Here is a 55,885-nt window from a genome sequence, read left to right as displayed (position 1 = left end):
GCCACCCGCGGAGCGCTCCCGGAGTGCGCCGCGGACGCCGTGCACTACCCGGGCACCTATGTGGCCGGGTGCTACAACCGGCTCGTCTCCCGGGTGACGGGCCGCGAGGCCGGGCACATCGGGCACGTCGAGCACGTCGAGCACGTCGAGAACGAGGACATGGTCAACGTCCCCAACTGGCTGCCGCTGCGCTTCCGCCTGGCGGGCGGCTCCTGGCTGACCCCGGACACCGCCACGGTCCTCGACCACCGGCAGGTCCTCCGTCTCGACGCCGGGCTGCTGGAACGCCGTACCCGGTACGGGCTCGGGTCCGGGCGCTCGCTGACCGTGCGCCAGCAGCGCATCGTGCACATGGGGGACCCGTATCTCGCCGCCCTGCGCACCGAGTTCACCGCCGAGGGGTTCACGGCGGACGTCGAGATCGAGGCGGCCATCGACGGCGGTGTCACCAACGCGGGCGTACCCCGCTACCGGGACCTGGCCGGGCGGCACCTCACCCATGTGCACACCGGCACGGCGGCGCCGGACACCGTCTGGCTGCGCTGCCGCACCCGCACCTCGGACATCCGTATCGGCACGGCGACCCGGCTGGCCTGCGACGGGCCCGCCGCCCCGGTCCCCGGCCGGCACGAGCACCTGCGCGCGGTGCAGGAACTGCGGCTGCGGCTGGCGCCCGGCCGTACCGCCACCGTCGACAAGACCGCCGCGCTGCACACCTCCCGCGACCCGGCCATCGGCGACCCGGTGCACGCCGCCGTCGACCGGGTGCGCGCGGCACCCGGCTTCGCCGCGCTGCTGGAGGAACACCGCGCGGCCTGGGAGCAGGTGTGGCGCCGCGCCGACATCGACGTGCCCGCGGAGGCCGGACGCATTCTGCGCCTGCACCTCTTCCACGTCCTCCAGACCCTCTCCCCGCACACCGCCGACCTGGACGTCGGCGTGCCCGCCCGGGGGCTGCACGGCGAGGCCTACCGCGGCCATGTCTTCTGGGACGAACTGTTCGTACTGCCCTTCCTGAACCTGCACTTCCCCGAGGTCTCCCGGGCCCTGCTGCGCTACCGCCACCGGCGGCTCGGACCGGCCTGCGCGGCGGCGCGCGCGGTGGGCCGCCGCGGGGCGATGTACCCGTGGCAGAGCGGCAGCGACGGCCGGGAGGAGACCCAGCGCCTGCACCTCAACCCCCGTTCGGGGCGCTGGCTGCCCGACCACTCGCACCTCCAGCGGCATGTCGGCTCCGCCGTCGCCTACAACGTGTGGCAGTACGCCCAGGCCAGCGGGGACACCGAGTTCCTGCACACCGAGGGTGCCGAGACGCTGCTCCAGATCGCCCGGTTCTGGGCGGACTCGGCCACCTGGGACGCCCGGCTGGGACGGCACCGCATCCTCGGCGTGATGGGCCCCGACGAATACCACGACGCCTACCCGGACGCGGACCGGCCGGGCCTGGACGACAACGCCTACACCAATGTCACCGCCGCCTGGGTCCTCGCCCGCGCCCTGGACACCCTGCGCACCCTGCCCGAACCGCGCCGCCGCGAACTCCTCGCGCACCTGCGGATGGAGGACGGCGAGCCCGAGCGGTGGGAGGAGGTGTCCCGCACCCTGTACGTGCCCTTCCACGACGGCGTCATCAGCCAGTTCGAGGGGTACGCGGACCTCGCCGAACTCGACTGGGCCGGCTACCGCCGCCGCTACGGCGACATCCGCCGCCTGGACCGGATCCTGGAGGCCGAGGGCGACACCGCCAACCGCTACAAGGCGTCCAAGCAGGCCGACGCGCTGATGCTCGGCCATCTCTTCGCCCCCGCCGAACTGCGGTCCCTGTTCGGCAGGCTGGGGCACCGGCTCGACGAGGACCTGTGGACCCGTACCGTCGACTACTACCTGGCCCGCACCAGCCACGGCTCCACCCTCAGCGGTCTGGTGCACGGCTGGATCCTGGCCCGCGCCCGCCGCGCCGACGCGTGGGGGTTCGTCCGCGAGGCGCTGCGCGGAGACATCGCCGATGTGCAGGGCGGCACCACCGGCGAGGGCATCCACCTGGGCGCCATGGCGGGCACCCTGGACCTCGTGCAGCGCGGACTGACCGGCCTGGAGACCCGCGAGGACGCGCTGTGGCTCGACCCGGTCCCGCTGCCCGAGCTGTCCTCCTACGGTCTCACCCTGCGCTATCGGGGCCACTGGGGCGTACGGCTGCGGATGGAGCACGGCCGCATGGAGATCGCCGTGCCCCGTTCCGTCTGCGCCCCGATCGACGTACGCCTGCCCGACCGCGCCCTCGGCGTCGAACCGGGCGAGACCTGCCGCATCCTCCTGACCGACGACGACCGCTGAGACCGGTCCGCTGAGACCGGTCCGACGAGACCGGGCCCGCGAGGCCGGACCGGCGCGGGCCCTCAGGGGACAGCAGGCAGCGGACGAGGTCAGGCCCAGATCGCCTGGGCGAGCGCCGCCCCGGTGAAGGCCGCGCCGAGACCGCCGACGATGCTCGCGACCGCGTTGGCCGCGGCGAAGAAGCGCGCGCCCTCCTCCGCCAGCCGCAGGGTCTCGTACGACAGGGTCGAGTAGGTGGTGAGCGCCCCGCACAGTCCGGTGCCCAGCAGGAGCTGGACCTCGGAGGAGGCACCGCCCGCGAGGACCGCGCCGGTGATCAGGCCGAGGGTGAGGCAGCCGACCATGTTGACGGTGAAGGTGCCCCAGGGGAACACGGTGTCGTGCCGGGACTGCACCGCGCGGTCGGTCAGATAGCGCATCGGGGCGCCGACCACGGCGCCGAGCACGACGAGTAGCCAGTTCACGCGTTCTCCCCCTCGGAGCGGACGGCGGCCGCGGTGACGGTCGGGCCGGTCATCGCGTCCTCCACTCGATCACCCGGCGGGTCAGGTTCGCCGTGGTCCACACCGACGCCAGCGCCGCCAGCATGGTCGCGGCCAGGTAGACGAGACCCGTGGCGGCGCGGCCCTGGTCGACGAGGCGCTGGATGTCGACCGCGTAGGTGGAGAAGGTGGTGAAGCCGCCCAGCACGCCGGTGCCGAAGAACGGCCGGACGAGCCGGTGCGCGGCCCAGACATCGGTGATCAGCACCATGAAGACGCCGATGACACCGCAGCCGATCACGTTCACCAGGAACGTCGTCAGGGGAAACGTGCCGTCGGTCGTGGGCCACAGGAGTCCGGCGCCGTAACGGGCCATCGCGCCGATCGCGCCGCCCGCCGCGACCACCGCCACGACGGGTCCCTGCCCGGCGAACGGCTCGCGCCGCGGGGTGGGCCCGTGCAGTTCGACATCGGGGTCGATGGGTTCACCAAGCACCTGAGGTCGAGCCTCTTCCATACGCGGGTTCTCCTACTCGCACGGCGCCCGGCACGTCCCCGGGCACACTGAAGTCGCAAGCAGGGACCGTTGGCGGCGCCGTCGCCGCGGTTGGGTGCGGCGGGCCCCACCGCCGCGCGACGCACTCCGGGTGCGCCGCACGGCCAGCCTACCGTGTGCCCGGAGGGGCCGTGCGCGGGCCCGGGGCCAGGTCGAGCGTCCAGTTCTGCCCGACGAGGTCCCGGCCGAAGCTGTGATGGGGCTCCTCGTCGGCGAGCGTGAAACCGTACCCCTGGTAGATCCGGCGCGCGGACTCCAGCACGTCGTTGGTCCACAGCGTGACCCGCCGGTAGCCGGCCTCGCGGGCGAACTCCAGACAGGTCCCGACCAGGCGGCCGCCCGCGCCCAGCCCCCGGGCGGCCTCGGTGACGAGCAGGATGCGCAGCCGTGCCACCTCCGGTGTGTCACCGGCGACCAGGAAGACACAGCCCACCCGCTCCCCTTCGGCCTCGGCGATCCAGCCCGCCTCGCGGTCCGGGTCGTGCCCCGCCGCGTACGCGGCGACGATCCCGGCGACCAGGGCCTCGAAGTCGGTGTTCCAGCCGAACTGCCGGGCGTAGACCTCGCCGTGGACCATCACCGTCCAGCCCAGGTCGCCGGGACGGTCGGCGCGCCGCACGGTGATCCGCGGCCGGTCCCCGGGCCGCGCGATCACGGCCTCTCCGCGCTGCTCCGACATGGCGTGTCCCTCCGGTGGCTCCGTCGTCCGCGCCCGGCGGCAGGGCGGACCACCGCTTCCCGCCGGGCACTGACACGACTGTTTCAGTACCGCTAGGCTAGCCCCATGTCCCCGTCAGCGGCAGCCCCCTCCGCACGCCAGACCGAGCTGCTGGAGGCCGCCTACCGGTACGTCCTCGCACACGGTCTGGCAGACCTGTCGCTGCGCCCGCTGGCCACGGCCATCGGTTCCAGCCCCCGGGTCCTGCTGTTCCTCTTCGGCAGCAAGGACGGTCTCGTACGGGCCCTGCTGGCGCGCGCCCGCGCGGACGAACTGGCGATCCTGGACCCCCTGCGCGGCCCCGGCGGACCCATCGGCCTGACCGCGGCCACCGAGCGGGTCTGGGCCTGGCTCGCCGCCGCCGGGCACCGCCCGCTGCTGCGGCTGTGGGCCGAGGCGTACGCCCGCTCCCTGGTCGAGCCGGACGGGCCGTGGGCCGGGTTCGCCCGCGCCACCGTCGAGGACTGGCTCGCGGTGCTCGCCGCCTGCCAGCCGCCCGCCGAGCGGGACACCGGGCCCGGCACCACCCGCAGGACCCTGGCGCTCGCGGTGCTCCGCGGTGCCCTGCTCGATCTCCTCGCCACCGACGACGAGCCCCGCGCGAGCGCCGCCGTCCGCCATCACCTGGCCCTGCTCGACGGCTGACGCGGCACCGGGCGGGCCACCCCTGCCGGATGGACCGGGGCTCCTGCTGCCCGGCACACGGTTTACCTCCGCGCACACGGGCTACGCGGCCCGGGACAAATCCACCACGAGCCCCGCGGACCCGCCACGAGCCCCGCGGACCCACCGCGACACGGCCGCGAACCGGCCGTGAGCGTGCCGAAGCGCAGGCGGCGGCCGGGGGCGGAGGAGACAGGTGCCATGAGCCAGAACGACCCGGAACGCGGGAGGGAGCCGGTGCCGCGTGCGCGCTCCGGCGCGTTCGGCCGCAGACACCCCCGGACCGGCACCGAGCCGATGACCGCGCAGAGCCCCCTGGGACTGCGGCTGCTTCTCTCGGGGGTCTTCCTGCCGCTGTTCGCCGGGGCCGCCGCCTTCTTCGCGGTATGGGCGGCACAGGCCGTGCCGGGCGAGAACCCGGCCCGCGGCCCGCTCGTCATCGCCGCCGCCGTCTGCGCGGTGCTCGCGCTGCTGGCCGCGGCCGACGTGGCGGTCGTCGTCCGCCGGCTGCGGCGCGAACGGGGCGCGGTGCCGTCCGGACGCTGAGGCGGCTCCCGGGCGCGCGCCCGGGAGCAGGGCCCCGGCACGGGAGGACGGCGGCGGCCCGCGCGCGACGGCGCGGACCCGGTGCGGGACGGTGGTCCCGCACCGGCGGCGCGCCTACAGGTACTGCTTCAGCTCCCGCCGCGCCAGCGAGCGCTGGTGCACCTCGTCGGGACCGTCGGCGAGCATCAGGGTGCGCGCGCCCGCGTACAGCTCGGCCAGCGGGAAGTCCTGGCTGACCCCGCCCGCGCCGTGGAGCTGGATCGCCCGGTCCAGGATGCCGACCACCGCGCGCGGGGTGGCGATCTTGATGGCCTGGATCTCGGTGTGGGCGCCCTTGTTGCCGACCGTGTCCATCAGCCAGGCCGTCTTCAGCACCAGCAGCCGCAACTGCTCGACCTGGACCCGGGCGTCCGCGATCCAGTTCTGCACCACGCCCTGCTGGGCCAGCGCCTTGCCGAACGCCGTACGGGAGACCGCCCGGCGGCACATCAGCTCGATGGCGCGCTCGGCCATGCCGATCAGCCGCATGCAGTGGTGGATCCGGCCCGGACCCAGCCGGGCCTGGGCGATGGCGAAGCCGCCGCCCTCCTCGCCGACGAGGTTCGACACCGGGACGCGCGCGTGGTCGAAGACCACCTCGGCGTGCCCGCCGTGGTAGTGGTCCTCGTACCCGAAGACCTGCATGGCCCGCCGCACGGTGACGCCCGGTGTGTCGCGCGGCACCAGCACCATGGACTGCTGGCGGCGCACGTCCGCGCCGTCCGGGTCCGTCTTGCCCATCACGATGAAGATCTTGCAGTCGGGGTGCATCGCCCCGGAGATGTACCACTTGCGGCCGGTGATCACGTACTCGTCCGAGCCGTCGTCCGCCCGCTCGATGTGCGTGGTGATGTTGGTGGCGTCCGAGGAGGCCACCTCCGGCTCGGTCATCGCGAACGCCGAGCGGATCTCGCCCGCCAGCAGCGGCTGGAGCCACTGCTTCCGCTGCCGTTCGTCGCCGAACTGCGCGAGCACCTCCATGTTGCCCGTGTCCGGCGCGGCGCAGTTGGTCGCGGTGGGCGCCAGTTGCGGCGAGCGGCCGGTGATCTCGGCCAGCGGGGCGTACTGGAGGTTGGTCAGACCGGCGCCGTGCTCGGCGTCCGGCAGGAACAGGTTCCACAGGCCCTGCCGCCGCGCCTCGGCCTTCAGCTCCTCCACCACCGGGGGGTTCTCCCACGGCGAGGCGAGGCGGGCGCGCTGCTCGTGCGCGGTCTCCTCGGCCGGGTACACGTACTCGTCCATGAAGGCGAGGAGCCGGGCGCGCAGTTCCTCGGTGCGCGCGTCGAACGCGAAGTCCATGGGGATCAGCCCTCCTGGAGGCCCTGGGGGCCGTCGTGCAACGTGGTCAGGCCGTGCTGGATGAAGACGGGGACGAGGTCGCCGATGCGGTCGAAGCCGCCGCCGACCGTCCGGCCGAGCGTGTACCGGTAGTGGATGCCCTCCAGGATCACCGCGAGCTTGAACCAGGCGAACGCGGTGTACCAGGAGACGGCGGTCACATCGCGTCCCGAGCGCGCGGCGTACCGCGCGATCAGCTCGGCGGGCGAGGGGTGGCCCGGCGCCTCGGCGGTGGTGGACACGGGGGAGTCCGGCATGCCCAGCGGAGTGCAGTACATGACCAGCAGGCCCAGGTCGGTGAGCGGGTCGCCGAGCGTGGACATCTCCCAGTCGAGGACGGCCCGGATCCGGTCGTCCGGCCCGATCAGCGCGTTGTCCAGGCGGTAGTCGCCGTGCACCACGGTAGGCGCGGGGGAGGCGGGCAGCTCGCGTCCGAGGGCGGCGTGCAGCTCGTCGATGCCGGGCAGGTCGCGGTCGCGGGAGGCGTCGAGCTGCTTGCCCCAGCGGCGCAGCTGCCGGTCCAGGAAGCCCTCCGGCCGCCCGAAGTCGGCGAGGCCCACCTCGGCGGGGTCTACCGCGTGCAGCGCGACGAGCGTGTCGACCAGGGACAGCACCGCGTCACGGGTGCGCTCCGGGCCGAGCGGGGCGAGCTGGCCGGCCGTGCGGTACGGGGTGCCCTCGACGAACTCCATCACATAGAACGGCGCGCCCAGCACCTCCTCGTCCTCGCACAGCAGCACGGTGCCCGGCACCGGCACGTCCGTCGGCCGCAGCGCGCTGATCACCCGGTGCTCGCGCCGCATGTCGTGCGCGGTGGCCAGCACATGCCCGAGCGGCGGGCGCCGTACGACCCAGCGGCCGGTGCCGTCGGAGACGGTGTACGTCAGGTTGGACCGGCCGCCCTCGATCAGCCGGCCGGTCAGGGGGCCCCGTACCAGGCCGGGGCGCTCGCGGTCGAGCAGGTCGCGCAGCCGGTCGAGATCGAGTCCGGGCGGGTGGTCGGGGCTCATCCAGCGCTCCTGGGGGCGGGGTCGGCATCGGATCCCGACCATCATGCTGACTAGTCGGTATGTAGTCCAGACCACATCCGGGGAAAGTGATCGGCGTCTCGGGACGGGGGCTGCGGAAGCCGACGAGGACCGCCGCCGCTGGGCAGCGGCGGCGGTCCTGGGCAGGCGGCGCGTCGGTCAGTTCGTGCCGATGTGGTCGTACGGGCCGGGTGCGGGGTCCTGGCCCGGGACCCCGGGCCGGTGGCCGAACGGCTGCCCCGCCCCCGGACCGGGGCGCTCGTCGGGCTCGTACGGGGAGGACGGCCGCGGCCGGGCGGCGCGGCGCGGGCGGACGGGCCACCACAGGGAGCGGCCGAGCAGCGCGGCGAGCGCCGGGACCAGCGCGATCGACAGGACGAACGCCGACAGCAGGATGCCGAGGGCCGTCGCGAAGCCGATCTGCTGGGTGCCCGCGTCCGGGTTCACCGCGAGGCTGCCGAAGGAACCGGCCAGCACCAGCCCCGCGGTGGCCACGGCCGGAGCCGTGTGCCGCACGGCGCGGGCCACCGCCGCACGGGCCGGTCCGGGCCGCTCCATCTCCTCCCGTACGCGGTCGCTGATGAGGATGTTGTAGTCGGTGCCCAGCGCCACCACGAACAGGAAGAGCACCAGCGGCAGGGTGAAGGCGACACCGGGCTCGCCGCGCAGATGCTGGAACACCAGGGTCGAGGCGCCGAGCGTGGCGGCGAAGCCGAGCCCGACGGAGATCATCAGCACCGCGGGCGCCAGCACGCTGCGCAGCAGGACGAGCAGGATCAGTGCGATGAGCGCGGCGGCCACGGGGAAGACCAGTTCGAGGTCCTCGGAGACGGCGGTGGAGATGTCCGCGAAGATCGCCGCGGTGCCACCGACATGGGCCTCGGCGCCCGCGGGCGTGTGCGCGGCGACGGCCGCCCGCACCGGGCCGGACACCAGGTCGCGCGCCTTCTGGCTCTGCGGGTCGGCGGTCAGGTAGAGGCTGATCCGGGCCGCGTCGCCGCTCTTGTCATAGACGGCGGGGCTCACCTGGCCCACCCCCTCGGTGCGGCCGAGCGCCGTGGCCAGGGCGTCCACGCCGCGCCGGTCGAGGGCGCCGCCGTCCCTGGTGACGTAGACGTCGGTCGGGTCGGACACGCCCGCGGGCAGGGCGCGGGAGATCTCGGCCGCGGTGGCGGCGGCCGGGGTGTCACCGCCGCCGCTGCCGGTGCCGTAGTCCATCTTCATGCCGATCGTCCCGGCGGCCAGTGCGCCCAGCAGGACGACGGCACCGGCCGCGACGGCCAGCGGGCGGCGGGCGACGGCGGCGCCGAAGCGCCCGGCCGTGCCCTCGCGCGGCGCGCGCTTCAGGGCGCGCGAGGGCCAGAACATCTTCCGGCCGGTGACCGCCAGCAGGGCGGGCATGAAGGTCAGGCTGGCCAGCAGCATCACCAGGACGGAGATCGCGATGGCCGGGCCCAGCACCCGGAACTGCCCGAAGCTCGCGATGCCCAGGGTGGCGAAGGCGGCCACGATGGTCAGCGCGGCCGAGGTGATCGCGGAACCCACCCGGCCCGTGACCTCGCCCGCGATCTCGCGCGGCGCACGGTCCGGCTGGGCGCGCAGCCGTTCACGGAAGCGGAACAGCAGGAACAGGAAGTAGTCGATGCCGATGCCCAGCAGCACCACGCTGATCAGCTGTGGTGTGCTCGGGTCCAGCCGGATCCCGCTGAGCAGGGCCGCGCCGACCACGGCACCCGAGGCGGCCCCGCCGACGATGGCGACCGCCAGCAGCGGCAGCAGCGCCGCGAAGACACTGCGGAACACCAGGACGTTCAGCAGCACGATCAGCGCGACGGTGAGCACGCCGGCCACCGTGCTCGTCGTCTTCTCCGCGTCCTGGCTGTCGACGGTGTCGGCCAGTCCGCCGGTGAATCCGGTGCGCAGCCCGTCCTGCGCGTACCGGCCGGAAGCGCTCTTCCGGAATTCCTTGAAGACATTCTGAAGACCCGGGTCGGTCGAATTTCCGGAGAGTCCGACCGAGAAGAGCACGAAAGTACGGTGCGGTGCGACCGTACCCGGGGCGATCTTCGGCGTCTGCGAATAGTCCTTCGCCAGGAAAGGCGGCGCGTCCTCCGATTCCGGCATGGCCACCCGCTGCCTGCCGAGCGCCGCGGCCACCGCCTCGGCGTGCCGCTGGTCGGCCGCCCCGAGCGGCTTGCCGTCGTCCCGCTTGACCAGCATGATCACGGAGTTGGCGTCCGGTTTGATCCCGAACTTGTCCTCGGCGATGTGCAGGGCCGCCGCCGAGTCGTACTTGTCGGGCAGGAAGTCACCCAGCTGACTCTCGGTGACGCGGTACATCAGAGCCTGACCCACCATGGTCAGTCCTATTCCCAGCAGTACCCATAGGGTGATGACTTTCCATGGATTTCTCGTGGAGAATCCGGTCAGGGCGCGAATCACGGGGGCTCCCGTTCGGGACGTTCTCGGACAGTGCCCTTCCAGCGAATCACCGGAATGTGCGGAGATCGTCCGAGCGCGGGATGAGAAGCGGCAGGGGGCCCCGGGACCGCCCGGGTGCCGGACCAGGACCCTGGTCCCGGTCCGGTCTCGGCCGCAGGTCGGAGCCCGGCGGCGCGGCCCGCTGCGACAATGGGCGAGCGGGGGACAGCAGACACCGGTGCCCGCGGGCACCGGGCGACCACGGCGCGGAGCAGCGCGGAGAGGACCACCATGGTGACGCGCCGCAGCATCGCGCCGAACCGCCGCGGCCTGCGCGGACGCCTGTTCCCGCCGGGCACCGACGCCCTGCCGTGGACCCGCAACGACGCGTTGCTGACCGTCGGCGCCGCCGCCGTCGACATCGTCGGATACACCGCGTTCCCGCAGCTCACCGGCATACCGGTGTCGGGGGTCGGCGTCCTCCTGCTGACGCTGTCCGCGCTGCCGCTGCTGGTGCGGCGGCTGTTCCCGCTGACCGTCATGACGGCCGTCCTGGTCCTCGGCGCGGCGCTGAACCTGTCGGTGCCGATGGAGCAGCACTTCGGCGCCACCCTGGCGGTCGCCCTCTACACGGCCGCCCGCACCGGCCGCCCCTGGGCGACGGCCGCCGCGGCCGCCGGGGCCGTCGGCATCACCCTGCTCACCCCCGGCATCGCCGCCCCGGGCGGCGTCCTGAACCTGACCAGTGCCTGTGTGGCCGCCGTGCTCATCGTCGGCGCCGCTCTGGTGGTCAACCGCTGGCAGCGCGAGACGGAGGCCAACCGGCGCCTGCTCGCCGACCGGGCGGTGGCCGAGGAACGCCGCCGTATCGCCCGGGAGCTGCACGACATCGTCGCCCACCGCATCACCACCATGCAGCTGATGGCGGGCGGCGCCCGCGCCAACCTCGACCACGACACCGGTGTCGTCCGCGAGGCCCTGATCACCCTGGAGGAGTCGGGACGGCTCGCGCTGCGCGAGATGCGCCAGCTCCTGGACGTGCTGCGGGCCGACGAGGACACCGCGACCGGCCCCGACGGCACCCCGGAGGCGCCGCAGCCCGGCCTCGACGACCTGGACCGTCTGATCAAGGAGTCCCGGCAGGCCGGGCAGCCCGCCGTGCTGACCGTGGACGGCGATCCGGCGCCGCTGCCCCAGGTGGTCGGCCTCACCCTCTACCGGATCGTCCAGGAGGCGCTGACCAACGCCCGCAAGCACGCCGGGCCCGCCGTACCGGTGGAGGTCCGCCTGACCTGCCTGCCCGGGAGCGTGCGCGTGACCGTCACCGACCGGGCCGAGGCGGAGTCCGCCGAGCCCGCCCCGGCGCCCGGTCCCGGCAGCGGATACGGTCTGATCGGCATGCGTGAACGGGTCGCCCTGCACGGCGGCACACTGGAGTCCGGCCCGCTGCCCGAGGGCGGCTTCCGGGTCGCGGCGAGCCTGCCGCTGGAGGCGCCGGCGGGCGCGGACGAGGAGAGCTGACGGGTGAGCGAGACCGACGCCGTGGACGGGGCCGTGCGCGGCACCGCCGAGGACGCCGCGCGGGACGCGGGGGAGCGGGCGGTGCGGGTGCTGATCGCCGACGACCAGCCGCTGGTGCGCCGCGGTCTGGCGCTGATCCTCGGGCCCGCCCCGGACATCACCGTGGTCGCCGAGGCCGAGAACGGCGAGCAGGCGCTCGTGCTGGCCGGGAAGCACCGCCCCGACGTCGTGGTCATGGACATCCGGATGCCCGTCCTCGACGGGGTGGCCGCCACCGAGCGGCTCGTCCGGGACCTGCCCGAGTGCCGGGTGCTCGCCCTCAGCACCTTCGACATGGACGAGTACGTGGTCGCCGCCCTGCGCGCCGGCGCGTACGGCTTCCTGCCCAAGGACAGCTCACCCGAGGAACTGGTGGCCGCGATCCGCACCGTCCGCACGGGGGAGGCCGTCGTCGCGCCCCGGCTGCTGACCCGGCTCATCCGCGCCTACGTCAGGACCGGGCGGGCGGCGCCGCAGGGCCGGGAGCGGCCCGCCGCCGAGGGCACCGCGGCGCTCACCCCGCGCGAGGTGGAGGTCTGGCGGCTGCTGGCCACCGGCCTGGACAACACCGAGATCGCGCAGACCCTGGAGATCAGCGTCTCCACCGTCAAGAACTACATCACCAGCATCTTCGACAAACTCGCCGTCCGGGACCGGGCGCAGGCGGTCATCGCCGCCTACGAGTCGGGCCTGGTCGCGGCCGGGCAGCAGGCGGGACAGGACTGACGGGACCGACGGGACCGGCAGAACCGACAGGACCGACAGGACCGACAGGACCGACAAGGACGGAGCGGAGCGGGCGGTCCACGCGGGCCCGGCGCAGTCGTCCGCCGGGCCCGCGCGGGCCGCGCGCACCGGGGCTACGGCTTGCGGCGCCCGTCCGGAGTGCGGGGCACCGGCTCCGCGTCGCGGGTGGCGGTGGTCAGCCCCTCGGGGGCGGTCTTCGCCTTGGGATCGAGCACCTGGTCGCCGTAGAGATCCTCCAGCCAGGTCGACTGGTAGATCGTGTCGAGATAGCGTTCGCCGAGGTCGGGGGCGATGGCCACCGCCGTCAGGTCGCGCTCGTCGTGCTCGGCCAGCCAGGACATGGCCCCGCTGACCACCGTGCCGGTGGAGCCGCCGAACAGGAACCCGCGCCGGGCCAGCCGGTGGCAGGCGCGGATCGTGTCCGCCTCCTCCACCCGGATCACCTCGTCGACGAAGGACTCGTCCAGCAGCGGGGGACGCATGCTCATGCCGAGACCGGGGATCATCCGGCGGCCCGGCGCACCGCCGAAGGCCACCGAGCCGACGGTGTCCACCGCGACGATCCGCACCGGCCGGTGCCACTCGCGGAAGTAGCGCGCGCACCCCATCAGCGTCCCGGTCGTGCCCGCGCCCACGAACAGCACGTCCAGCCGCGGGAACTGACGGGCGATCTCCGGTGCCGTACGGCGGTAGTGCGCACCCCAGTTGCCGGGGTTCGTGTACTGGCTGAGCCACACGTACCGCTGGTCGGAGGCGCACAGGGCGCGCACGTAGTCGATCCGGGCGCCCAGGAACCCGCCGTTGGCGTCCAGGTCGGCGATGACATGGACCTCGCTGCCCAGCGCCTCCATCAGCAGCCTGGTCGACAGATTGCAGCGGGAGTCGGTGACGCACAGGAACCGGTAGCCCTTGCTGGCCGCGATCATGCTGAGCGCGACACCCAGGTTGCCGGACGAGGACTCGATCAGGACCGAGTCCTTGCTCAGCAGCCCGTCCTGCTCCGCGGCCTCCACCATCTCGACCGCGGCCTTCAGCTTGATCGAGCCCGCGAAGTTGAAGCCCTCGCACTTCAGGAAGAGCGAGCGCCCGAAGATCGGCCGGAGGTCGACGTAGAGCTGGCCTTCGTTGAAAGCGTGGGGAGCGGTAATGACGGGCACGCTAACCTCCTGATGCCTGGGCCGGGGGACGGGACGATCAGCGATCAGCCGTACCGGCGCAGCTCGTGGAAGAAGTCGTCGACGACATGCAGATTCCCGGCCCGAGCCACCTCGTCGTGGACGTAACCGCCGACGGCGAGGTCGAGGACACCGAGACCGAACGGGGAGAAGACCACGGTCCGGTCGCCCGGCGGCTCCACCCGGCCGGTCAGCACGTCGTCGAGCGTGCCGTCCAGGAAGTCCCGCCCACCGGTGAGCTGTTCGGCCAGATGCGGCGAGGTGTCCGCCTTCAGGCAGTGCTCGACGTCGTCGACGAAGTTGGCCGCCTCCAGCAGGATCCGGGGATCCAGGTCGCGCAGCGACACATGCAGGACCACCGGATGGTGCGCGAACCAGGACGGGTCGGTGACATGCGGTTCGCCCGCCACGGTCGCGAAGACCACCAGGTCGCTGGAGCGGATCAGCTCCTCCGCGCTGTCGTGCACGGTGATCCGCGCGTCCCGCCCGCCCGGCGCGTCCGCCGCGGCCTGGCGCAGATAGCCGCAGAAGCCCGCCGCGCTGTCGGCCGACACGTCGTACACGCCGACCGTGTCGAAGCTCCAGCCGGTGCCCGCGAGGAAGGTGTGGATGTACCGGGCGATCAGTCCGGTGCCGAAGAAACCGACCCGGGCGGGCCGGGGCCTGGTGCGGGTGAGCCGGTCCGCGGCCAGCGCCGCCGAGGCCGCCGTCCGGGTGGCGCTGATGATGGAGCTCTCCAGGCACGCGAACGGATAGCCCGTGTCGTGGTCGTTGAGGATCAGCACCGCCGACGCCCGGGGCACCCCGGCCGCGACGTTCTCCGGGAAGCTGGAGATCCACTTCAGGCCGTCCACCCGCACCCGCCCGCCGACCGAGGCGGGCAGCGCGATGATCCGGGAGGAGGGCCGGTCCGGGAAGCGCAGGAAGTACGACGGCGGGTTGACCGTCTGCCCTTCGCCGTGCAGCCGGTAGGTGGCCTCGACCAGGTCCGTGATCTCCTGCTCGCGGCCCTGGAGTGCCTGCCGCACCTGGGCGCCGGAGATCACGGCGAAGGACGGCACACGGCCCGGCCGGGCGGTGGGGGAGTCGGTGGCGGGGGACGTCACGGAGGTCATCGCCGTGTTCCTTCCGGGGTCGGGGCGCCGTCGGCCAGCAGCCGCGGCTCGGCCATCGCCACCAGCACCTGCCGCTCGCCGGTGAACGGCTCCCGGCTGTGCGCGGTGCGGATGTTGTCGACGAGCAGCAGATCGCCGGCCTGCCACGGCTCGCGGCGGGTGTGCTCCTCGTAGACGGCGTTGAGCGTCTGGACGACGTCCTCGCCGATCGGACTTCCGTCGCCGTAGCGGGTGTTGAACGGCAGCCCGTCGGCGCCGTACTCGTCGACCAGGTACTCGCGCACCTCCGGCGCGAGTGTCCACTCGTTGAGGAACGCGATCTGGTTGAACCAGCAGCGGCGGCCGGTGACCGGATGCCGTACGACGGCGCTGCGGCGCTGCCGGGTGCGCAGCGAGCCGTCGTCGCGCCACTCGAACTCGATGGCGTGGGCGCGGCAGTAGTTCTCCACGGTCTCGCGGTCCTCGGTGCCGAACGACTCGGCGAGCGAGGCCCCGATCTCGTCGTTGTAGCTGCGGGTGAGGAGCCAGCCCTCGCGCTCGAACCGCTCGGTCAGCGCGGCGGGCAGCGCCCGCAGCACCTCCTCGGCGTCCGCCACCGCGGTCGCCCCGCCCCGGTCGGGCGCGGCGAGGCAGGCGAACAGCATCAGCGAGGGGACCCGCTGCGCGTAGCTCAGCTCGTGGTGCATGCACATCGGCTGGTTGTCCGGCCAGGCGGTGGACGAGTACAGCCCGCCCCCGTAGGACTGCCGGGGGGCGAACGCCTCGCGTTCCGCCATGGGTTCACCGGCCAGCGCGGTGAACACCGCCCGGACCCGCTCCGGTTCCCCGAGCGCCAGGCCCCGCACCACGAGCGCGCCGTGCTCGGTGACCTGCGCGCGCACGGCCTCGCGGTACGCGGACGCCCAGGCGGCCGGGTCGGCCGGCGGCTCCACGCGCAGGACCGGCGGCCGGTCCGGCCGCGACTCCACCTCCAGCAGTGACGCCGGGGACGAGAACGACATCTCGGTTTCCTTTCGTCGGGCTGGTGCCGGGATCAGGAGGACGCCAGCAGTTCGGCGGCGCCCAGGACGGCCCGCGCCGCCGCGTCCGGCCGGGTGCGCGGGAAGTAGTGGCCCCCGTCGGGGAGTTCGTGCAGGTCGACCAGGTCGGCCAGGAACATCCAGTCCCGGTGGCGTTCGGCGGGCCCGGCGGTGTGCGGGTCGTCGGCGGCGAGGACCACGGTCACCGGCACGGCCAGCCGCGCCGCCCGCGGGGAGTCGAGCGCGGCGGCGAAGTAGCGGTGCGCCGCGACGCAGTCGTGCCGGTAGGCGGCGCCGATGTGCTCGGCGTGGTCCGCGTCGAGTTCGCCCAGCTCGGAGTAGCCGCCGTCCGCGCTCAGGTGCGCGGCGATCTCGGCGTTGCTCCGCCCGGACAGCTCCTCGACGGCGGCCCTGCGGGCGGCGGCGGTGCCCGGCAACTGCGCGCCCAGGAACACCCGCACCACCTCCACCGTGCCGTCCTCGTGCAGCAGCCGCGCCGTCTCGACGGCCAGGGCCGCCCCGGAGGAGTGGCCCCACAGCATGACCCGGCGCGTGCCGCGCCCGCGGATCTCCGCCGCCACCTGCCCGGCGACCTCCTCCAGCGGGGCGAACGGCTCGTCGGCGGCGGCCAGGTCGTGGCCGGGCAGCTCGACCGCGTACACCGCGGGACCGCGGCCCGCCAGCGCGCTCGCCAGCGGCCGGAAGTTCACCGCGTTGCCGCCCGCGTAGGGGAAGCAGACCAGCGCGCACGCGTCGGTGTCACCGGCCGCCGACAGCGGTTGCAGCAGCTCCGTGCGCCGCTGCCCGGCGCCGTCCAGCAGCGCGGCGAGGTCGGCGAGCACCGGATGGCGGGTGATGTCCTTGAGGGACACGGCCCGGTCCAGGGCGATGGTCAGCTTCACCGCCGACAGCGAGGTGCCGCCGGAGTCGAAGAAGTGGTCGCCGCGGCCGATCCGCTCGCGCGGCAGGCCCAGCAACTGCGCCCAGGTGTCCGCGAGTCGGCGCTCGGTGGCGGTGCGCGGCGCGTCCTTCGGTCCGCCGTCCGCCGTGTCCTTCTCGGCCAGCCGCGCGGCCAGCGCGGTCAGCGCCTTGCGGTCGGTCTTGCCGTTGGCGGTCAGCGGCAGGGCGTCCTGCCAGTGGAAGGCCGAGGGCACCATGTACGCGGGCAGCGCGGCCCCGAGCGCGTGCCGCAACTCCGCCGCCGCCAGCGGCTGTCCGCTGTAGAAGGCGACCAGATGCGTGCCCCGGCCGGGCAGTTCGGTGACGACGACCGCGCCGTCCCGCACCCCGGGGGCGCGCAGCAGCGTGTTCTCGATCTCCCCGATCTCGATGCGGAAACCGCGGATCTTGACCTGGCTGTCCCGGCGGCCGAGGAACTCCAGTGTGCCGCCGGGGTGCCAGCGACCCCAGTCACCGGCGAGATAGAGCCGCTCGCCGGGCCGGTACGGGTCCTCCCGGTACGCCTCGCGGGTGCGCTCGGGATCGTTGACGTAGCCGCGGCCCACGCACACCCCGGAGAAGGCGATCAGGCCGGGCGCGCCCAGCGGCACCGGCGCCAGGTGCTCGTCGACGACGAGGACCCGCACGTTGTGCACCGGCCGGCCCAGCAGCACCCGCTCCGGCACCGCCCGCAGGATCTCGTGGTTGGTGTCGTCCGACGTCTCGGTCAGGCCGTACGCGTTGACCAGCGGGATGCCCGGCTTCAGGGCGAACCAGCGCTGGACCAGTTCGCGCTTGAGCGCCTCGCCGGTCACCGACACATAGGCCAGGCGGGGCAGTTCGCGCGGCCGCCGCTCCAGATAGGACGCCACCACCTCCAGATAGGAGGGCACGACCTGGACGACCGCGACCCGGCCGCGCTCCAGCGTGTCGACGAACCGCTCGACGTCCAGGACCGCCTCCTGCTCCACCAGCAGGGTCCGCCCCCCGGTCAGCAGCGCGGCCAGCAACTGCCACAGCGAGATGTCGAAGCACTGCGGGGCGGTCTGCGCCACCACCGAGTCCGGCCCGATCTCCAGGTCGTCGATCTTGGCGAACAGGTGGTTGAGCATGCCCGCGTGCTCGCACATCGCGCCCTTCGGCTCACCCGTGGAACCGGAGGTGAAGTAGATGTACGCCAGCCGGCCGGGCGCGATGTCCAGGCCCGGGTCGCCGTCGTCGTGGCCCTCCGCGTACGCGTCCGGCAGCAGCAGCTTCTCGGCCGGGTCCGGCAGCGAGGCCAGGGCCTCGTCCAGGGTGGCGGTGCTGCCCGGCTCGGCCAGCACGAGCCGGCAGCCGGCCCGGGACAGCGTCGCCGCGATCCGCCCGGCCGGGAAGTGCGGCTCGACGGGCAGATAGACACAGCCGGCCTTGAACACCGCGAGCACCGACGCCAGCCAGTCCAGGGTGCGTTCGGTGACCACCGCGACCACGCCCTCGGGCCCCGGGTCGCGGGCCAGCAGCGCCCGCGCCAGCCGGTTCGCGCGGGAGTTCAGCTCGGCGTACGTCCACGAGTCCTCCCCGTGCACGGCGGCCACGGCCTCGGGCCGCTCCCGTACCCGCTGCTCGAACAGCTCGTGCGCCCGCGCCTCGGGCAGGGCCCGCTCCGCTCCCGCGAACCCTTCGAGCTGCTCGCGCACCTCCGCCTCCGGCAGCAGGCTCTGCCGCGCGTGCTCGGCGTCCGCGTCGGCGGCCATCAGCCGCAGCGCGGTCAGGTGGTAGCCGCAGATCCGGGCCGCCGCCGCCGCGTCCAGCGCCTCGGTGCGGTACCGCAGCCGCAGCACCATATGTCCCGCGCGGTCGGCGCAGCCGACCGCGAGCACCGCGTCCCGGGGCAGGCTCTCGCCCCGGGCGTCCTCCGGGTCGAAGACCACCTCGTACGCCGGTCCGGTCAGCCCCAGTTCGCTGCGCAGCCCGTGCACCGGGAAGTCGCGGTGGGCCAGCAGGTCGGCCTCGACCCGGCGGGCGGCGCGCACCACGCCGCGCCAGGTCCGCGGCGCGACCGTCAGCCGGCAGGGGAGCGGTTCGCCCGCGCCGGTGGCGCGTCCGGTCACCACGTCCTGCTCGCCGCTGAGCGCGGCCAGCACCTTGGCGTGGGCGGCCAGCAGCACCGCGCCGACCGGTACGCCGAGTTCGGCGGCCAGGGCGCGCACGGCCCGCGCGACCCGGTCCGGCACCGGCTCCTCGTGCCCGGCCGTGCCGGGCCGGGGCCGCGGCGCCCACCGCGGGACGGCGGTGAACCCACCGGCGGTCAGCACCTCGGTCCAGAAGTCCCTGTCCGCTGCCACGAGCGCTCCCATCGAATGACCCTTCCTCAGTTCGCCGTCGGCGCGGCGGGGTTACCGCCCCACTCGGCGTGCGCGGGGACTTCCTCGCCCTTCATCAGGAAGGAGTCGGGCGCCAGCACGGCCCCGTCGCCCAGCGTCACGCCGTAGTGCACATGGGCGCCGATGCCGAGGGTGACGCCCGCGCCGAGAGTGGTGTGCTCGGACTTGAAGGTGCCGTCCTCCTGCGAGTGGCACTGGATCTTGCTGCCGGAGTTGAGCGTGCAGTCGTCGCCGATGGCGGTGAGCGTCCGCTCGGTGATGAAGCAGCCGTCGTCGAAGACCCGCCGCCCGATGCGCACCCCGGTCAGCCGCCAGATCAGCGCCTTGTAGGGGGTGCCGTTGTACACCTCCAGATAGTGGTCCGGGACCTTCCACAGCCGCTCGTGCCACCAGAAGTACGGGTCGTAGATGGAGCACAGCTGCGGGCGCAGCGGGCGGAACCGGGTCAGGCAGCGCTCCAGCAGGATGTTGTGCGCGGTGGTGACGAGGAGCGTGAGCGCCAGGTACGCGCCGATCACGAGGTGGCCCAGCGTGCCGTACAGGCCGACCGAGACCAGCCCGACGGCCGTGAGCACCGCCGTCTGCACCCAGCGCAGCACCAGGTGCAGCACCATGGAGCGCAGGTTGTAGCGGTTCTTGGCGGCGAGGCTGCGGTGCAGCGCGTCACCGGTGCGCAGATGGTCGAACCGCGCGTCGCGCTCCACCGTCCTCGGGATCTCGAAGCAGGGCGAGCCGAGCAGGCCGACGCCCTCCCGGACCTCCCCGTCGAGCGGGACCATCACCTTCGTCGCCAGCAGGCAGTTGTCGCCGGTGCGGGCACCGGCCGGGAAGGCGATGTTGTTGCCGAGGAAGTTGTGCGCGCCGATCGTGGCCCGGCTGGTCCGGAAGGACGTGCTGGAGTAGTCGGCGTTGAGCACGGACAGGCCGTCGGCGACCATCGTGCCGCTGCCCACGGACACCAGGAACGGCGACTGGTGCTGCACCTCGGTGCCGAAGTTCGAGCCGGTCTGCTCCACCCGGGAGAGGTCGTACCCGATGCCGCGCAGATAGGGGACGATGTAGGAGCTGTCCCCGAACAGCCAGGTGAAGAACCTGATGTTGGTGAAGGTCGCCATCATCCGGTGCGCCGCGTAGTGGAAGCCGTAGAGCGGGTAGACCCGGTCCGGTCGGACCAGCCGGCGCAGCAGCCGCGGCACGGTGCACAGGGCGAGCACGCCCAGGACGATGCCGCCGCAGTACAGCACCGTGGACACGAGCAGGGTGTCGGCGACGATCTCCCCGGCCGTCGTGCCCCGGGTCTCCGCGGCCAGGCGCTTGCTGAGCACCGGCACCTCGGCGAAGAGCATGTAGACGCCGCCCACCGCGAGCGGCAGATAGAGCAGGAAGAGCTGGAGCAGGGTGGTGGCCGCGAACCCGGCCCGGCGCAGGGTGCCGCAGCGGGCGGGCGGGACGCGTATGTGGTCGACGTCGGTCGGCTGGGCCGGGGAGCCGTGCCGCCGCTCCCCGGCCGGGACGTGCTGGCCCGGGTAGAGCGCGGAGGCGTGGCCGAGCTGGGAGCCGTCGCCCATGACCGTGTCGATGTCGAGCACGGTCTTCTCGCCGACGAAGACGTCCCGGCCCAGGGTGACGCTGCCGGTGCGGATGCGGCCCGCGTGCGCCCGGTAGCCGAGGAAGACGGCGTCGTTGCGGATCACCGTGCCGGCGCCGACGGTGAGCAGGTCGGTGCAGACCGGCACGGACCGGGAGAGGATCGTGACGTCCTTCCCGATGCGCGCGCCGAGCGCCCGCAGATACATGACGTACAGCGGATTGCCGACGAAGAGCACCATCGGATTGGCGTGGAGCAGTGATTTGACGAGCCAGAAACGCAGGTACGCCATGCTCCAGACCGGGAACTCCTGTGGTTTCCACCGGCCGACGAGAACCCATTTGACCAGGACGGGGAAGGCGCACAGGGCGAGGAATCCGATCGTGCCGCACAGGAACGACCGCAGATAGATGTGGGCGAGGCCCGAAGCGGCGGCCACCCATTCGTAGGCCTGGGCGGTGACCATGCCGATGACGAAGGAATAGCCGAGGAATATCAGTGTCTGGAGTGTGCCGCACAGCGCGGGACCCGGTGCGCGCGGGGGCGCGGGCACGGCGGGCGCGGGATGCGCGGCCGGGGCGGCGGACGACGGGTCCGGGCCCGGCGCCGTCGTGGCGGTGGGCGCGGGCGCCGCCGCGACCAGCGCGGCGGCCAGTTCGCGGAGGGTGGGGTGCCGGTAGATGTCCTTCATGGACACCGACGGCAGCTGAGGGTGTTTCCGCACCCGCGCGCAGAACTGCGCCATGACGAGCGAGTTGGCGCCGAGGTCGGTGAAGAAGTGGCTCTCGGCGTGTATTCGGTCGGCGTGCACGACGTCCGCGAGGATGCCCGCGAGTTCCCTTTCGGTGTCTGCGGTTTCTGCGGTGACCGGTTCTGCTTTTCCGTGCCGGGTGAGCGCGGATTCGTCAGGACCGGGCACCAGAATGTCGGCAGACTTCTCCACCATGCGAGCTCCCTGAGGAAAGGTCGAAAACCATCGGCCAGGGGTGGCCGGTCCCCGAGACCGTGCGTTTTCGCCTGATCACGAAACCATGGATCAGTCTTGTGCGGTGGGCGCGGGCCTGCCACTCGGATCCGGCGCGCCGATGCCCCGGCCGACGGCCCACGCGCCGGTGTTCAGGCGGCGGAGGCGCGCCGTGGGGCACCGAAAGGATCACCCGTATGGGGGCGGCGCTGGGTCTCCGGGACGGTGGCGGACGCCGGGGCCGTGCGCCACGCCGGAAGTCGAGTGGCCCCCGGGGGTGCGGACGCGCAGACTGAGCGGAGACGCGGGGCCGTGACCGGGCAGCAGCGCGGTCGGGCCCGCTGCTGGACCGTGCCGGACCGTTCGTCGAGGGGGCCGATATGGCCGTAGAGATCCCGCCCCTGGTCGCGCCCTCCCGCCTGAGGCGCCGCGGGGGCCTGTGGGGTGAGTGCCTGGCGGAGTTCCTGGGGACGCTGGTGCTCATCGCCTTCGGCTGCGGTGTGGTCGCGATGGCGGTCGCCGCGCTGCCCGGCTCCGGCCGCACCGAGGGGCCCACGACCTTCTTCCTGAGCGCGGGCGACTGGCTCCTCATCACCTGGGGGTGGGCGTTCGCCGTGGTCTTCGGCGTGTACGTGGCGGGCGGGGTCAGCGGCGCCCACCTCAACCCGGCGGTGACGCTGGCGTTCGCGGTCCGGCGGAAGTTCCCCTGGTCCAAGGTGCTGCCGTACTGGCTCTCGCAGGTGGTGGGCGCCTTCGTCGGCGCCGCCCTGGTGTACGCGGTCTACCACGACGCCATCAACACCTTCGACCAGGCCATGAAGGGGCCGAAGACGCACGGGCACACCGTCGCGTCCTTCTCCATCTTCGGCACGTTCCCGGCGCCCTACTTCCACGGCGGCTACTGGGGGCCGCTGGTGGACCAGATCGTCGGCACGTCGCTGCTGGTCATGCTGATCGTGGCCATCGTCGACCTGCGCAACACCGCGGTGAAGGCGAACCTCGGCCCGCTCGTGATCGGCTTCGCCGTGGCGGCGGTCGGCATGTCCTACGGGGCCAACGCCGGCTACGCCATCAACCCGGCCCGCGACTTCGGGCCCCGGCTGTTCACGTTCTTCGCCGGGTGGGGAGACCTGGCGCTGCCGGGCACCGAACCGGGCTCGTACAGCGCCTACTGGTGGGTGCCCATCGTCGGGCCGCTGGTCGGCGGCGTGGTGGGCGTCCTCGTCTACGACCTCTTCATCGGCGACATCCTGCACATCCGCGCCCAGCAGGACGAACTCCCCGAGGTCGGCCGCACCCGGGGTTCCGCCTCGGACGAGGAGTAGCCGGGCGCGCGGCGCGGCGTCCGCGGCGGCCGGACCGCCGCGGACGCCGCGCCTGCGCCGGGCCGCGGGCCCGGGTCAGCCGTGGTAGGTGATGTACCCGTTGCCGTCGCGGTCGTCGCGCGCCTTGGTGTACGCGTGCACGTCGGCCCGCGCGCCGGAGGGCAGGTACAGGTAGATGGTGTCCTTGTCGTTGTTCCAGATGAAGTTGCAGTTCTGGCGGTAGGCCACGTTCTTGGCGTCGGACTCGGTGCCCTTGCCGCCGCGCAGCGTCACGTAGTCCCCGGGCTCCAGGTAGTGGTCGGCGGAGAACCGGAACCGGTTGCCGGACGCGTCCTTGACGACGTATCCCTTGAGGTTGACCCGGGTGCCGCGGGAGTAGTTCTTGATCGTCAGATACTCGTTCTTGGCGTTGCCCTTGGTGCAGCTGTTGGAGTCCCGCCCGGGGGCGTCGTACTGGACGCCCTTGATCTTCAGGGCGGAGGAGTACTCGGTGGCCTGTGCCGGAGCGGCGACGACGACGGCGGCGACGGTGCCGGTCATGGCGGCGGCGACGGCCAGCACGGAGCGTATGCGCATGAGGTTCCCCCCTCGGTGATGCGGATGGAGCGTCAGGAGCATACACAAGGCGTGACGGAGTCATGGTGGCAGAGTGAAGAATCCGTGAAGTAGCCCCTGGGGCCGGGGGCGGTCGGTGGGATCCGGGTGACGGCGGCCTCGCCGCCGGGGGAGTGCGTCCTGCGGCCCGGCCTCGCCGCACGGACGACCGGGCCGCCGTCGACCCGTCTCCCGGCGCGTCCCGCACCCGGGGCGGGGGCCGGAGCCCGCTATGTTCGTGCGCACACAGCGAGGTTCGGAGCCGGGGATGCAGAACACAGACGTACGGGACGCGGAGGCGCAGGCGCCACCGGCGCCGCCGGCCGCCGGGGAACGGGCCGCGCGCGGCCTGCCCCGGTCCTGGCCGCTCCTGCTGCTGGGCGCCGCCGTCCTGCCCGGTGCGGTGGTCTTCGCCGTGGGCCGCTGGTCGGACGGGCAGGCGCTGGAGGCCTGGCGGACCGTCTGCCTCGCCGTCACCGTGCAGGCCACGCCCTTCCTGCTGCTCGGCACCGTCCTGTCCGGTGCCATCAACGCCTTCGTGCCGGACCGGGTGTTCAGCCGCGTACTGCCCCGGCGCCCCGCGCTCGCCGTCCCGGTGGCCGGGATCGCCGGTGTCGTCCTGCCGGGCTGCGAATGCGCCTCCGTGCCGGTCGCGGGCAGCCTGATCAGCCGGGGCGTGACCCCGGCCGCCGCCTTCGCCTTTCTGCTCTCCGCCCCGGCGGTCAACCCGGTCGTGCTGACCGCCACCGCGATCGCCTTCCCCGGCAACCCCGCCATGGTGCTGGCCCGGCTGGTCGCCTCCCTGGTCACCGCCGCCGCGATGGGCTGGCTCTGGCTCTTCCTGGGCCGCGAGGAGTGGCTGCGGCCGACGGCCCGGCACACCGGCCACCGGCCGGGACACAGCCGCTGGACGGAGTTCCGGCGCGGCTTCCAGCACGACTTCCTGCACGCGGGCGGCTTCCTGGTGCTCGGCGCCATGGCCGCGGCCACCTTCAACGTGGCGGTGCCGCGCACCGTGCTCGACACGTTCTCCGGCTCGCCCTGGCTCTCGGTGCTGTTCCTCGCCGGGCTCGCCGTGCTGCTCGCGGTCTGCTCGGAGGCCGACGCGTTCGTCGCGGCCTCGCTCACCGGCTTCTCGCCGCTGGCCCGGCTGACGTTCATGGTGGTCGGCCCGATGGTCGACCTCAAGCTGATCGCGCTTCAGGCGGGCACCTTCGGAAAGGCGTTCGCGGCGCGCTTCTCCACCGCGACCGCCGTCGTCGCCGTCGTGTGCAGCACGCTCGTCGGAGGATTCCTGCTGTGAAACGCCCGTTCCAGGTGGCCCTGCTCGTCCTCAGCGGACTCGGCCTGCTGCACGCCTCGCTCTTCACCGACCTCTTCCTGCGCTATGTGAAGGAGGGCATGCGGCCCCTGCTGATCGCCTCCGGGGTGCTGCTGCTCCTGCTGGGCGTCGCGGAGGCGTGGCCGTCGAAGCGGCGTAAGGGACATGACGACGGGGCGACGCACGACGAGCACGAGCACGAGCATGAGCCCGAGCACGGGGCCGGGAGCGGGCACGGGCACGACCACTCCCGGGCGCCGCGCGTCGCCTGGCTGCTGTTCCTGCCCGCCCTGAGCCTGCTCTTCTGGGCCCCGCCCGCCCTCGGCGCGTACACCGCCTCCCGCGAGGCGCCCCGGGCCGTCGACCGGCAGAGCAGCTTCGACCCGCTGCCCGCGACCTCACCGCTCCCGCTGACGCTCAGCGACTTCACCCGCCGGGTGCAGCAGGACCGTACCCAGGCCGTCCGCGGCCGTACGGTCCTGCTGACCGGGTTCGTCACGCCGGACAAGGGACACCGGGACAGCTGGTACCTCACCCGGATCATCCTGAACTGCTGCGCGGCGGACGCCCAGTCCGTGAAGGTACGCGTCCAGGGGGCCGCGCCGCCCGCGAACACCTGGGTCTCGGTGACCGGCACCTGGCACCCGGGCGGCACCCTGGGCACCGCGTCGGCCGCGGCCGCGCTCGACGCCCGCGCGGTCCGGACGATCGACCGCCCGGTCAACGGCTACACGGACGACCTGCCGCTCGTGCCGTCGCGCTGACGGACGGGCAGGGCCGCGGCCCAGGGGAACCCGTGGTCAGGCGCCCGGCACCGGCCGCACGGTCAGGATCTGCTGGGCGTGCCCGACCGGCCCGTGCACGTCGTGCAGGACCGTGCTGGTGACGCCCTGGCCCGTGGGACCGAAGACGACGGTGGTGTCCAGACCGGTCCAGCGGCCCTCGGGACGGCGGTGCAGATGCACGGTCAGATCGACGTTGGGGAAGATCCACTCCTTGGGCGACTCCCGTACGGCGATGCCGTTCGCCGTGTCGACCAGGGCCAGGTAGGAGGCGAGCGGGGAGCTGGGCTCGGCGGCCACCAGGGCGAGCGGGGTGGAGACCCAGGCGGTGGCGCGGCCCGGCCGCGGCGGGGCGAGCGGGCGGACGTCGAGGGAGGCGATGTAGCCGCCGGGCCAGTGGTCGGCCATCGGCCACGGGGCGAGCCGCTCGGGCGGGGTGAGCCGGTCGTCGGCGCCGCCCTCGACGCCCGTGGTGTCCTGCGGCGCGAGCAGCCAGGCCCGCGCCCGGACCACCGGGCGCCCGGCGACACGCACCACGGCCTCCAGCAGCTCGATGGTCCGCCCCGGCCGGACGGTCTCCACCCGGATCTCGCACTCCTCCAGGGCCAGCCGGCCCAGGATGTCGTAGCTGATCCGCGACAGCAGCAGTCCGCCCGGCCCCCGGCCCGCCAGATACCCCTCGATCGCGTGCACCACGAGGCCCCCGAGCGGACTGAAGTGCAGCTCCGTCTCGTCCCAGGCCCCGCTCGCGTGGGCGGTCGGCTTGAAACGGTGCTCGTCGGTGCGGACGTAGTAGCTGTCGGGTGCCGTGCTGCCGGTGTTCAACGGACGCCTTCCCTCGGTCTGTGCCTCGCTCTCGCTCCGCGCCGCGCCGGCCGGCCCCGTACCGGGAACCGGGTGCGCGCGGGACGGACACGGGGCAGCATGACACGGACGGCGGTACCCGCCCTGCGGCAGGGTGCCCCGCTACGGCCACCACCGGGGAGGACTCCGTGTACCTGCGCGATGTGACGGAGGACGACGTCGGCGCGTACCTCCGTATGCGGTGCGACCCGGAGATGACGGCCGGGCTCGGCGGACCGCTGCCGGCCGCCGGTATGGCGGACAAGGTGCGCCGGGACGCCGCGGAGGCGGCGGCGGACACCGCGTGGATCAAGATGATCGTCCCCGGCTCCCGGGGCCCGGAGGCGGTCGCCGGGTCGGTGACGATCTGGTCCCACGACACGGGGGACGGCCCGGTCTCCGAGATCGGCTGGATGGTGCTGCCCGAGTTCCAGGGGCGCGGCCTGGGCGGGCGCGCGGCCCGGCTGCTGCTCGAACGGGCGCGCGACGAGGACCGCTGGGGTGCGGTGCACGCGTTCCCCGCGACGGACAACGCGCCCTCGAACGGCATCTGCCGTTCCCTCGGCTTCCGGCTGCTCGGCGCGTGCGACGTGCCGTTCGCGGGCCGGGTGCTGCGCGGCAACCACTGGGTGATCGACCCGCGCACCGACCTGACGGCCGGCTGACCCGGGACGGGCCCGTCCCGGGCACGGGGGGCGGGCGGTGCGGATCCGGAGGCGCGCGGGTCCAGGACCGAGTGGGTCCCGGGCCGGGCGGACCTCAGCCGGCGAGGACCTCGGCCCAGCGGCTGGTCCCGGTCCGGTCGGCCCGGACGCCGCAGCGGGCGGAGAGCGCGGTGACGATGCCGAGACCGCGGCCGTGCTCGTCGGGGTCGGGCGCCGCGCCGGGGGTGGGCGGCGCCGCCGGGCCGAGGTCGCTCACCTCGACGTGGACGGCGCCGTGGCCGTCGACCGGGACGCGCCACAGCCGCAGCGTCGCGGGCGGCCTGGCGTGCACGAGCGCGTTGGTGACCAGCTCCGACACGACCAGGAGCACATCGTCGGCGGCCTCGGCGGGCAGGTTCCAGCCGCCCAGCAGCCGGTGCACACGGCGGCGTACCGCCGACACGGCACCGGGTGTGTGCAGCAGGGGGAAGGCGTGGTCGACTTCCCCGTGGGGCGCTGCGTCGAGCTGCGCTACGGTCATGTGCCCTCCTCCTCGGACCTGCCCCGGGCCTCGATCCGACCCGACGCGACATGTCACGCTAAGGAACGAATGCCCCGCAGGTCAATGAACAGCGGTCGGCATTGCCGAACGACAGTCCTGAGCGGGGCAAACAGGACTAATATCGCCCCATGGCCGGACCCGTCCAGTCGATCGAACGAGCCGCGGCGATCCTGCGCCTCCTCGCCGGCGGGCCCCGCAGGCTGGGGCTCGGCGAAGTGGCGTCCTCCCTCGGGCTGGCCAAGGGAACCGCTCACGGCATCCTGCGCACCCTTCAGCACGTGGACTTCGTCGAGCAGGACGAGACCACCGGAAAATACCAGCTCGGGGCGGCACTGCTGCATCTGGGTACCAGTTACCTCGACGTCAACGAACTCCGCTCGCGCGCCATCAACTGGGCCGACGCGCTGGCCGCCCGCAGCGGCGAGGCGGTCCGGCTGGGCACCCCGCTGGAGGGCCAGGTCCTGATCATCCACCATGTGTTCCGGCCCGACGACACCCTCCAGACCCTGGACGTGGGCGCGCTGCTGCCGCTGCACGCCTCCTCGCTGGGCAAGGTCCTGCTGGCCTACGGCGCGGCCACCCTCGGCCCGCCGCCCGCGGACGGACTGGCCGCCTACACCCGGCACACCCTCGTGGACCGCGCGGATCTGGACCGGGCGCTCGCCGCGATCCGCGAGGTCGGCTGGGGGGCCGAGGTGCAGGAGATGGCCATGGGGGACGCCGGGATCGCCGCGCCCATCCGCGGGCACGGCGGCCTCGTGGTGGGCGCCGTCTGCCTCTCCGGCCCGGTCGAACGGATCTGCGACCCCAGGGGCACACCGCAGCCCGCGCTGGTCGCCCTGCTCCGGGAGGCCGCGCGGGCGATCTCCCGGGACCTGGGGGCGGCCCGCTGGTAGATCCGGGCAGGTCTCCCGTGCGAGGCCGCCGCAGACAGCCCGGCAGGACCCGCACCCGCGCGACGCATCGGAAGGCAGGCCCGACCATGGTTGACCGGTATGTGATGTCCATCGACCAGGGCACCACGTCCACACGGTGCATCCTGTTCGACCGCCGCGGCCGGCTGTGCGCCGTCGCCCAGCGGGAGCACCAGCAGTACTTCCCCCGGCCCGGCTGGGTCGAGCACGACGCCGTGGAGATCTGGCGCAACGTCCAGCGCGTCGTCCCCGAGGCGCTGGAGAGCGCCGGGGCGGACGCGGGCATGATCGCCGCCATCGGCATCGCCAACCAGCGGGAGACGACGGTGCTGTGGGACCGCGGGACCGGGGAGCCGCTGGGCCGGGCCGTCGTCTGGCAGGACACCCGCACCGCACCGCTGGTCGACGCGCTCCGTGACCGGCCCGGCGACGAGTTCTTCCTGGACCGCTGCGGCCTGCCCCCCTCCACCTACTTCTCCGCGCCCCGCATCCGCTGGCTCTTCGACCACACGGAGGGCCTGGAGGAGCGCGCCCGCAGCGGCGAGGTGCTGTTCGGCACGATGGAGAGCTGGCTGATCTGGAACCTCACCGGCGGCACCGACGGCGGCCTGCACATCACCGACCCCACCAACGCCGGGCGCACCATGCTCGTCAACATCCGCACCCTGACCTGGGACCCGGAACTGCTCGACTTCTTCGGCGTCCCGCGCGCCCTGCTGCCCGAGATCCGCTCCTCCGCCGAGAGCTACGGCGAGGCCCGCGCGCTGCTCCCCGGCGTCCGCATCACCGCCGCGCTCGGCGACCAGCAGGCCGCCCTGTTCGGCCAGACCTGCTTCTCGCCCGGCGAGGCCAAGTGCACCTACGGCACCGGCAGCTTCCTGCTCATGAACACCGGCACCGACCTGGTCCGCTCCCGCCACGGCCTGCTCACCACCGTCGCCTACAAGATCGCGGGCGAGCCCACCGTCTACGCCCTCGAAGGGCCCATGGCCGTCACCGGCTCCCTGGTGCAGTGGTTCCGCGACCGGCTCGGCCTGATCGGCAGCGCCCCCGAGATCGAGACGCTGGCCCGCACGGTGGAGGACAACGGCGGCTGCTACATCGTCCCCGCGTTCTCCGGCCTGTTCGCGCCCCACTGGCGCAGCGACGCCCGGGGAGTCGTCGTCGGCCTCACGTCGTACATCACCAAGGGCCATCTGGCCCGCGCCGTGCTGGAGGCGACCGCCTGGCAGACCCGGGAGGTCGTCGACGCCATGAACGCCGACTCCGGGCTCGCGCTGCGCCGGCTCAAGGTGGACGGCGGCATGACCTCCGACCATCTGCTGATGCAGCTGCTCGCCGATGTGCTCGACGTGCCGGTGGTGCGGCCCCTGGTGGCCGAGACGGTCTCGCTCGGCGCCGCCTACGCCGCCGGGCTCGCCGTCGGCTACTGGTCCGACCTGGAGGTCCTGCGCGACAACTGGCACCGGGCCGGTCAGTGGCTGCCGGCCATGGACCCCGAGCGGCGCGCCTTTGAGTACGAGAGCTGGCAGCGGGCCGTCGAGCGGTCCCTCGACTGGGTCCGCCCCCGCGGCGACACCCGCTGACCCGCCCGGCCCGCCCGCCGGAACCGGTCCCCGCCGGAAGCACGGCGCATCGGCACGCCGCGCGTGGTTACCCGGAGGCTCCGGGGTTCGGAAGTGAGCCCCCTCGGGCTCTCCGCGCCACAGCTCGCGGAGAGCCCTCCTGCGTGCCGTGCGGGAGCCGCCGTGCGGACCGGAGGTGAGGCCGTGCGGACCGGAGGTGAGAAGGGCGGGGCGGGACGGTTGCGCGGGATGTGGTCGGGTACGCGAGCAGAACCGTGCCGGGGCCGCCGCGCCCCGCCGGCCCCCACGACCGATCACCGCCGCGACCAGGGGACCCGCCATGGAGACACCCGCGAACGACAACACCGCCACGCCCGCCCAGCAGGCGCTGGACGTGCTCGCCGAGAACGCCGAGGACACCGGGGCACTGGACACACTGGCCGGCAGCGACGTGCTGGTTCCCGTGCCGGACGACGTGAGCGACGAGGACGCCACCGATCCCTCGGCGGTGGCGCTGCCCGTCCTGGAACAGCCGGGCGGGGTGCCCGTGGTCCCGGTGTTCACCTCGGAACTGGAGATGTCCGAGCTGCTGCCCTTCATCTCCCGCTACCGGCTGGTGCCCCTGGGCGCCCTCGCGTCCCAGTGGCCCGCCGACGACCTGTCGCTCACCATAGACGCCAGCTCGCCGCACGGTCTGACGCTCACCTCGGAAGGGGTGCGCACCCTGCTGGGCACCCGGGCCTGACCCCGGGGCCAGGCGGCCCGCGCTCACGCGTCCTGGACGAGTCCGACGAGATTGCCGTCGGGGTCCTTGACCGAGGCGATGCTCCGGCCGCCGCCCACCTCCTGCACGTCCTGGAGCAGCTCGCCGCCCGCCGCCAGCAGGGCCGCGAGCCGCTCCCGGATGTCGTCCACGTGCCAGTACGGCACCGGACCCGTCATGCCCTTGGCGTGGCCGCTCGGATCGAGACCGACGTCCTGGCCGGCCGCCTTGAAACCGACGTAGTAGGGCTCGTCGGCGTACGGCTCGACCCCCAGCAGCGCGCGGAACAGCGGCTTGGCCCGGTCGAGGTCCTTGACGGGGTAGACGATCGTCCTGAGTCCTTCGGTCATGGTGTGCTCCTCGGTGTCGGCCGGACCCGGCGGGTGCGGCGGTGGTTCCACCGTAGGACGGGGGAGCGCGCACGACTTCTCGGATCCTGACCGGTTGCTCCGGGCGCGCGCACACGCACCCGTCACGCCTTGTGCACCTCGCGCGCGCCCCGCGTGTGCCGTATGCGCCGCGTCCGCGCGTCCGCGCCCCCGCACGCCGCGTCCGCGCGACCCGCCCCCCTTCTCGCGCCGTCCTCGCACCCCCCGCGCACCAGCCGGTACCGGCCAAGGGCCTCCGACTCCCGGACGCGGCGGGCGGGCCCGCGCCACAGTGGGAGGCGCCGGTGACGGGACCGGCCGACCGACAGGAGGCGGAGATGCTGCGGACTCCCGCCGGCCGGGCGACCCGGCTGCTGGTCCTGGAGTGGCTGAAGGCCCCGGCGGAGCACGGGGCGACCGCGCGCTCGGTCGCCGCCGCCCTCGGCGTCCCCCGGCGCACCGCCGAGGCGCACCTCGCCCTCCTCACCGACCTCGGCCTGCTGCGCACCCGGCGGGCCGGCCGCCGCACCTACTACCGGCGGGACGAGGCCCGGATCGCCGAGGTGGCCCGGCTGTTCGAGACGGGCTGGTGACGGGCTGGTGACCGCGGCGTCCCGGACGGGTGCGCGCGGGCCGGGGCGCTAGGGTGAGGCCCGGCCTCTTCCGGCCGGTGCGGGCCCGTCCGCACCGCCGCCGCGCGCGAACGGCTCGATTTGGGAAGCTCCGGGGCCGTACGTCACCGGGATTTCACCTTGGCGTAGTAAGAGTGTCTGCGACGCGCGAGCGTCTACAGCACTGTCGACCAACCCTTTCCCAGAACTGGATCCCATGAGCGCCATCTCCGTCGGTCAGGCCGTCGTCCTCGGAGTCGTCGAGGGGGTGACCGAGTTCCTCCCCGTGTCCTCCACCGGCCACCTCAAGATCGCCGAGGGGCTCATGGACATCCCGGTGGACGACAGCTCCGTCGTCGGGTTCTCCGCCGTCATCCAGGTCGGCGCCATCGCCGCCGTGCTCGTGTACTTCTTCAAGGACATCGTGCGGATCGTCTCCGCCTGGTTCCGCGGCCTGACCGACCGCGAGGAGCGCTACCACCACGACTACAAGTTCGCCTGGTGGGTGATCTACGCGACCATCCCGATCGTCGTGGTCGGTCTGGCCGCCAAGCCGCTGATCGACGGGCCGCTCGGCTCGCTGTGGGTGGTCGCGGGCTCGCTGATCGCCGGCAGCGCTGTGATGTGGTGCGCCGACCAGATGGGACGGCACAAGCGCGGCGAGGACGACACCTCCTTCAAGGACGCGATGCTGGTCGGCGCCTCCCAGATCCTCGCCCTGCTCTTCCCCGGCTTCTCCCGCTCCGGCGCCACCATGTCCACCGCGCTCATCCTCGACCTGGACCGGGTCGCCGCCACCCGGCTCTCCTTCTTCCTGGGCATCCCCGCGCTGACCGGCGCCGGGATCTACGAGCTGAAGGACGCCCTGGGCGCCGGGGTGGGCGCGGCGCCGCTGGCCGTCGGCACGGTCGTCTCCTTCGTCGTCGCCTACGCCTCCATCGCCTGGCTGCTCAAGTTCGTCGCCAAGCACTCCTTCAACGCCTTCGTCCTCTACCGCATCGTCATCGGCGTGCTCCTCTTCGGCCTGCTGGGCGCGGGCGTCCTGAACGCCTGAGCCGTCCGCGGCGGCGCGGGTGCGCGGGCGGCGGCTTGACAGCCCCGTACCGCGCGCCGGACCATCGCAGGGTGAACCTGTCAGACAGCCAGACAGGTGGGTCGGTGCCCCGGCGCGTCAGCGCCATGGAGGCGGTGCTCACCCACCTGCGCGGCGCCATCGAGCGCGGCACCTACGCCGTCGGCGACAAGCTCCCCTCCGAGGCGGAGCTGTGCCGCACGCTCGGCGTCTCCCGGCCCGTGCTGCGCGAGGCCCTGCGCGCCTTGCAGACGATGGGTCTGACCGTGTCACGGACCGGCAGGGGCACCTTCGTCGTCGCCCGCTCGGTGGAGGACCCCACCTTCGGCGACTACGCGGCCAGCGACCTCATGGAGGTGCGCCGGCACATCGAGATCCCCGTCGCCGGGTACGCCGCCCGGCGGCGCACGCCCGAGGACGTCGAGCGCCTGACCGGCCTGCTGGAGCGCATGGAGCGGGAGACCGACACGACCGCGTGGGTCGCGCTGGACACCCTGTTCCACCTGTCCGTCGCGCAGGCCGCCCGCAATCCCGTCTTCCGGCGCGTCATCGAGGAGATCCGGGACGCCCTGGCCCGCCAGTCGGCCTTCCTCAACGAACTGGGCGGGCGCCGCGAGCACTCCGACCGCGAGCACCGCGCCCTGGTCGAGGCCCTGGCCGAGGGCAGCGAGGAGGCCGCGGTGCGGGCCATGTCCCACCACCTCGACCGCGTCGAGACGACCCTCACCGACATCGTGCGCTCCGCACCCACGCCCACCGGGGCCGACGCGTGAACCCCACGCAGGCCGCGCCCTCCACCCACCAGTGATCCAGGCAGTGATGTACAGCAGCTTCCCCGCCGAGGCACCCCTCGTCCGCGAACCCCGCCACGTCCCCGTCGCCCACCTCGTGCGCGGCGGAGTGATCGAGGGCGTCCACCACGGCTCCGTCGTCGTCCTCGACGCCCACGGCCGGGTCTCCTTCGAGCTCGGCGACCCCGGGGCGGCCTTCTACCCGCGTTCGGCGATCAAGCCCGTCCAGGCCGTCGCCATGGTGCGCGCCGGGCTCCCGCTGGAGGGCGAACTGCTCTCGCTGGCCGCCGCCAGCCACTCCGGCGAGGAACGCCACCTCGCCGGGACCCGGCGGATCCTGGAACTGGCCGGACTCACCGAGGACGATCTGCGCAACGTCCCCGACCTGCCCTTCGACCCGGTCGTCCGGGACGCCTGGGTGCGCGAGGGCCGGCTGCCCTCCCGGCTCGCCCAGAACTGCTCGGGCAAACACGCGGCCATGCTCTACACCTGCCGCCTCAACGGCTGGTCGCTCGACGACTACCTGGATCCGGCCCACCCGCTCCAGCAGGCCGTCGCCGAGATCGTCGAGGACCTGACCGGGCAGCGCGTCGCCCGGGTCACCGTCGACGGCTGCGGCGCCCCGCTGTTCGCGGTCTCGCTGGAGGGCCTGGCCCGCGCCGCCGCCCGGATCACCACCGCGGTCGCGGACACCCCCGAGGCGCGTGTGGCCGACGCGATGCGCGAGCACGCCGAGATGGCGTCGGGCTCGGGCCGGGACGTGGCCGCGCTGATGCGGGCCGTGCCCGGCCTGCTCGCCAAGGACGGTTTCGAGGGGGTCCAGGTCGCCGCGCTGCCGGACGGCCGGGCCGTCGCCGTGAAGATCGCCGACGGCGCGAACCGGGCCCGGATACCGGTGGCCGCCACCGCCCTCGTCCGGGCCGGTGTCGACCCGGCCCTGCTCACCGAGTTCGCGGGCGAGACCCTGCTCGGCGGCGGTGTGCCGGTGGGCCGGGTGCGCCCCGTACGGGCGCTGGACCCGGACCCGGCTCCCGACCCGCTCACGGCCTGCGCCTGACCGGGACCGGCTGGACCGGCCGGAGGTCTGCGGGGACGGTAAGAGGGGAGGCCGCACGAGGGCGCCGGAACGCGGCGGTCGTCCGGCCGGTTCCACCGGTCCCCGTCAGCCGCGTACGAGCCGCCGGGCCCTGCGGCGCAGGCCCAGCAGGACCGCTCCCGCGCCCAGGCCCGCGGCTCCCGCGATGGCGCCGTCGCGCGCCCAGTCCTCCTCGGCGGCGACGGGGGCCGCCGGCGGCGGGGCGGCGGCCGGGTGGGGGAGGACGCTCCGCGCCTCGTGCGCCACCGGGCGCAGCCCGTCGAGCGAACCGACCGGGTCGACGTGCCCGGCGGCGTCGAAGCCCCAGTCGAGCAGGGCGCGCGCCTCCTCGTACACCTCGAAGCCCTCGCCCTCCTGAGGGTTCATCACCGTCACGATCAGGGTGCGCCGGCCGTGGTGGGCCGCGGCGACCAGGGTGTTGCCCGCGTTGGTGGTGTAGCCGTTCTTGACGCCGATGAGGCCGGGGTACGGTTCCACCCCGTCGGCGCCGGTGAGCAGCCGGTTGGTGTTCGCGATCTCGAAGGTGCTGCCGCCGTTGCCGGGGAAGGCGGTCTCCACCGTGGAGCAGTAGCGGGCGAAGTCCGGGTTGCGCAGCCCGGCGCGTCCGAACACCGCCAGGTCGTACGCGGAGGAGACCTGGCCGTCGGCGTCGTAGCCGTCGGGAGAGACGACATAGGTGTCCATGGCGCCCAGCGTGCGGGCCTTGGCCTGCATCTGCCGGGCGGTCTGGGTCCAGCCGCCGTTGAGCGCGGCGAGCACGTGCACGGCGTCGTTGCCGGAGTTGAGGAAGACACCGTGCCACAGGTCGGACACCCGGTAGGTGTGGCCCTCGACCACCCCGACCAGGCTGCTGCCCTCGCCGATCCCGGCCAGCTCCCTGGCGCTGACGGTGTGCTGGATGCCGCTGGGGAAGGAGGGCAGCACGGTCAGCGCGAACAGCGTCTTCAGCGTGCTGGCGGGCGGGAGTTGCTCGTGGGCGTTGTGCGCGGCGAGGACTTCGCCGGTGCCCGCGTCGGCCACCACCCAGGACAGCGCGGAGACGTCGGGCGTCTCCGGTGCGCCGGAGCGGAGGCGGACCTGCGTGCCCTCGCGCCGCAGCAGGGCGGGCTGCGGCACCGTCGCGCTCGGCCGCCCCTGCGCCCCGGGATCCGTGCCGGACCGGCCTTCCGCCGCGACCGGCGAGGTCACTATGAGCATGCCCGCCGCACAGACAGCGCAGGTCGATACGGCAGCCCGAAGAGAGAATCCGATCGTCATATCGCAAACGTAGGGACGGTTCGGCACAGGCGTGACCTTGCCGGGGGCCGAACGGGGCGACGAGCACTCGGATGCCCTAGCTGCCACGGCCGTTCGGGTCGGGGGCCGCACGGCGGGCGGGGGCCGTCCGGCGCTGAGCCGTCGAGTCGTCGGGCCCTCCAGCCCTCCAGCCCTCCAGCCCTCCAGCCCTCCAGCCGTTCAGCCGTTCAGCCGTTCGGTCGTTCAGTCGTGCGGCAGAGTCGGCTGGACCTGGCGCAGGAACGCGGCGTTGTCCGGTGTCCGGCGCAGCCGCTCCAGCAGGGTCTCCAGACCCGACTGCCCCTCGCGGCTCAGCAGGGCACGGCGCAGCCCCCGGGTGGCCGTCAGCTCGCCCGGGTTCAGGAGGAGTTCCTCGCGCCGGGTGCCGGACGCCTGGATGTCGACGGCCGGATGGATCCGGCGGGAGGCGAGTTCGCGGTTCAGCCGCAGCTCCATGTTGCCGGTGCTCTTCAGCTCCTCGAAGAAGAACTCGTCGGCGCGGGAACCCGTCTCCACCAGCGCGGTGGCCAGAATGGTGAGCGAACCGCCCTCCTCCGCCAGCCGCGCGGCCCCGAACAGCCGCTTGGGCCCGTGCAGCGCGCTCGCGTCCACGCCACCGCTGAGGGTGCGGCCGCCCGAGGCGGCGGCGTTGTTGTGGGCCCGGCACAGCCGGGTCAGGGAGTCGAGCAGGAGGACGACGTCCTCACCGGCCTCCACCAGGCGCTTGGCCCGCTCCACGACGAGTTCGGCGAGCGCGATGTGCTGCTTGGGCGTCCGGTCGAAGGTGGAGGCGTAGACCTCCCCGTGCACCGAGCGCACCATGTCGGTGACCTCCTCGGGCCGTTCGTCCAGGAGGAGGACCATCAGCCGGCACTCCGGGTGGTTGCCGGCGACGGCGGCGGCGACCTGCTGGAGCAGCACGGTCTTGCCGGTTTTCGGCGGGGCCACGATCAGTCCGCGCTGCCCCTTGCCCACGGGTGCGATCAGGTCCGCCACCCGCCCGGTGAGACCGGCGGCCGGGTGTTCGAAGCGGAGCCGCTCGCGCGGGTGCAGGGGCGTCAGATCGTGGAATCCGCGGCGGCCGTGCGATTCACCGGGGGCGCGGCCGTTCACGCGGGCGACGCCGGTGACGGTGTGCTGCGCCCCCTGTACGGCGTCGACCAGATCGCCCTTGCGCAGGCCGTGGCGGCGGATCAGGGCGGCGGGAAGCTGGGGATCGGCGGGCAGGGGCAGGAGGTCGGGGCCGCGCAGACGGCCCTTTCCGCCGGACTCGATGTCCAGGACACCGGTGACGAGCCGGGCGGCCGCTGCGGGCCGCTCGTCCACCGGGGGATGGTCGAGGGTGACGGTCATGGGCGGTGGTCCTTTCACGGACGGGGACAAAGGGCACGGAAGGTGCGGGAAGGAGAAGAGCCACGCGGGGAGATGCGGGGCACGGCCCGGACACCGCGGGCGGAACCAGCACCCCGGTTCGGGGACCGGCCGGCGCGCGCTGCGCGCTGCCCGGTGGCCCACGAGGTGGCGGCGGGAAGCTGAGGAGCCGGTTGCGACGGCCGAACGGCGTACGCCTCGGAGCATCAGCTGAGATGAGAAAGGTGGAGAGAGCGCACCGGCGCCCACGGAACGGGGGCGAGACTCAGGTGCTTCTCGCAAGGTAACACGCTCGCCCCGGCGTGGCCACCCCCTCCGCCGCACCCGTGACGGCGCCGGGTGCCGGCCCTGCCCCGCGGTGGCCCGGGACCGTGTCCGGGGGACCGGGCCGGCTCCGGGGGGCTAGGCTGACGTGGATGTTCAGCCCGGAAGGTCCCACGGTCCGTGAACTCGCCGTGCAGGCGCTGTCCTCCGTCGAGCGCGGCTACGACCTGCTCGCGCCCAAGTTCGACCACACCCCCTTCCGCACCCCGGACGCGGTGCTGGACGCGGTGGGGTCCGTACTGGAGCGGACCGGGCCGTACAGCGACGGACTGGACCTGTGCTGCGGCACCGGCGCCGGGCTCGACATGCTGCGGCGGGTGTGCCGCACCTCGGTGACCGGGGTCGACTTCAGCGCGGGCATGCTGGACGTCGCCCGGCGGCGCGCCGGGCGGGCCACCGAAGCGGGGGCCACCGGCGCGGGGGACAGCGGCGTGGGGAACAGCGGCATGGGGGACACCGGGCCCCGGGTCTCCTGGGTGCGCGGTGACGCGCGTGCCCTGCCGTTCACCGCGGCCTTCGACCTCGTCGTCAGCCTGGGCGCGCTCGGCCACTTCGTCCCGGCCGAACTGCCCCTGCTCTTCGGGCGGGTGAGCGCCGTGCTGCGGCCGGGCGGGGTCTTCGCGCTGCCGGTGTTCGCGCCGCCCCCGCCGTGTTCGCGGGCGTTCTGGACGCTGCTCGGGTTCGACGCGGTGATGCGGGTGCGCAACGCGGTGTGGCGGCCGCCGTTCGTGATGTACTACCGCGCGTTCCGCTTCGGCGACGTGCTGCGCGAGTTGGAGCGGGCCGGGCTCCGTCCGGAACTGCACGCGCTGCCCGGATTCGGCCGGCGCGCCGACGGCAGCCCACGGGCGCGGTTGATCGCGGCCCGTCGGCTGCCCTGAGACGGATGGCCGCCCCGGGACGGGCGGCTGCCCCGAGGCGGAAGGTTTCCTCTGGGCGGACGCGTCACGGCTGACGGCGCGGGGCGTGGCGCCGGGGTGGCTCAGCCCGCCGCCGGCAGCGTGAACTCGTAGACGAGCGCGTCCTGTCGGGCGTCCACCACGAGGTCGGTGATCTCCAGGATGCGGGCGTACTGGTCGTGCACACGGCGGGTCACGCGCACCGAGGGGCCGTCCGCGAGCCGGGTGATCGTGTCCCGGTGGTGCAGCGTCAGGCCGGCCCGGCGCATCCAGTCGTAGGTCCGGCGCAGTTGGGCGGCGCACGAGCCGTCGGCGCGGTCGCGGTAGCGGGCCAGTTCGTCCACCTCGGCGAGCGCCACGGCGGAAAACGATGTCACCGCCGTACGCAGTCCGGAGCCGTCCGCCGTCGCCGAGCGGTAGCGGTGCACGAGGGTCGGGCGCAGCGGTGCGATGCCCAGTTCCGCCGCGTGCTCCGGCGGCGGGGCCTCCCAGGCCACGGTGGCCCGGTCGCAGGCGTCGGGGGCGGCGGAGCGGGCCCCCACCGGGAAGTCCAGGTAGGTGGACGACTCGACGGGCAGTCCGGTCAGGGTGGCATGGGTGCCGCGCCGGTCGGTGCTGACGAGCCCGTCGCGCCGCAGCACCTCCAGCGCCTGGCGCACGGTCTCCCGGCTGACCCGGAAGTGCGCGGCCAAGTGCCGCTCGCTCGGCAGCCGTTCGCCGGGCGGAATGGTGCCGGCGCGCAGTTCGCCGAGCAGTTGGGTGGCGATTCTCCAGTAAAGGGGCCGTCCCTCGCTCGCTCCTTCGGTCGTGGGCCGGTGGTGGGGGGTGGTGCGGGCCATGCCGCGCCTCCTGTTGATGACGTACGGTAGCCGTGTGGGCTCATTGCGCCACCACATCTACCATTGGTCTAAACCAGTCGGAAGATGGTTCGCGCAGTTCGACCGAAATCCGCCCACGCCGACCCTTTATCGTCGCCCCGGCGGGCCCTGGGCAGGGCCCGCTCGGGCGTGTCCGGCCCGCTCATGCGCCGGTCCGCGGCCGGTTCGGCGGGTCGGTCCTCCGGTGCGGGCCGCACGCGTCCGCCACGAAGGCGGCGTCGTACGCCCTCGCTGTGTCCGGCCCCGCGCCGGCCGGACCGCGGCGGACGCCGGGGCCGGGCGTGCGGAGTTCGTCGAGCGGGGGGTCGAACCGTGACATCGGCGCCGCCGGGGGGAAGAGACGTACAAACGATGATCACAGCGTACGGGGCGGGCCGGAAGCCCCCGCGGGCAGGATCGCGCCATCGGCGCACAGGGATCTGAACTCGCTTACGGGGGTGCTCTGTTCGGGCCCGCGGCGGGCTCGGCGGCCGGATCGGGAGGGTCCGGCCTCCCCCGGTGCCCACAGGGCGGCCCGCCCGTCCACCGGGAGCACGCCGCCCGTCCGGGCGCGCGCCGCCCATCGTGACGGCCGTGTGAACTCTGCGCCCGGACCCGCGCCGCCGGGAATAGCCGTCCGGTGATCCTCCTTGCAGGTGGCGTGCCGACCGCGGTCGCCTCCGCGGCCGGTGGACGTGCAGACGGCGAAGGAGAGTGGGAGCGATGGCGAAGGCGTACGTCTTCACCCGGTACGGCGGCCCGGAGACGGAGGCGCTGGTGGACATCGACCGGCCCCGGCCCGGTCCCGGCCAGATCCTGGTCGCGGTGCGCGCGGCGGGGGTGAACCCGGTCGACTGGAAGCTGCGCGACGGATTCCGCCGTCCCGGCGACACCGGCGAGCCGGTCTTCCCGATCGTCTTCGGCAGTGAGGCGTCCGGCGTGGTCGAGGAGGTCGGCGAGGGCGTCACCGGCTTCGCCCCCGGCGACGAGGTCTTCGGCAACGCGGCGGCGGGCGGCTACACGCAGCACACGCTGCTGTCCGCCGCGGTGACCGCGCACAAGCCCGCCGCGCTCTCCTTCACCGACGCGGCCACCCTGCCCGTCGCGGCGGCCACGGCCTACGACGGCCTGCGCCAGCTCGCCCTGCCGGCCGGGGCGACCGTGCTGGTCACCGGCGCGGGCGGCGGAGTCGGCTCGGCGGCCCTCCAGATCGCCCGCGCCTTCGGACTGCGGGCCGTGGGCGTGGCGAGCGCGGGCAAGAAGGACTTCGTCGAGTCGCTCGGCGCGGTGCACGTGGCCTCCGGGCCCGGCTGGGCCGAGCGCGCGCGGACGGCCGTGCCGGACGGGATCGACGCTGTCTACGACCTGATCGGCGGCGAGGTGCTGAAGGACGCGGCGGGCCTCCTGGCCGACCGCCGCAAGCTGATCACCGCCGGGGCCCCGCCGCAGGAGGTCGAGGCGCTGGGCGGGGAGTGGGTGCGGCGCGCCCGGACCGCCGCCGTCCTGGACGAGCTGGCGGGCCTGGTGGTCCGCGGCACCCTGGACCCGCACGTCACCCTGACCTTCCCGCTGGAGCGGGCCGAGGAGGCGCTGCGCGCCGTGGAGGACGGGCACGCCCGCGGCAAGGTCGTGATCGAGGTCGCCGCGTGAGCGCGCACGGCGGCGCGGCGTCCGCCGGGACCGGCGGACACGTCCTGGACAACCCGGCCCTGGCCGCCCTGACCGGACCGCACGCGCACCTGGCCGAACGGCGCGGCCGGGTGCTGCGCTATCCCGTGGACGTCTCGCCCTGGCTGGCGCTGCCCGACGAGCCCGACGACGCCGACTGGGCCGACCTCGCCGCGCTGGCCGGGCCCGGCGCCGAGGTCCCGCTGCCCGGGTTCCGGGGCGAGGTCCCGGCCGACTGGGAGATCACCTTCCAGGTCGAGGGCGTGCAGCTGGTGGACGACGGCCTGGCCGCCGCCCCCGACCCGGAGGCGGTCCGCCTCGGCCCCGCCGACGTACCGGAGATGCTCGCCCTGATCGCCCGCACCGAGCCGGGCCCGTTCCTGCCGCGGACCATCGAGCTCGGCACCTACCTGGGCATACGCCGGGACGGGGCGCTCGTCGCGATGGCGGGGGAGCGGCTGCGCCCGCCCGGGTACACGGAGATCAGCGCGGTGTGCACGGATCGCGCGCACCGGGGCCAGGGCCTGGCGAGCCGGCTGGTCCTGGCCGTCGCCCACGGCATCCGCGAACGCGGCGACATCCCCTTCCTGCACACGGGCGCGCAGAACACCGGCGCCATCCGGCTGTACGAGTCCCTGGGCTTCCGGCTGCGGCGCCGCACCGCCTTCCTCGCGGCCCGCACCCCGGAGCGGCTGGGCGAGGGCCGGGCGGCCGTGCCGGTCGGCTAGGCCGGGCCGCCGGGCCAGGTCCGGCCGCGGTCACGTCCCGCCGTCCGGGCCGCAAGCCGTTCCGGCCCCGCCGTTCGGGCCGCAGTCGTTCCCGGTCCCGCCCGCCGGTCGCAAGCCGTTCTTGGCCCCGCCCCCCGCCGGTTCAGCCGGCGGCGGGCGGGGTCCAGCCGTTGTAGCGGGTGAGGTAGTCCGCGAACCGCCGCAGATCCTCCTCGGGCCAGTCGGCCAGCCGCTCCCGGAACGCCGCCCGGCGGCTGTCGGTCACCTGGAGGAGGAGCTGCCGTCCGGCGTCCGTGAGCTGAAGCACCTGGACCCGGTGGTCCTCGGGGTCCAGGAGCCGTTCGATCAGCCCGGTGCGTTCCAGCGCGGCGACCTGGCGGCTGACCGTGGACTTGTCCAGGGCGTAGTGCGCGGCCAGATCGGTGGCACGGCAGCCGCCGCGCTCCTCCAGATGCCCGAGCAGCGTGTACGACACCAGGGACAGCTCCGGGTGCATACGGCCCGCCGACGCCCTGGCCCGCCGGGCGAACACGGTCATCTCGCGCTGGATGGTCTCCACCGCGCTCTCCGGCCCCTGCGCTGCTGTCACGGAATTCCTCCCCGTCCGACTCTGGTTGTATAGTACAACTGAAATAAGAGTTGTAATTGCCAACCATTGGAGGACGGGAGCGATGAGGTCGCCCGCGCTGCGCCATGTGCTCATCCACCTGGTCACCCCGCTGCTGATGTGCCTGGGCATGGGGCTCGCCTACCTGGGCGCCTTCGTGACCCCGGAGCCCCACCACCTGCCCGTCGCGGTCGTCGGCACCGGCCCGCAGGCCAAGGTGTTCGCCCAGACGGTCAAGGACGCGGCGGGCGACCGGCTCGACGTCCGCACGGTCGGCAGCCGCGAACAGGCCGTCGCCCTGCTCACGTCACGCGACGTCGACGGCGCCTATGTGCCCGGCACCGGCACCGGCACCGGCAGCGCCGATGCCCCGGAGCTGATCGTGGCGAGCGCCGGGTCCGACATGAGCGCCACCGCCGTGGAGAAGGTCTTCACGCCCGTCGCCGCACGGCAGGGACTGCCGCTGAAGGTGACCGACGTGGTGCCGCCCGCCCCGCACGACCCCACGGGCCAGGGCCTGTTCTTCCTGCTGGTCGCGCTGAGCATCGGCTCGTACGCCTCCGTCGCCGCCCTCGGCGCCGCGGGCGCCGCCCTCCCGATGCGGGTCCGCGCCCTGCTCACCGTCGCGGTGTCCGCGGTGGTCGCCGGTCTCGGCGCCCTGCTGGCGGGCCCCGTCTTCCACCTCGCGCCGCACGGCCTCGCCGGGATCTGGGGCATGGCCTGGCTCTACTCCGCGGGCATCCTCTTCATCGGCGTCGGCCTGCACACGTTCCTCAAGCGCTGGACCACGCTCACCATGATGGTGCTGTTCGTGATGCTCAACTTCACCAGTTCCGGCGGCCTGTTCCGGCCCGAGTTGCAGAACGGCTTCTTCGGCACGCTGCACGCCTTCTGGAACGGCGCCGGATTCGTGGAGGGCGCCCGCGGCCTGCTCTACTTCGGCGGCGACGGCCTCGGCCGCCAGCTGTGGACACTGGCGGGCTGGCTGCTGCTCGGCCTGGCGGTGACCGCGCTCGCCGCGGCGTACGAGCGGCTGACCGCGCCCGGCTCCCGGGGCGCCCACGCGGCCGGCGGCCCCCACGGCGCCGCCGCGGCCGCCGCACCCACGGGCCGGGAGACCGCCGCGGACGCCGTCGAGGCGGAGGCCGAGGAAGAGGCCGAGGAGGCGGTCGCCGTCTGAGGCGTGGGGTAGGGTGACTGCGGCCGTGGACGTTCCCGGCCGTGGGAGACCGAGGAGGTGAGACCCATTACCGCTCTGTCAGGTCGGGTGCTCTCCTCCCACCGGGGCGCGGATCACCGCCGGTAGGTGACCGCGGGAGCACCCTTCGGCTCCCGAAAGGTCTCGGCTCTCCATGCCTGAACTTCCCCTTCCGTCCGACCCGTTGCCCGCGCCGCCGCACCGACGCGCCGCAGTGGTCGCCGCGTTGCGCGCGGCCGGCTGTGTGTTCGCCGAGGACGAGGCGGAGTTGATCCTCACCACCGCCCGCACCCCGGGCGAGACCGCCGCGCTCGTCGAACGGCGCGCCGCCGGACTGCCGCTCGAACACGTCCTGGGCTGGGCGCTCTTCCACGGTCTGCGCGTCGCCGTGGAACCCGGGGTCTTCGTGCCCCGCCGCCGTACCGAGTTCCTGGTCGACGAGGCCGTGGCCCAGGTGCCGGACGCGTCCGTCGTGGTGGACCTGTGCTGCGGCTCGGGCGCGGTGGGCACCGCACTGGCCGGTCTGCTCGGCCCCGTCGAACTGCACGCCGCCGACATCGACCCCGCGGCGGTGCGCTGCGCCCGCCGCAACGTCGGCCCGGCGGGCGGCCGGGTGCACCACGGCGACCTGTACGCGGCACTCCCCGCGGACCTGCGCGGACGGGTGGACGTCCTCGCCGCCAATGTGCCCTACGTCCCCACCGGCGAGGTGCCCCTGCTCCCGTCCGAGGCCCGCGACCACGAACCCCCGGCCGCGCTCGACGGCGGCGCCGACGGCCTCGACGTCCTGCGCCGGGTCGCCGCCGGGGCCCCGGACTGGCTGGCCCCGGGCGGCTGCCTCCTGGTCGAGACGAGCGAACGCCAGGTCCCCGCCGCCCTGGCCGCGTTCACCACCGCCGGCCTCACCCCGCGCCTGGCCACGTCCGAGGAGCTGTACGCCCACGTGGTGGTGGGCACGCGGCAGCGCTGAACCCGGCGCCCGGCGCCCGGCGGTGCGCGGAAGCCGGACCCGGAGCCGTGGTCCAGGTCAAGCCTGCCCCGGCGTCTGGGCGCGGGCGACGAGCAGGGCCACGTCGTCGTGGTTGTCCGGCTGGCGGAGTTCGCGCAGGAGGAGGTCGCACAGTTCCTCCAGGGGGCGCGGGGTGTCGTCGAGGAGGGACAGGAGGAGGTCCAGCCGCTCGTCCAGGGGGTGGCGGCGGGTCTCGACCAGGCCGTCGGTGTAGAGGACCAGGAGATCGCCGGGTTCGAGGCCGACGGTGGTGGTGGAGAAGGCGACGTCCCCGACACCGAGCGGTACTCCGGTGGGCAGCTCCAGCAGTTCCGGTGCGCGGCCCGGCCGGATGCGGGCGGGCGGCAGGTGTCCGGCGTTGGCGATCCGGCACTGGCGCAGCCGGGGGTCGTGGACGGCGTACAGACAGGTGGCGATGGAGTGGTCCAGGCCGTCGGTGATGCGGTCCAGGTGCTCCAGCAGGCGCGCCGGATCGAGGTCGAGGGAGGCCAGGGCCTTGGTGGCGGTGCGCAGCCGCCCCATCGTCGCCGCCGCGCCGATGCCGCTGCCCATGACGTCACCGACGACCAGGGCCGTCTTGTCGTCCTCCAGGGGGATCACGTCGAACCAGTCGCCACCGACCTCGGTGGTGGCCCCGGCCGGCTGGTAGCGGGAGGCGACCTCCAGGCCGCCGGTGACGGACGGGTGGTGGGGCAGCAGGCTGCGCTGGAGGGTCAGGGCGGTGTCGCGGGCGTTCTGGTACCAGCGCGCGTTGTCGATCTGCACGGCCGCGCGCGCGGCCAGTTCCCGGGCCAGCAGGACGTCGTCCGCGCTGAAGGGGTGCGGATCGCGGGTGCGTTTGAGGTCCAGGGCGCCCAGCACCTCACCGCGCGCGATCAGCGGCACGGCCAGGTAGGAGTGCACACCGGCCCGGCTCAGCAGCACGGCGGCCTCGGGGGAGCGGGCGATGTACGCCAGGTCCTCGTCCTTGACCTCGGCCACCAGCACCGGCTCTCCGGTGCGCACACACCGGGTGACCAGGCGGTCGGGGCCGTAGCGGGCGATCTGGCCGGGCGGGTCGGCGGCCTCCAGGGCGTCCGCGGCGTGATCGGCCCGCACCGCGAGGGCGCGGATCACCGCGGCCTCGGCGGGCCCCAGCTTGCTGTGCCGGCCCGCGACGACCGCTTCCAGCAGGTCGACGGCGGCGACGTCCGCCAGTTCCGGTACGGCGACGTCGGCCAGCTCCCGTGCCGTGCGGTCCAGGTCCAGGGTGGTGCCGATACGGGCCGAGGCGTCGGCGATCAGGGCGAGGCGCCGCCGGGCCGCCTCCGCCTCGATACCGGCCCGGTGCTGCTCGGTGACGTCCACCACGGACACCGCCACGCCCAGCACGGTGCCCACCGCGTCCTCCAGCCGGTACATCGACACCGACCAGGCGCGGTCGGTGTCCGGGTCCGCGGGTGTCCGGCCGACCGCGAAGACGTCGACGAGGGACTGCCCCGTCTCCAGCACCTGCCGCGCCGCCGACTCGACCGCCTCGGCGTCCACCTCCGCCAGGACCTCGGGGACCCGCCGGCCGATGTGCTCCTCGGCGCTGACGCCGTCGATCTGCTCCAGGGCCGGGTTGACCGACACATAGCGCAGCCGGGTGTCCAGGACCGCCAGGCCGATCGGGGACTGGGAGACGATCCGCGCCGACAGCGCCACGTCCCGCTCCAGGCGCCGTACGGTCGACTGGTCGGCCGCGAGCCCCAGCGCGTAGACGTCCCCCCGGTCGTCCAGCAGACGCATGTTGCGGAACTCCACCAGACGGGTGCTGCCGTCCTTGTGCCGGACGGGGAAGGCACCCGCCCAGCTCCGGCCGGTGCGCAGCACGTCGGCGAAGAGCTTGACGACCATCTCCAGGTGCTCCTCGTGGACCATGATCCGGGCGGCGTACTGGCCCAGCGCCTCCTGCGCGGAGTATCCGAACAGCTCCTCGGCCTGCGGGCTCCACAGCACGATGCGCCCCTCGGCGTCCAGCACGACCGAGGCCACGCGCAGCACGTCCAGCAGCCCGCTCGGCTGCACCGGGCCGGAGACCGGCTCGTCGCCCTCGGCCAGGGGGACCCCGGCTCCCGTCATCCCACGCACCGCCTTCGCCCGTTCACGCGGCCCGCCGTCCCGGTGCCGGCTCACCCCGTTGTACCGCGCTCCCGCTCCCGTCCGAGAGGGTCCGTCGCTACCCTCCACCATCTCTCAACACCTGGCAGGTCGTCCCGCCGAATCCGCCGGAAGGACCGCCCCCCCGAGCGGTGCTTTCCCGCGCGGAGTGCGGGTGGAGCGCCGCTCGCGGGGAACTCCGGTGCCGTGAAGCGGCGCGGCCACGAGAGGAGCGATCACGATGGACACCGAGCGAGAGCACCCCGAATCCGTCTCGCTGGAGCTGAGCGGGTGCAGCAAGGAGGACGCCCGGACCGTGTTCGACGCCCTGTGCGCCTGCTACGCGTCCGACCGGTGCGCGGACGACGTGCCCCGTGAGTTCCACGAGGTACGTCCGACGGTGTGGCTCGGCACCTTCGAGGTGGCCGAGTCCCCCAGGGCGGAGTGCGCTCCCACGCATCTCGACGCGTCCGTCACGGCGGACGCGCAGGGCGGCTACCGGGCGATCGACCACTTCCGTATGACGCTGGACTCCCTGTTCACGGTCCAGGACCTGGCCACGGCCTCCGGGGACCAGGAGCGGGAGCTGCACGTCCGGCTGGAGAGCCGCTGAGGTAAAGCACGCAGAGGAGAGAAAGCGGCGGCCCTGCACCCGTCCGGGTGAGGGTGCCTCCGCCGGGGGCGGTGCGCCCGCTTCTTTTGCAACTAGTTGCATAAAGCGCTCGGGGTCCTCTACAACTAGCGGGTACGCCACCACGCACGGAGGGCCCGATGAGCCGATACCCGCACCTGCTGAGCCCGCTGGACCTGGGCTTCACCACCCTGCCCAACCGCGTCCTCATGGGTTCCATGCACATCGGCCTGGAGGAGGCCGAGGGCGGCTTCGCGCGGATGGCGGAGTTCTACGCCGCCCGCGCGCGCGGCGGGGTCGGGCTCATCGTCACCGGCGGCATCGCGCCCAACGACGAGGGACGGCCCTACGAGGGCGGCGCCACGCTCACCACCGAGGCGGAGGCCGACCGGCACACCGAGGTGACCGCCGCCGTGCACCGCGAGGGCGGCCGGATCGCCCTCCAGATCCTGCACTTCGGCCGGTACGCCTACCACCGCGACCTGGTCGCGCCCAGCCCCCTCCAGGCGCCCATCAGCCCGTACGTGCCCCGCGAGCTGAGCGACGCCGACGTCGAGCGGACCGTCGACGACTACGTCCGCACCGCGCTCCTGGCCCGCCGGGCCGGGTACGACGGCGTGGAGATCATGGGCTCCGAGGGCTATCTCGTCAACGAGTTCGTCGCCGCCCGCACCAACCACCGCACCGACCGCTGGGGCGGCAGCCACGAGAACCGCATGCGCTTCCCGGTCGAGATCGTCCGCCGGGTGCGCGAGGCGGTCGGCGAGGACTTCATCGTCGTCTACCGGCTCTCCATGCTGGACCTGGTGCCCGACGGCTCGTCCCTGGACGAGGTGATCGCCCTGGCGAAGGCCGTCGAGGCGGCCGGCGCCACCCTCATCAACACCGGCATCGGCTGGCACGAGGCCCGCATCCCCACCATCGCCACCTCCGTGCCGCGCGGCGCCTACACCTGGGTGACGAAGAAGCTGATGGGCGCGGTCTCCGTCCCGCTCGTCACCACCAACCGCATCAACACGCCCGAACTCGCCGAGCGGCTGCTCGCCGAGGGGACGGCCGACATGGTGTCCATGGCCCGCCCGATGCTCGCCGACCCGGACTTCGTCGCCAAGGCCGCCGCCGGGACACCCGAGGCCATCAACACCTGCATCGGCTGCAACCAGGCCTGCCTCGACCACACCTTCAGCGGGCAGATCACCTCCTGCCTGGTCAACCCGCGCGCCTGCCACGAGACGGAACTCGTGCTCGCCCCGACCCGGCTGCGCAAGCGCGTCGCCGTCGTCGGCGCCGGACCCGCGGGCCTGGCCTGCGCGGTGGCGGCGGCCGAACGCGGCCACCGGGTCACCCTGTTCGACGCGGCGAGCGGGATCGGCGGCCAGCTCGACGTCGCCCGCAGGGTCCCCGGCAAGCAGGAGTTCGACGAGACCCTGCGCTACTTCCGCCACCGGCTCGCCGCGCTCGGCGTCGACGTACGGCTGGACACCCGGGTGCGCGCGGCCGACCTCGCCGGGTACGACGAGATCGCCGTGGCCACCGGGGTCACCCCGCGCACCCCCGACATCCCCGGCATCGACCACCCCAGCGTCGTCGGCTACCTCGACGTGCTCCGGGGCCTCGCCCCGGTCGGCGAGCGGGTGGCGGTCCTCGGCGCCGGCGGCATCGGCTTCGACGTCGCCGAGTTCCTGACGGACGGCGGCGAGCGGACGCACGAGGACCCGGCGGCGTACTTCCGCGCCTGGGGCGTCGACACGGACTACCGCGCACCCGGCGGCCTCACCGCGCCCGCCCGGCCGAAGGCGCCGCGCACCGTCCACCTGCTCCAGCGCAAGACCACCAAGGTCGGCGCGGGCCTGGGCCGCACCACCGGCTGGATCCACCGCACCGAACTGCGCCACCGCGGCGTCACCATGGTGCCGGGCGTGCGCTACGACCGGATCGACGACGCCGGGCTGCACCTCACCGTCGACGGCGCGAGCCGTGTCCTGGAGGTCGACACGATCGTGCTGTGCACCGGGCAGGAGCCGCGCCGCGACCTGTACGAGGAACTGCTCGCCGCCGGGCGTGCCGCGCACCTGATCGGCGGCGCCGACGTGGCCGCCGAACTGGACGCCAAGCGCGCCGTCAAGCAGGGCACCGAACTGGCCGCGGCCCTGTAGGACGCCCGTACCGCGTCCCTAGGATGACCGCATGTCACTGCCGCACGCCATCCTCACCGCCCTGCTGGAGAAGCCGTCGTCGGGGCTGGAGCTGACGCGCCGCTTCGACCGGTCGATCGGCTACTTCTGGTCGGCGACGCACCAGCAGATCTACCGCGAACTGGGAAAACTGGAGGCGGACGGCCTGATCCGCGCCCTGCCGTCCGCCCAGCCGGTCCGCGGGCAGAAGAAGAGCTACGAGGTGCTCCCGGCCGGCCGCGCGGAACTGGCCCGCTGGACGGCGGCGGCCCAGGAACCCAGGCCGCAGCGGGACGCCCTGCTGCTGCGGCTGCGCGCCGCCGCGGTGGTCGGCACGGCGGGCGTCGAGGACGATCTCAGACGCCATCTGGCGCTGCACGAGCGGCAGTTGGCGGAGTACCGGGAGATCGAGGAGCGTGACTTCCCGCCCGGCAGGGACAGCTCCCAGGACCGGCTGCGGCATCTGGTGCTGCGCGCCGGGATCGACCTGGAGACCTTCTGGACCCAGTGGCTCGGGCACGCCCTGGAGGAGTTCGCCGAGCTGCCCGACGGCGGCTGAGGGCGGTTGCCCCCGGCCGCGGCCGGTCAGAGCCGGTACGGGCCGGAGCGGCGGCGGCGCAGCACCCAGCCGGTGGCGATCAGGGCGGCCCCGACCAGGGCCCCGCCCACCGCGACCGTGAGGGTGCCGTAGTCCCGGACGGCCCCGCCGAGCCCGCCCATCACCCCGCGCGAGGGCGCGGCGGAGGCGGCCGGTGCGGAGGTGGCCGAGATCGTCGGCCGGGACGCGGCGGAGACCACGACGGACTGGGTGCCGGCCGTGATGTTGTTCGCGCACACCACGATCACGGTGTACGTGCCCGGCCGTACGCTCTGCCAGGCCGCCGTCTGGTTCGCGGTCGTCCCGGCCAGGGCGGAGCGGCGGCCCTGGGCGAAGCTCGTCTGCCCGGGGGCGAGCAGCGAGGCCGTGCCCCAGCCGCCCTCGACCAGGGTGCACGCGCTGGTGGTGACCGACACGGTGGAGCCGTTGGTGCTCACCGAGATGCCCGGTCCCGCGGCGGCCGGCTGGGCGGCGAGGGCGAGCGTCACGGCGGCGGCCGCCGCTGCCGGGGCGATGTGCGCGAGTGGCTGGGTGTGGCGCATGGGGCAGTCCTCCGGCGGCACGGTCGGCGGGCCGTCCCATGGGCCGCCGGAGACGCGGGATCGCCCGTGCCGTCTCCTCAGGGGCAGCCAACGCCCGCCCGGCGCCGCCCGCACGCGCGGCGCACCCGCTCGGGTGACAGGTCCTAGCCGCCGTCCGTCCCCGTGGTCACCGCCCGTTCGGCGGAGAAGCCGCCCCAGGTGCCGTCCGGGAGCTTCGCCCGCAGCCGCACCCGGTGGTGCGCTCCCGCGTCCCGGCCCAGGTAGAAGCTGTAGGTGGCCTTCCCGCGCGGGGGAGCGTCGCCCCACACCAGGGAGGTAGCCGGCTGCCCGTCGAGCTGGATCTGGTACTCCGTCACCACCCCGTCGGTGCGCGGCGCGACCCAGTCGAGGTCGAGGTAGTACGCGCCGTCCGCACGGTGGGTCGCGGCGTGGAACGAGGTCGGCGCGGTGCCCCGTCCGTCGTCGGATCCCGGGGTGGTGAGGGCGACGGACGCGCTGGCGGGGGAGAGGTTGTCGGCGGCGTCCCGGGCCCGCACGGTGAAGGAGTACCGGGTGCCGGGCCGCAGCCCGGTGACCACGGTCGCCGTCTGGCTCCCGCCCACGCTGTGGATCTTCGTGCCGCCCTGGTAGACGTCGTAGGAGACCACCCGCCGGTCGTCCCGGGCGGCCGACCAGGAGAGCTGGACGGCCCGGCTGCCGACCACCCGGCCGCGCGGATCGAGCGGCCGGGTCGGAGCGGAGCGGTCTGCCGCGACGGCCGCGGGCGTCGTCGCCCGCACCTCCCGGCTGCGCGGCCCGAGCCGCCCGGCGGTGTCCAGGGCCCGCACGGTGAACACATACGTGGTCGACGGGCTGAGCCGGGTGACGTCCACCATGTGCTCCGAGGCGGGCACGTCCTTCACCTTCTCGGTGCCGCGGAACACCTGGTACGCCTTGACGCCGGTGCCGGAGGTCACCGCGTTCCACATCACGTGCACGCTGGTGGCGCTGCCTGCCGCCGCGGTGACACCGGCCGGTGCCCCGGGGCCGCCGCCCTCCCCGTCGTCCGCTGCGCCCCGCCCGCAGGCCGTGAGGAGCGCGAGCGCCGCGCACACCGCGGCGACACGCCCGGGGAGGCGGGACCGGCGGGAATCGGGCTGCCGAACGCGTCGCACGAGGTGTGCCTCCCCGTCAACTGCGGCGCGGAGGGCCCGGACACCGCTGCGAACAATGGTCCGGACCAATATGCCGTGTTGACGGGGTCGCATCAAGAGGGCCGGGCCGGTCCTGCTCCCTGCGCGATTGCGTATGCTGAGGGACATCCCAGCCGAACTGCCCGGTCGTTCCAGGGGAGTTCGTGCCGTGGCGCGGACCGCTGTCGTCGCTGTTCCCGCGCCGGTGCGGGCGGCCGGGGGATCCGAGGCCCCGCGGCCCGGCCCCCGGCCGCCCGGCAGGTGTTACGGGCCGTGGGCCGTCCGGTCCCCTAACGTGTGCCGCACGATCGAATTCATCACTGATGAGATGAATGTCTGTCAATGTCCCCGAGGAGAGGGTTCCTCATCGTGCGTGTCCAGTCGCTGACCCTCGTCGCGGCGAGCGCCGCCCTGCTGGCTCCGACGACACTGCCCGTCGTTCCCGTGTCCCACCGGCCGCACCCGGAACCCGCGGCCCACGGCGAGAGCGGCACCGCCGCCGGGCTGCTGGCCCGTACGCGCCACTGCGCGCAGATCTCCCACGGCCGCTACCGCTCCGACGCGGGCGTGCGCGCCACGATCCCGGTCTGCGGACTGCCCGGCGCGGTGTACTGGAAGGCGGACCTGGACATCGACTGCGACGGACGGCCCACCCGCCGCTGCAACCGGCGCACCGACCCGCAGTTCTCCCCGGCCGCCGCCTACGCCCAGTCCGACGGCCGGCGCCTCGACGCCGAACACCTGCCCTACATCGTCCTGCCCGCCCCCAGCCGCGTCTGGGACCACCGCGACCACGGACTGCGCGGCGGATCGGTCGCCGCGGTCCTCTACCGGGGCCGGGTGCGGTACGCGGTCGTCGGCGACACCGGCCCCCGGGACGTCATCGGCGAGGCGTCCTACGCCGCCGCGCGACGGCTCGGCATCCCCGCGGACCCGCGCGGCGGCGGGGTGCGCTCGGGAGTGACGTACATCGTCTTCGAGAACTCCCGGGTCGACCGCATCGAGGACCACGCGGAGGCCGTGCGGCAGGGCGAGCGCCTGGTCCGGCGGCTGGTGGGCGCGAGCGCGCGGGTCAGGTGATCCCGGGGCGGGCCGGACCGCCCGCACGGGCACGACGGATCCGGACGGGGAGCCCCCGCCCGCCGTGCTCCCGTCCCGCGCCGGGCCTCACACCTTCCGGTAGGCGTACGCGTCCGCCGCCGCCGCCTCCACCGCGTCCAGGTCGGCTCCGGTGGCCGCGGTGACGACGGCGGCCACCGCGCCCTCCACGAAGGGGGCGTCCACCAGCCGGGTGTCCTCCGGCAGCTCGTCGCCCTCGGCCAGCAGCGCCTTGACGGTGAGGACGGCGCTGCCGAGGTCGGTCAGGACGGCGACCCCCGCCCCCCGGTCCACGGACGCCGCCGCCGCGGCGACCAGTTCGGCGCTGGTGCCGAGGCCACCGCCCTCCCGGCCGCCCGCGGGAGCCACCGGGACGTTGTCCGCCCCGCCCGCGAGCCCCCGCGCCAGCTCCGCCACCGAGGCGGCGACCTCGGCGCTGTGCGACACCAGTACGATCCCCACCGGCTTGTCGTCGCTCACGTCAGCCCTCCGCCCCTTCGGCCGCCTCGGCGAGGGCGGCGATCAGCAACGCCGACGAGGTGGCACCGGGATCCTGGTGCCCGATGCTGCGTTCCCCGAGATAGCTGGCCCGGCCCTTGCGGGCCTGGAGCGGGACGGTGTCCCTGGCGCCCTGCTCGGCGGCGGCGCTCGCCGCCGCGAACCCGTCGGCGAGCGCGTCCAGGGCCGGTACCAGCGCGTCGATCATCGTCTTGTCGCCCGGTGCCGCGCGGCCCAGCTTCATCACCCCGTCGACCCCGGACCGCAGCGCCTCGGCGAGCTGGGCCTCCGTCACCTCGGGGGCGTCGCCCAGCGCCTTGCCGGTACGGCGCAGCAGGGTCCCGTACAGCGGCCCCGACGCGCCGCCGACCTTCGAGATGAGCTGCTTCCCGGCGAGGGCCAGCACTTCGCCCGGAGTGCCGGGCCTCTCCTGCTCCAGCTCCTGGCGGACGGCCGTGAACCCGCGCTGGAGGTTGCTGCCGTGGTCGGCGTCCCCGATGGCCGAGTCGAGGTCGGTGAGCCGCTGGGCCTCACGGTCGACGGACACGGCGGTCGCCGTCATCCAGCGGCGGAAGAAATCGGCGTCGAGCACTGGTACTCCCTTGCGTGGTGGATACGCGTGGCGGATACGGTCGACGTGCCGGCGCGGGTCACAGGCCCCAGCGCAGGCCCGGCGTGTTCACGGGAGCGTCCCACAACCGCAGCAGTTCCTCGTCGATCTGGCACAGGGTGACCGAGGCGCCCGCCATGTCGAGGGAGGTGACGTAGTTGCCGACCAGTGTGCGGGCGACGGCCACCCCGCGCTCGGCGAGCACCCGGTGCACCTCGGCGTTGAACCCGTACAGCTCCAGCAGCGGGGTCGCGCCCATCCCGTTGACCAGCAGCAGCACGGGATTGCGCGGGTTCATGTCCTCCAGGATCGCGTTCACCGCGAAGTCCGCGATCTCGCCGGAGGTCATCATCGGCCGCCGCTCCCGCCCCGGCTCGCCGTGGATGCCGATGCCCAGCTCCAGCTCCCCGTCGGGCAGGTCGAAGGTGGGGCTGCCCTTGGCCGGGGTGGTGACGGCGCTCAGCGCGACACCGAAGCTGCGGGAGTTGTCGTCCACCTGCCGGGCGACGGCCTCGACCCGCTCCAGCGGCTGGCCCTCGTCGGCCGCCGCGCCCGCGATCTTCTCCACGAACAGGGTGGCGCCGGTGCCGCGCCGGCCCGCGGTGAAGAGGCTGTCGGTCACCGCCACATCGTCGTCGACCAGCACCTTCGCGATCCGGATGCCCTCGTCCTCGGCGAGTTCGGCGGCCATGTCGAAGTTGAGCACGTCGCCGGTGTAGTTCTTCACGACGAACAGCACACCGGCGCCGCTGTCCACGGCCGCCGCCGCCCGCACCATCTGGTCGGGCACCGGCGAGGTGAAGACCTCTCCGGGACAGGCCGCCGACAGCATGCCGGGACCCACGAACCCGCCGTGCAGCGGCTCGTGCCCCGATCCGCCGCCGGACACCAGCGCGACCTTCCCGGCCACGGGGGCGTCCCGCCGTACGATCACCCGGTTGTCCACATCGACCGTCAGCTCGGGATGGGCGGCCGCCATACCGCGCAGCGCGTCCGCGACGACGGTCTCGGCTACGTTGATCAACATCCTCATGAGCATCTCCCGGTGATCTGGCGGGCGTGGTGGGCCGAAGCACTCCTACCGGCAGTATCGGCCTTGCGCGAGCGAAGGTCACGTGTGGCGACCGCACAGGTGAATGGGGCAGCGCGTGGGGCAAACGGGTGCCCCGGCGCGGTGCGTTGCCGGTGGGCGGGCCGGGGCCGCCGCTCAGGGCACCCGCAGCGCCAGCGCCGCCACGTCGTCCTGCTGCCGGTCGCTCATCCGGGTGAGCAGTTCGTCGAGGAAGACCGGCAGGGGCTCGCGGGCCAGTGCGGTGGCGTGCTGGCGCAGCCGGGTCAGCCCGCGTCCGATGTCCTCGCCGGGCCGTTCCACCAGGCCGTCCGTGTAGAGGAGCACGGTGGACCCGGAAGGCAGTTCACAGGTCGCGGTGGTGCGGACGAGAGCCGGGTCCACACCGAGGACCGGGGCGCTCGCCTCCTCCAGCAGGACGGTACGCCCGTCGGGCCGGGCCAGCAGCGGCGGCGGATGACCGGCGTTGGTCCAGTGGAGTCGCCAGGGCGTGGTGGGGGTGGTGTCGGTGGTGGGGGTTTCGAGGCGGGCGATGACGGCGGTGACGAGTTCGATGCCGGTCAGGCCCTGCATGACGCGGTCGAGGC

51 protein-coding genes (1 of these 51 cut by a window edge) are annotated in these 55,885 nt (G+C 73.9%); 25 read left to right on the top strand and 26 right to left on the bottom strand.

Going from position 1 to position 55,885, the window contains the following annotated elements; all coding sequences use genetic code 11:
* Positions 1–2,334 carry the 3' portion of a glycoside hydrolase family 65 protein gene (locus ACWDYF_RS28955; protein WP_389471581.1) on the top strand. The gene continues 90 nt to the left of window position 1, outside the view, so only the last 2,334 of its 2,424 coding nucleotides appear in the window; the start codon falls outside the window, past its left edge; the stop codon is at positions 2,332–2,334.
* A gap of 89 nt (positions 2,335–2,423) precedes the next feature.
* Here the strand turns inward: ACWDYF_RS28955 and crcB (ACWDYF_RS28950) are convergent, their stop codons facing one another.
* From crcB (ACWDYF_RS28950) to ACWDYF_RS28940, 3 genes are all read right to left on the bottom strand, one after another.
* Entirely contained in the window at positions 2,424–2,798 is a 375-nt protein-coding gene (gene crcB, locus ACWDYF_RS28950; RefSeq protein WP_389471579.1) for a fluoride efflux transporter CrcB, read from the bottom strand.
* A gap of 49 nt (positions 2,799–2,847) precedes the next feature.
* Positions 2,848–3,333: a fluoride efflux transporter CrcB gene (crcB, locus tag ACWDYF_RS28945; protein ID WP_389471575.1), complete on the bottom strand. Its 486-nt coding sequence runs from the start codon at positions 3,331–3,333 to the stop codon at positions 2,848–2,850.
* A 148-nt stretch (positions 3,334–3,481) separates the two neighbouring features.
* Positions 3,482–4,051, bottom strand: coding sequence for a GNAT family N-acetyltransferase (locus ACWDYF_RS28940; RefSeq protein ID WP_389471571.1), 570 nt, complete (start codon positions 4,049–4,051; stop codon positions 3,482–3,484).
* Positions 4,052–4,156: 105 nt separating this feature from the next.
* Here ACWDYF_RS28940 and ACWDYF_RS28935 point away from each other — a divergent pair, with 105 nt between their 5' ends.
* On the top strand, positions 4,157–4,735 hold the full coding sequence (locus ACWDYF_RS28935) for a TetR/AcrR family transcriptional regulator (protein WP_381738053.1): 579 nt from the start codon (positions 4,157–4,159) through the stop codon (positions 4,733–4,735).
* Positions 4,736–4,954: 219 nt separating this feature from the next.
* Positions 4,955–5,299: a DUF6343 family protein gene (locus ACWDYF_RS28930; protein ID WP_018570884.1), complete on the top strand. Its 345-nt coding sequence runs from the start codon at positions 4,955–4,957 to the stop codon at positions 5,297–5,299.
* A gap of 114 nt (positions 5,300–5,413) precedes the next feature.
* On the opposite strand, the gene ACWDYF_RS28925 is transcribed toward ACWDYF_RS28930, so the two are convergent.
* The 3 genes from ACWDYF_RS28925 to ACWDYF_RS28915 all read right to left on the bottom strand — a co-directional run bounded on the left by ACWDYF_RS28925 (position 5,414) and on the right by ACWDYF_RS28915 (position 10,062).
* Positions 5,414–6,637, bottom strand: coding sequence for an acyl-CoA dehydrogenase family protein (locus tag ACWDYF_RS28925; protein WP_381738054.1), 1,224 nt, complete (start codon positions 6,635–6,637; stop codon positions 5,414–5,416).
* Between the two features lie 5 nt (positions 6,638–6,642).
* On the bottom strand, positions 6,643–7,686 hold the full coding sequence (locus tag ACWDYF_RS28920) for a phosphotransferase family protein (protein WP_389471565.1): 1,044 nt from the start codon (positions 7,684–7,686) through the stop codon (positions 6,643–6,645).
* A 177-nt stretch (positions 7,687–7,863) separates the two neighbouring features.
* Complete coding sequence (locus ACWDYF_RS28915; protein ID WP_389471562.1) at positions 7,864–10,062, bottom strand: MMPL family transporter; 2,199 nt, start codon at positions 10,060–10,062, stop codon at positions 7,864–7,866.
* Positions 10,063–10,416: 354 nt separating this feature from the next.
* On the opposite strand from ACWDYF_RS28915, the gene ACWDYF_RS28910 reads away from it, so the two are divergent.
* On the top strand, positions 10,417–11,646 hold the full coding sequence (locus ACWDYF_RS28910; RefSeq protein ID WP_389471560.1) for a sensor histidine kinase: 1,230 nt from the start codon (positions 10,417–10,419) through the stop codon (positions 11,644–11,646).
* 3 nt (positions 11,647–11,649) lie between these two features.
* On the top strand, positions 11,650–12,411 hold the full coding sequence (locus ACWDYF_RS28905) for a response regulator (RefSeq protein WP_381738060.1): 762 nt from the start codon (positions 11,650–11,652) through the stop codon (positions 12,409–12,411).
* Between the two features lie 134 nt (positions 12,412–12,545).
* On the opposite strand, the gene sbnA is transcribed toward ACWDYF_RS28905, so the two are convergent.
* The 5 genes from sbnA to ACWDYF_RS28880 are packed head-to-tail and all read right to left on the bottom strand — an operon-like array spanning position 12,546 to position 21,580.
* The gene (sbnA, locus tag ACWDYF_RS28900) at positions 12,546–13,589 is read right to left on the bottom strand and encodes a 2,3-diaminopropionate biosynthesis protein SbnA (protein WP_018570878.1); all 1,044 of its coding nucleotides are present in this window, start codon (positions 13,587–13,589) and stop codon (positions 12,546–12,548) included.
* A gap of 44 nt (positions 13,590–13,633) precedes the next feature.
* Positions 13,634–14,722: a 2,3-diaminopropionate biosynthesis protein SbnB gene (gene sbnB / locus ACWDYF_RS28895; protein WP_389471557.1), complete on the bottom strand. Its 1,089-nt coding sequence runs from the start codon at positions 14,720–14,722 to the stop codon at positions 13,634–13,636.
* Positions 14,719–15,723: a TauD/TfdA family dioxygenase gene (locus tag ACWDYF_RS28890; RefSeq protein WP_389471555.1), complete on the bottom strand. Its 1,005-nt coding sequence runs from the start codon at positions 15,721–15,723 to the stop codon at positions 14,719–14,721. The genes sbnB and ACWDYF_RS28890 overlap by 4 nt, the downstream gene beginning before the upstream one ends.
* 32 nt (positions 15,724–15,755) lie before the next feature.
* Complete coding sequence (locus ACWDYF_RS28885; RefSeq protein WP_389471552.1) at positions 15,756–19,019, bottom strand: non-ribosomal peptide synthetase; 3,264 nt, start codon at positions 19,017–19,019, stop codon at positions 15,756–15,758.
* Positions 19,020–19,033: 14 nt separating this feature from the next.
* Entirely contained in the window at positions 19,034–21,580 is a 2,547-nt protein-coding gene (locus ACWDYF_RS28880) for a Pls/PosA family non-ribosomal peptide synthetase (protein WP_389471549.1), read from the bottom strand.
* Between the two features lie 398 nt (positions 21,581–21,978).
* On the opposite strand from ACWDYF_RS28880, the gene ACWDYF_RS28875 reads away from it, so the two are divergent.
* Positions 21,979–22,923, top strand: a complete 945-nt coding sequence (locus tag ACWDYF_RS28875) for an MIP/aquaporin family protein (RefSeq protein WP_381738069.1) — start codon at positions 21,979–21,981, stop codon at positions 22,921–22,923.
* Positions 22,924–22,998: 75 nt separating this feature from the next.
* Here the strand turns inward: ACWDYF_RS28875 and ACWDYF_RS28870 are convergent, their stop codons facing one another.
* Positions 22,999–23,499: a lamin tail domain-containing protein gene (locus ACWDYF_RS28870; protein WP_389474560.1), complete on the bottom strand. Its 501-nt coding sequence runs from the start codon at positions 23,497–23,499 to the stop codon at positions 22,999–23,001.
* Positions 23,500–23,785: 286 nt separating this feature from the next.
* Here ACWDYF_RS28870 and ACWDYF_RS28865 point away from each other — a divergent pair, with 286 nt between their 5' ends.
* A complete protein-coding gene (locus ACWDYF_RS28865) occupies positions 23,786–24,820 on the top strand; it encodes a permease (RefSeq protein ID WP_381738072.1) in 1,035 nt (344 codons plus the stop codon).
* Positions 24,817–25,602 carry a TIGR03943 family putative permease subunit gene (locus tag ACWDYF_RS28860; protein ID WP_389474562.1) on the top strand — a complete coding sequence of 262 codons (786 nt, stop codon included), beginning with the start codon at positions 24,817–24,819 and terminating at the stop codon, positions 25,600–25,602. Before ACWDYF_RS28865 ends, ACWDYF_RS28860 begins: the two co-directional genes overlap by 4 nt.
* 36 nt (positions 25,603–25,638) lie before the next feature.
* On the opposite strand, the gene ACWDYF_RS28855 is transcribed toward ACWDYF_RS28860, so the two are convergent.
* The gene (locus ACWDYF_RS28855) at positions 25,639–26,445 is read right to left on the bottom strand and encodes a thioesterase family protein (protein ID WP_389474564.1); all 807 of its coding nucleotides are present in this window, start codon (positions 26,443–26,445) and stop codon (positions 25,639–25,641) included.
* Between the two features lie 167 nt (positions 26,446–26,612).
* Between ACWDYF_RS28855 and ACWDYF_RS28850 the strand changes: the two genes are divergently transcribed.
* Positions 26,613–27,128, top strand: coding sequence for a GNAT family N-acetyltransferase (locus ACWDYF_RS28850; protein WP_389474566.1), 516 nt, complete (start codon positions 26,613–26,615; stop codon positions 27,126–27,128).
* A gap of 94 nt (positions 27,129–27,222) precedes the next feature.
* On the opposite strand, the gene ACWDYF_RS28845 is transcribed toward ACWDYF_RS28850, so the two are convergent.
* On the bottom strand, positions 27,223–27,648 hold the full coding sequence (locus ACWDYF_RS28845; protein ID WP_018570867.1) for an ATP-binding protein: 426 nt from the start codon (positions 27,646–27,648) through the stop codon (positions 27,223–27,225).
* Positions 27,649–27,797: 149 nt separating this feature from the next.
* Here ACWDYF_RS28845 and ACWDYF_RS28840 point away from each other — a divergent pair, with 149 nt between their 5' ends.
* The 3 genes from ACWDYF_RS28840 (at position 27,798) to ACWDYF_RS28830 (ending at position 30,893) form a co-directional block, all read left to right on the top strand.
* Entirely contained in the window at positions 27,798–28,565 is a 768-nt protein-coding gene (locus ACWDYF_RS28840) for an IclR family transcriptional regulator (protein WP_389474569.1), read from the top strand.
* 86 nt (positions 28,566–28,651) lie between these two features.
* Positions 28,652–30,169 carry a glycerol kinase GlpK gene (glpK, locus tag ACWDYF_RS28835; protein ID WP_381738080.1) on the top strand — a complete coding sequence of 506 codons (1,518 nt, stop codon included), beginning with the start codon at positions 28,652–28,654 and terminating at the stop codon, positions 30,167–30,169.
* Positions 30,170–30,488: 319 nt separating this feature from the next.
* Positions 30,489–30,893: an SseB family protein gene (locus ACWDYF_RS28830; protein WP_018570864.1), complete on the top strand. Its 405-nt coding sequence runs from the start codon at positions 30,489–30,491 to the stop codon at positions 30,891–30,893.
* 23 nt (positions 30,894–30,916) lie between these two features.
* Here ACWDYF_RS28830 and ACWDYF_RS28825 read toward each other — a convergent pair whose 3' ends face one another.
* Positions 30,917–31,261, bottom strand: a complete 345-nt coding sequence (locus tag ACWDYF_RS28825; RefSeq protein WP_381738082.1) for a VOC family protein — start codon at positions 31,259–31,261, stop codon at positions 30,917–30,919.
* 356 nt (positions 31,262–31,617) lie between these two features.
* Between ACWDYF_RS28825 and ACWDYF_RS28820 the strand changes: the two genes are divergently transcribed.
* The 4 genes from ACWDYF_RS28820 (at position 31,618) to ACWDYF_RS28805 (ending at position 34,810) form a co-directional block, all read left to right on the top strand.
* Complete coding sequence (locus ACWDYF_RS28820; protein ID WP_381738084.1) at positions 31,618–31,872, top strand: ArsR family transcriptional regulator; 255 nt, start codon at positions 31,618–31,620, stop codon at positions 31,870–31,872.
* A gap of 235 nt (positions 31,873–32,107) precedes the next feature.
* Positions 32,108–32,944: an undecaprenyl-diphosphate phosphatase gene (locus tag ACWDYF_RS28815; RefSeq protein WP_018570861.1), complete on the top strand. Its 837-nt coding sequence runs from the start codon at positions 32,108–32,110 to the stop codon at positions 32,942–32,944.
* Positions 32,945–33,015: 71 nt separating this feature from the next.
* Positions 33,016–33,735 (top strand): FadR/GntR family transcriptional regulator, encoded by a 720-nt coding sequence (locus tag ACWDYF_RS28810; protein ID WP_381738086.1) that lies wholly within the window; start codon positions 33,016–33,018, stop codon positions 33,733–33,735.
* Positions 33,736–33,781: 46 nt separating this feature from the next.
* On the top strand, positions 33,782–34,810 hold the full coding sequence (locus tag ACWDYF_RS28805; protein ID WP_381738088.1) for an asparaginase: 1,029 nt from the start codon (positions 33,782–33,784) through the stop codon (positions 34,808–34,810).
* A 105-nt stretch (positions 34,811–34,915) separates the two neighbouring features.
* Here ACWDYF_RS28805 and ACWDYF_RS28800 read toward each other — a convergent pair whose 3' ends face one another.
* Together ACWDYF_RS28800 and rho are read right to left on the bottom strand one after the other, a co-directional pair.
* Positions 34,916–36,106 (bottom strand): D-alanyl-D-alanine carboxypeptidase family protein, encoded by a 1,191-nt coding sequence (locus ACWDYF_RS28800; RefSeq protein WP_389474575.1) that lies wholly within the window; start codon positions 36,104–36,106, stop codon positions 34,916–34,918.
* Between the two features lie 222 nt (positions 36,107–36,328).
* Complete coding sequence (gene rho, locus ACWDYF_RS28795; RefSeq protein ID WP_381738092.1) at positions 36,329–37,477, bottom strand: transcription termination factor Rho; 1,149 nt, start codon at positions 37,475–37,477, stop codon at positions 36,329–36,331.
* Positions 37,478–37,911: 434 nt separating this feature from the next.
* On the opposite strand from rho, the gene ACWDYF_RS28790 reads away from it, so the two are divergent.
* Entirely contained in the window at positions 37,912–38,700 is a 789-nt protein-coding gene (locus ACWDYF_RS28790; RefSeq protein ID WP_389474578.1) for a class I SAM-dependent methyltransferase, read from the top strand.
* Positions 38,701–38,801: 101 nt separating this feature from the next.
* On the opposite strand, the gene ACWDYF_RS28785 is transcribed toward ACWDYF_RS28790, so the two are convergent.
* Complete coding sequence (locus ACWDYF_RS28785) at positions 38,802–39,557, bottom strand: GntR family transcriptional regulator (RefSeq protein ID WP_381738096.1); 756 nt, start codon at positions 39,555–39,557, stop codon at positions 38,802–38,804.
* A gap of 741 nt (positions 39,558–40,298) precedes the next feature.
* On the opposite strand from ACWDYF_RS28785, the gene ACWDYF_RS28780 reads away from it, so the two are divergent.
* On the top strand, positions 40,299–41,225 hold the full coding sequence (locus tag ACWDYF_RS28780) for an NADP-dependent oxidoreductase (protein ID WP_381738098.1): 927 nt from the start codon (positions 40,299–40,301) through the stop codon (positions 41,223–41,225).
* Positions 41,222–41,971: a GNAT family N-acetyltransferase gene (locus ACWDYF_RS28775; RefSeq protein WP_389474581.1), complete on the top strand. Its 750-nt coding sequence runs from the start codon at positions 41,222–41,224 to the stop codon at positions 41,969–41,971. Before ACWDYF_RS28780 ends, ACWDYF_RS28775 begins: the two co-directional genes overlap by 4 nt.
* 142 nt (positions 41,972–42,113) lie before the next feature.
* Here ACWDYF_RS28775 and ACWDYF_RS28770 read toward each other — a convergent pair whose 3' ends face one another.
* The gene (locus tag ACWDYF_RS28770) at positions 42,114–42,509 is read right to left on the bottom strand and encodes a MarR family winged helix-turn-helix transcriptional regulator (protein WP_355485183.1); all 396 of its coding nucleotides are present in this window, start codon (positions 42,507–42,509) and stop codon (positions 42,114–42,116) included.
* A gap of 133 nt (positions 42,510–42,642) precedes the next feature.
* Between ACWDYF_RS28770 and ACWDYF_RS28765 the strand changes: the two genes are divergently transcribed.
* Together ACWDYF_RS28765 and ACWDYF_RS28760 are read left to right on the top strand one after the other, a co-directional pair.
* Positions 42,643–43,758, top strand: a complete 1,116-nt coding sequence (locus tag ACWDYF_RS28765) for an ABC-2 transporter permease (RefSeq protein WP_389474583.1) — start codon at positions 42,643–42,645, stop codon at positions 43,756–43,758.
* 172 nt (positions 43,759–43,930) lie between these two features.
* Positions 43,931–44,746, top strand: a complete 816-nt coding sequence (locus ACWDYF_RS28760; RefSeq protein ID WP_381738104.1) for a putative protein N(5)-glutamine methyltransferase — start codon at positions 43,931–43,933, stop codon at positions 44,744–44,746.
* A gap of 57 nt (positions 44,747–44,803) precedes the next feature.
* Here the strand turns inward: ACWDYF_RS28760 and ACWDYF_RS28755 are convergent, their stop codons facing one another.
* Entirely contained in the window at positions 44,804–46,888 is a 2,085-nt protein-coding gene (locus tag ACWDYF_RS28755) for a SpoIIE family protein phosphatase (protein WP_389474585.1), read from the bottom strand.
* Positions 46,889–47,147: 259 nt separating this feature from the next.
* Between ACWDYF_RS28755 and ACWDYF_RS28750 the strand changes: the two genes are divergently transcribed.
* The 3 genes from ACWDYF_RS28750 (at position 47,148) to ACWDYF_RS28740 (ending at position 50,270) form a co-directional block, all read left to right on the top strand.
* On the top strand, positions 47,148–47,519 hold the full coding sequence (locus ACWDYF_RS28750) for a hypothetical protein (RefSeq protein ID WP_381738108.1): 372 nt from the start codon (positions 47,148–47,150) through the stop codon (positions 47,517–47,519).
* A gap of 158 nt (positions 47,520–47,677) precedes the next feature.
* The gene (locus tag ACWDYF_RS28745) at positions 47,678–49,693 is read left to right on the top strand and encodes an oxidoreductase (protein WP_381738110.1); all 2,016 of its coding nucleotides are present in this window, start codon (positions 47,678–47,680) and stop codon (positions 49,691–49,693) included.
* A gap of 31 nt (positions 49,694–49,724) precedes the next feature.
* Positions 49,725–50,270, top strand: a complete 546-nt coding sequence (locus ACWDYF_RS28740) for a PadR family transcriptional regulator (RefSeq protein WP_018570845.1) — start codon at positions 49,725–49,727, stop codon at positions 50,268–50,270.
* Positions 50,271–50,296: 26 nt separating this feature from the next.
* Here the strand turns inward: ACWDYF_RS28740 and ACWDYF_RS28735 are convergent, their stop codons facing one another.
* Both ACWDYF_RS28735 and ACWDYF_RS28730 read right to left on the bottom strand, forming a co-directional pair.
* The gene (locus ACWDYF_RS28735) at positions 50,297–50,851 is read right to left on the bottom strand and encodes a hypothetical protein (RefSeq protein WP_381738113.1); all 555 of its coding nucleotides are present in this window, start codon (positions 50,849–50,851) and stop codon (positions 50,297–50,299) included.
* A 143-nt stretch (positions 50,852–50,994) separates the two neighbouring features.
* Complete coding sequence (locus tag ACWDYF_RS28730; protein ID WP_389474589.1) at positions 50,995–52,005, bottom strand: fibronectin type III domain-containing protein; 1,011 nt, start codon at positions 52,003–52,005, stop codon at positions 50,995–50,997.
* Positions 52,006–52,392: 387 nt separating this feature from the next.
* Here ACWDYF_RS28730 and ACWDYF_RS28725 point away from each other — a divergent pair, with 387 nt between their 5' ends.
* Positions 52,393–53,103 carry a glycoside hydrolase family 75 protein gene (locus ACWDYF_RS28725; protein ID WP_389474591.1) on the top strand — a complete coding sequence of 237 codons (711 nt, stop codon included), beginning with the start codon at positions 52,393–52,395 and terminating at the stop codon, positions 53,101–53,103.
* Between the two features lie 87 nt (positions 53,104–53,190).
* On the opposite strand, the gene ACWDYF_RS28720 is transcribed toward ACWDYF_RS28725, so the two are convergent.
* The 4 genes from ACWDYF_RS28720 to ACWDYF_RS28705 form a co-directional block, all read right to left on the bottom strand.
* Positions 53,191–53,601 (bottom strand): PTS-dependent dihydroxyacetone kinase phosphotransferase subunit DhaM, encoded by a 411-nt coding sequence (locus tag ACWDYF_RS28720; RefSeq protein ID WP_018570841.1) that lies wholly within the window; start codon positions 53,599–53,601, stop codon positions 53,191–53,193.
* 1 nt (position 53,602) lies between these two features.
* Positions 53,603–54,211 (bottom strand): dihydroxyacetone kinase subunit DhaL, encoded by a 609-nt coding sequence (dhaL, locus tag ACWDYF_RS28715; protein ID WP_389474595.1) that lies wholly within the window; start codon positions 54,209–54,211, stop codon positions 53,603–53,605.
* A gap of 58 nt (positions 54,212–54,269) precedes the next feature.
* Complete coding sequence (gene dhaK / locus ACWDYF_RS28710; protein WP_381738120.1) at positions 54,270–55,262, bottom strand: dihydroxyacetone kinase subunit DhaK; 993 nt, start codon at positions 55,260–55,262, stop codon at positions 54,270–54,272.
* Positions 55,263–55,436: 174 nt separating this feature from the next.
* Positions 55,437–55,885, bottom strand: a 449-nt coding sequence (locus ACWDYF_RS28705) for a PP2C family protein-serine/threonine phosphatase (RefSeq protein ID WP_389474597.1), incomplete at its 5' end; no start/stop codon positions are given.

The organism is Streptomyces sp. NPDC003284, assembly GCF_053589675.1.
This window is presented reverse-complemented; position numbering and strand designations above follow the sequence as displayed.

Bases quoted from the DNA above. Each gene is read 5' to 3' on its own strand.
- ACWDYF_RS28940 (WP_389471571.1), bottom strand. From the start codon at position 4,051: ATGTCGGAGCAGCGCGGAGAGGCCGTGATCGCGCGGCCCGGGGACCGG.
- glpK (WP_381738080.1), top strand. From the start codon at position 28,652: ATGGTTGACCGGTATGTGATGTCCATCGACCAGGGCACCACGTCCACA.
- ACWDYF_RS28885 (WP_389471552.1), bottom strand. From the start codon at position 19,019: ATGGGAGCGCTCGTGGCAGCGGACAGGGACTTCTGGACCGAGGTGCTG.
- ACWDYF_RS28740 (WP_018570845.1), top strand. From the start codon at position 49,725: ATGTCACTGCCGCACGCCATCCTCACCGCCCTGCTGGAGAAGCCGTCG.
- ACWDYF_RS28830 (WP_018570864.1), top strand. From the start codon at position 30,489: ATGGAGACACCCGCGAACGACAACACCGCCACGCCCGCCCAGCAGGCG.
- ACWDYF_RS28800 (WP_389474575.1), bottom strand. From the start codon at position 36,106: ATGACGATCGGATTCTCTCTTCGGGCTGCCGTATCGACCTGCGCTGTC.
- sbnB (WP_389471557.1), bottom strand. From the start codon at position 14,722: ATGACCTCCGTGACGTCCCCCGCCACCGACTCCCCCACCGCCCGGCCG.
- ACWDYF_RS28770 (WP_355485183.1), bottom strand. From the start codon at position 42,509: ATGACCGTGTTCGCCCGGCGGGCCAGGGCGTCGGCGGGCCGTATGCAC.
- ACWDYF_RS28755 (WP_389474585.1), bottom strand. From the start codon at position 46,888: ATGACGGGAGCCGGGGTCCCCCTGGCCGAGGGCGACGAGCCGGTCTCC.
- ACWDYF_RS28760 (WP_381738104.1), top strand. From the start codon at position 43,931: ATGCCTGAACTTCCCCTTCCGTCCGACCCGTTGCCCGCGCCGCCGCAC.
- ACWDYF_RS28815 (WP_018570861.1), top strand. From the start codon at position 32,108: ATGAGCGCCATCTCCGTCGGTCAGGCCGTCGTCCTCGGAGTCGTCGAG.
- ACWDYF_RS28805 (WP_381738088.1), top strand. From the start codon at position 33,782: ATGTACAGCAGCTTCCCCGCCGAGGCACCCCTCGTCCGCGAACCCCGC.
- dhaK (WP_381738120.1), bottom strand. From the start codon at position 55,262: ATGAGGATGTTGATCAACGTAGCCGAGACCGTCGTCGCGGACGCGCTG.
- ACWDYF_RS28790 (WP_389474578.1), top strand. From the start codon at position 37,912: ATGTTCAGCCCGGAAGGTCCCACGGTCCGTGAACTCGCCGTGCAGGCG.
- ACWDYF_RS28820 (WP_381738084.1), top strand. From the start codon at position 31,618: ATGCTGCGGACTCCCGCCGGCCGGGCGACCCGGCTGCTGGTCCTGGAG.
- ACWDYF_RS28780 (WP_381738098.1), top strand. From the start codon at position 40,299: ATGGCGAAGGCGTACGTCTTCACCCGGTACGGCGGCCCGGAGACGGAG.
- ACWDYF_RS28825 (WP_381738082.1), bottom strand. From the start codon at position 31,261: ATGACCGAAGGACTCAGGACGATCGTCTACCCCGTCAAGGACCTCGAC.
- ACWDYF_RS28840 (WP_389474569.1), top strand. From the start codon at position 27,798: ATGGCCGGACCCGTCCAGTCGATCGAACGAGCCGCGGCGATCCTGCGC.
- ACWDYF_RS28880 (WP_389471549.1), bottom strand. From the start codon at position 21,580: ATGGTGGAGAAGTCTGCCGACATTCTGGTGCCCGGTCCTGACGAATCC.
- ACWDYF_RS28915 (WP_389471562.1), bottom strand. From the start codon at position 10,062: ATGGTGGGTCAGGCTCTGATGTACCGCGTCACCGAGAGTCAGCTGGGT.
- rho (WP_381738092.1), bottom strand. From the start codon at position 37,477: ATGACCGTCACCCTCGACCATCCCCCGGTGGACGAGCGGCCCGCAGCG.
- crcB (WP_389471575.1), bottom strand. From the start codon at position 3,333: ATGGAAGAGGCTCGACCTCAGGTGCTTGGTGAACCCATCGACCCCGAT.
- ACWDYF_RS28845 (WP_018570867.1), bottom strand. From the start codon at position 27,648: ATGACCGTAGCGCAGCTCGACGCAGCGCCCCACGGGGAAGTCGACCAC.
- ACWDYF_RS28930 (WP_018570884.1), top strand. From the start codon at position 4,955: ATGAGCCAGAACGACCCGGAACGCGGGAGGGAGCCGGTGCCGCGTGCG.
- ACWDYF_RS28920 (WP_389471565.1), bottom strand. From the start codon at position 7,686: ATGAGCCCCGACCACCCGCCCGGACTCGATCTCGACCGGCTGCGCGAC.
- ACWDYF_RS28735 (WP_381738113.1), bottom strand. From the start codon at position 50,851: ATGCGCCACACCCAGCCACTCGCGCACATCGCCCCGGCAGCGGCGGCC.
- ACWDYF_RS28785 (WP_381738096.1), bottom strand. From the start codon at position 39,557: ATGGCCCGCACCACCCCCCACCACCGGCCCACGACCGAAGGAGCGAGC.
- ACWDYF_RS28745 (WP_381738110.1), top strand. From the start codon at position 47,678: ATGAGCCGATACCCGCACCTGCTGAGCCCGCTGGACCTGGGCTTCACC.
- ACWDYF_RS28910 (WP_389471560.1), top strand. From the start codon at position 10,417: ATGGTGACGCGCCGCAGCATCGCGCCGAACCGCCGCGGCCTGCGCGGA.
- ACWDYF_RS28890 (WP_389471555.1), bottom strand. From the start codon at position 15,723: ATGTCGTTCTCGTCCCCGGCGTCACTGCTGGAGGTGGAGTCGCGGCCG.
- ACWDYF_RS28925 (WP_381738054.1), bottom strand. From the start codon at position 6,637: ATGGACTTCGCGTTCGACGCGCGCACCGAGGAACTGCGCGCCCGGCTC.
- ACWDYF_RS28765 (WP_389474583.1), top strand. From the start codon at position 42,643: ATGAGGTCGCCCGCGCTGCGCCATGTGCTCATCCACCTGGTCACCCCG.
- ACWDYF_RS28870 (WP_389474560.1), bottom strand. From the start codon at position 23,499: ATGCGCATACGCTCCGTGCTGGCCGTCGCCGCCGCCATGACCGGCACC.
- ACWDYF_RS28750 (WP_381738108.1), top strand. From the start codon at position 47,148: ATGGACACCGAGCGAGAGCACCCCGAATCCGTCTCGCTGGAGCTGAGC.
- ACWDYF_RS28935 (WP_381738053.1), top strand. From the start codon at position 4,157: ATGTCCCCGTCAGCGGCAGCCCCCTCCGCACGCCAGACCGAGCTGCTG.
- ACWDYF_RS28865 (WP_381738072.1), top strand. From the start codon at position 23,786: ATGCAGAACACAGACGTACGGGACGCGGAGGCGCAGGCGCCACCGGCG.
- ACWDYF_RS28875 (WP_381738069.1), top strand. From the start codon at position 21,979: ATGGCCGTAGAGATCCCGCCCCTGGTCGCGCCCTCCCGCCTGAGGCGC.